Annotated in this window: 49 protein-coding genes (2 of these 49 cut by a window edge); 28 read left to right on the forward strand and 21 right to left on the reverse strand. The window is 61.5% G+C overall.

The window, feature by feature from the left end; all coding sequences use genetic code 11:
- A protein-coding gene (locus tag HHL24_RS08035) for an MFS transporter (RefSeq protein ID WP_169484973.1) crosses the window boundary here: on the forward strand, positions 1 to 941 show its 3' portion. 247 nt of this gene lie to the left of the window's left edge; 941 of the gene's 1188 nt are visible here — the last part of the coding sequence; the start codon falls outside the window, past its left edge; its stop codon occupies positions 939 to 941.
- A 123-nt stretch (positions 942 to 1064) separates the two neighbouring features.
- Positions 1065 to 2072, forward strand: a complete 1008-nt coding sequence (locus HHL24_RS08040; protein ID WP_169484974.1) for a serine hydrolase domain-containing protein — start codon at positions 1065 to 1067, stop codon at positions 2070 to 2072.
- Between the two features lie 68 nt (positions 2073 to 2140).
- Here the strand turns inward: HHL24_RS08040 and HHL24_RS08045 are convergent, their stop codons facing one another.
- Entirely contained in the window at positions 2141 to 3100 is a 960-nt protein-coding gene (locus HHL24_RS08045) for an alpha/beta fold hydrolase (RefSeq protein ID WP_169485118.1), read from the reverse strand.
- Positions 3101 to 3613: 513 nt separating this feature from the next.
- On the opposite strand from HHL24_RS08045, the gene HHL24_RS08050 reads away from it, so the two are divergent.
- Entirely contained in the window at positions 3614 to 4540 is a 927-nt protein-coding gene (locus HHL24_RS08050; RefSeq protein WP_230417376.1) for a helix-turn-helix domain-containing protein, read from the forward strand.
- A gap of 67 nt (positions 4541 to 4607) precedes the next feature.
- Here HHL24_RS08050 and HHL24_RS08055 read toward each other — a convergent pair whose 3' ends face one another.
- Positions 4608 to 6011 carry a GGDEF domain-containing protein gene (locus tag HHL24_RS08055; RefSeq protein ID WP_169484976.1) on the reverse strand — a complete coding sequence of 468 codons (1404 nt, stop codon included), beginning with the start codon at positions 6009 to 6011 and terminating at the stop codon, positions 4608 to 4610.
- 293 nt (positions 6012 to 6304) lie between these two features.
- The gene (locus HHL24_RS08060) at positions 6305 to 6679 is read right to left on the reverse strand and encodes a hypothetical protein (protein ID WP_169484977.1); all 375 of its coding nucleotides are present in this window, start codon (positions 6677 to 6679) and stop codon (positions 6305 to 6307) included.
- Between the two features lie 311 nt (positions 6680 to 6990).
- Here HHL24_RS08060 and HHL24_RS08065 point away from each other — a divergent pair, with 311 nt between their 5' ends.
- Positions 6991 to 7509: an AAA family ATPase gene (locus tag HHL24_RS08065; protein ID WP_169484978.1), complete on the forward strand. Its 519-nt coding sequence runs from the start codon at positions 6991 to 6993 to the stop codon at positions 7507 to 7509.
- A 196-nt stretch (positions 7510 to 7705) separates the two neighbouring features.
- Positions 7706 to 8194 (forward strand): SRPBCC family protein, encoded by a 489-nt coding sequence (locus HHL24_RS08070; RefSeq protein ID WP_169484979.1) that lies wholly within the window; start codon positions 7706 to 7708, stop codon positions 8192 to 8194.
- A gap of 46 nt (positions 8195 to 8240) precedes the next feature.
- Here the strand turns inward: HHL24_RS08070 and HHL24_RS08075 are convergent, their stop codons facing one another.
- On the reverse strand, positions 8241 to 9176 hold the full coding sequence (locus HHL24_RS08075) for a LysR family transcriptional regulator (RefSeq protein WP_169484980.1): 936 nt from the start codon (positions 9174 to 9176) through the stop codon (positions 8241 to 8243).
- Between the two features lie 100 nt (positions 9177 to 9276).
- On the opposite strand from HHL24_RS08075, the gene HHL24_RS08080 reads away from it, so the two are divergent.
- Both HHL24_RS08080 and HHL24_RS08085 read left to right on the forward strand, forming a co-directional pair.
- A complete protein-coding gene (locus HHL24_RS08080) occupies positions 9277 to 10326 on the forward strand; it encodes an aromatic ring-hydroxylating dioxygenase subunit alpha (RefSeq protein ID WP_169484981.1) in 1050 nt (349 codons plus the stop codon).
- A gap of 1 nt (position 10327) precedes the next feature.
- Positions 10328 to 11281, forward strand: coding sequence for a PDR/VanB family oxidoreductase (locus tag HHL24_RS08085; protein ID WP_169484982.1), 954 nt, complete (start codon positions 10328 to 10330; stop codon positions 11279 to 11281).
- Between the two features lie 80 nt (positions 11282 to 11361).
- Here the strand turns inward: HHL24_RS08085 and HHL24_RS08090 are convergent, their stop codons facing one another.
- On the reverse strand, positions 11362 to 12381 hold the full coding sequence (locus tag HHL24_RS08090) for a hypothetical protein (RefSeq protein WP_169484983.1): 1020 nt from the start codon (positions 12379 to 12381) through the stop codon (positions 11362 to 11364).
- Positions 12382 to 13065: 684 nt separating this feature from the next.
- Between HHL24_RS08090 and HHL24_RS08095 the strand changes: the two genes are divergently transcribed.
- From HHL24_RS08095 to HHL24_RS08105, 3 genes are read left to right on the forward strand one after another with little or no spacing between them, the layout of a single operon-like run.
- Positions 13066 to 13602: a 2Fe-2S iron-sulfur cluster-binding protein gene (locus HHL24_RS08095; protein ID WP_169484984.1), complete on the forward strand. Its 537-nt coding sequence runs from the start codon at positions 13066 to 13068 to the stop codon at positions 13600 to 13602.
- Positions 13602 to 14588, forward strand: a complete 987-nt coding sequence (locus tag HHL24_RS08100; RefSeq protein WP_169484985.1) for an FAD binding domain-containing protein — start codon at positions 13602 to 13604, stop codon at positions 14586 to 14588. Before HHL24_RS08095 ends, HHL24_RS08100 begins: the two co-directional genes overlap by 1 nt.
- Positions 14588 to 16933, forward strand: a complete 2346-nt coding sequence (locus HHL24_RS08105; RefSeq protein WP_206002762.1) for a xanthine dehydrogenase family protein molybdopterin-binding subunit — start codon at positions 14588 to 14590, stop codon at positions 16931 to 16933. Before HHL24_RS08100 ends, HHL24_RS08105 begins: the two co-directional genes overlap by 1 nt.
- A gap of 15 nt (positions 16934 to 16948) precedes the next feature.
- Here HHL24_RS08105 and HHL24_RS08110 read toward each other — a convergent pair whose 3' ends face one another.
- Positions 16949 to 17791, reverse strand: a complete 843-nt coding sequence (locus HHL24_RS08110; protein ID WP_169484986.1) for a DMT family transporter — start codon at positions 17789 to 17791, stop codon at positions 16949 to 16951.
- A 120-nt stretch (positions 17792 to 17911) separates the two neighbouring features.
- On the opposite strand from HHL24_RS08110, the gene gcvA reads away from it, so the two are divergent.
- The 5 genes from gcvA (at position 17912) to HHL24_RS08135 (ending at position 25107) form a co-directional block, all read left to right on the forward strand.
- Positions 17912 to 18829 carry a transcriptional regulator GcvA gene (gcvA, locus tag HHL24_RS08115; RefSeq protein ID WP_169484987.1) on the forward strand — a complete coding sequence of 306 codons (918 nt, stop codon included), beginning with the start codon at positions 17912 to 17914 and terminating at the stop codon, positions 18827 to 18829.
- A gap of 231 nt (positions 18830 to 19060) precedes the next feature.
- Positions 19061 to 20542, forward strand: coding sequence for an FAD-dependent tricarballylate dehydrogenase TcuA (gene tcuA / locus HHL24_RS08120; protein ID WP_169484988.1), 1482 nt, complete (start codon positions 19061 to 19063; stop codon positions 20540 to 20542).
- Between the two features lie 49 nt (positions 20543 to 20591).
- Positions 20592 to 22088, forward strand: a complete 1497-nt coding sequence (locus tag HHL24_RS08125) for an MmgE/PrpD family protein (RefSeq protein WP_230417377.1) — start codon at positions 20592 to 20594, stop codon at positions 22086 to 22088.
- 179 nt (positions 22089 to 22267) lie between these two features.
- A complete protein-coding gene (locus HHL24_RS08130) occupies positions 22268 to 23662 on the forward strand; it encodes an MFS transporter (RefSeq protein ID WP_169484990.1) in 1395 nt (464 codons plus the stop codon).
- Positions 23662 to 25107, forward strand: a complete 1446-nt coding sequence (locus HHL24_RS08135; protein WP_169484991.1) for an MmgE/PrpD family protein — start codon at positions 23662 to 23664, stop codon at positions 25105 to 25107. The genes HHL24_RS08130 and HHL24_RS08135 overlap by 1 nt, the downstream gene beginning before the upstream one ends.
- A 99-nt stretch (positions 25108 to 25206) precedes the next feature.
- On the opposite strand, the gene HHL24_RS44765 is transcribed toward HHL24_RS08135, so the two are convergent.
- The 4 genes from HHL24_RS44765 to HHL24_RS08155 all read right to left on the reverse strand — a co-directional run bounded on the left by HHL24_RS44765 (position 25207) and on the right by HHL24_RS08155 (position 30549).
- Positions 25207 to 25932, reverse strand: a complete 726-nt coding sequence (locus HHL24_RS44765) for a GntR family transcriptional regulator (RefSeq protein ID WP_169484992.1) — start codon at positions 25930 to 25932, stop codon at positions 25207 to 25209.
- A 97-nt stretch (positions 25933 to 26029) separates the two neighbouring features.
- The gene (locus tag HHL24_RS08145; protein ID WP_169484993.1) at positions 26030 to 27400 is read right to left on the reverse strand and encodes an MmgE/PrpD family protein; all 1371 of its coding nucleotides are present in this window, start codon (positions 27398 to 27400) and stop codon (positions 26030 to 26032) included.
- 612 nt (positions 27401 to 28012) lie between these two features.
- The gene (locus tag HHL24_RS08150) at positions 28013 to 29050 is read right to left on the reverse strand and encodes a porin (RefSeq protein WP_169484994.1); all 1038 of its coding nucleotides are present in this window, start codon (positions 29048 to 29050) and stop codon (positions 28013 to 28015) included.
- Between the two features lie 149 nt (positions 29051 to 29199).
- Positions 29200 to 30549 (reverse strand): MFS transporter, encoded by a 1350-nt coding sequence (locus HHL24_RS08155; RefSeq protein WP_169484995.1) that lies wholly within the window; start codon positions 30547 to 30549, stop codon positions 29200 to 29202.
- 349 nt (positions 30550 to 30898) lie between these two features.
- Between HHL24_RS08155 and HHL24_RS08160 the strand changes: the two genes are divergently transcribed.
- The 8 genes from HHL24_RS08160 (at position 30899) to HHL24_RS08195 (ending at position 38121) form a co-directional block, all read left to right on the forward strand.
- Positions 30899 to 31282, forward strand: coding sequence for a cupin domain-containing protein (locus HHL24_RS08160; protein ID WP_169484996.1), 384 nt, complete (start codon positions 30899 to 30901; stop codon positions 31280 to 31282).
- Between the two features lie 5 nt (positions 31283 to 31287).
- Complete coding sequence (locus HHL24_RS08165) at positions 31288 to 32052, forward strand: HpcH/HpaI aldolase family protein (RefSeq protein ID WP_169484997.1); 765 nt, start codon at positions 31288 to 31290, stop codon at positions 32050 to 32052.
- Positions 32053 to 32135: 83 nt separating this feature from the next.
- Entirely contained in the window at positions 32136 to 33068 is a 933-nt protein-coding gene (locus HHL24_RS08170; protein ID WP_169484998.1) for a DUF6282 family protein, read from the forward strand.
- A 47-nt stretch (positions 33069 to 33115) separates the two neighbouring features.
- Entirely contained in the window at positions 33116 to 34003 is an 888-nt protein-coding gene (locus HHL24_RS08175; RefSeq protein ID WP_169485120.1) for an IclR family transcriptional regulator, read from the forward strand.
- A 283-nt stretch (positions 34004 to 34286) separates the two neighbouring features.
- On the forward strand, positions 34287 to 34754 hold the full coding sequence (locus HHL24_RS08180) for a FecR family protein (RefSeq protein ID WP_169484999.1): 468 nt from the start codon (positions 34287 to 34289) through the stop codon (positions 34752 to 34754).
- Positions 34751 to 35365 (forward strand): OmpA family protein, encoded by a 615-nt coding sequence (locus HHL24_RS08185; RefSeq protein ID WP_230417378.1) that lies wholly within the window; start codon positions 34751 to 34753, stop codon positions 35363 to 35365. Before HHL24_RS08180 ends, HHL24_RS08185 begins: the two co-directional genes overlap by 4 nt.
- 38 nt (positions 35366 to 35403) lie before the next feature.
- Positions 35404 to 36882 (forward strand): CHASE2 domain-containing protein, encoded by a 1479-nt coding sequence (locus tag HHL24_RS08190; protein WP_169485000.1) that lies wholly within the window; start codon positions 35404 to 35406, stop codon positions 36880 to 36882.
- Positions 36883 to 37626: 744 nt separating this feature from the next.
- Positions 37627 to 38121, forward strand: coding sequence for a hypothetical protein (locus HHL24_RS08195; protein ID WP_169485001.1), 495 nt, complete (start codon positions 37627 to 37629; stop codon positions 38119 to 38121).
- Between the two features lie 432 nt (positions 38122 to 38553).
- Here HHL24_RS08195 and HHL24_RS08200 read toward each other — a convergent pair whose 3' ends face one another.
- Positions 38554 to 38835, reverse strand: coding sequence for a hypothetical protein (locus HHL24_RS08200; protein WP_230417379.1), 282 nt, complete (start codon positions 38833 to 38835; stop codon positions 38554 to 38556).
- Positions 38822 to 39082 carry a LysR family transcriptional regulator gene (locus tag HHL24_RS08205; protein ID WP_206002765.1) on the reverse strand — a complete coding sequence of 87 codons (261 nt, stop codon included), beginning with the start codon at positions 39080 to 39082 and terminating at the stop codon, positions 38822 to 38824. Before HHL24_RS08205 ends, HHL24_RS08200 begins: the two co-directional genes overlap by 14 nt.
- Before the next feature lie 502 nt (positions 39083 to 39584).
- Here HHL24_RS08205 and HHL24_RS08210 point away from each other — a divergent pair.
- The 4 genes from HHL24_RS08210 to HHL24_RS08225 all read left to right on the forward strand — a co-directional run bounded on the left by HHL24_RS08210 (position 39585) and on the right by HHL24_RS08225 (position 42722).
- Positions 39585 to 40358 carry an ABC transporter substrate-binding protein gene (locus HHL24_RS08210; protein WP_169485002.1) on the forward strand — a complete coding sequence of 258 codons (774 nt, stop codon included), beginning with the start codon at positions 39585 to 39587 and terminating at the stop codon, positions 40356 to 40358.
- Positions 40359 to 40519: 161 nt separating this feature from the next.
- Positions 40520 to 41209, forward strand: a complete 690-nt coding sequence (locus tag HHL24_RS08215) for an ABC transporter permease (RefSeq protein ID WP_169485003.1) — start codon at positions 40520 to 40522, stop codon at positions 41207 to 41209.
- Positions 41206 to 41919: an ABC transporter permease gene (locus HHL24_RS08220; RefSeq protein ID WP_169485004.1), complete on the forward strand. Its 714-nt coding sequence runs from the start codon at positions 41206 to 41208 to the stop codon at positions 41917 to 41919. The genes HHL24_RS08215 and HHL24_RS08220 overlap by 4 nt, the downstream gene beginning before the upstream one ends.
- Before the next feature lie 35 nt (positions 41920 to 41954).
- Entirely contained in the window at positions 41955 to 42722 is a 768-nt protein-coding gene (locus HHL24_RS08225) for an ABC transporter ATP-binding protein (RefSeq protein WP_169485123.1), read from the forward strand.
- Positions 42723 to 42730: 8 nt separating this feature from the next.
- Here HHL24_RS08225 and HHL24_RS08230 read toward each other — a convergent pair whose 3' ends face one another.
- From HHL24_RS08230 to HHL24_RS08270, 9 genes are all read right to left on the reverse strand, one after another.
- The gene (locus HHL24_RS08230) at positions 42731 to 43762 is read right to left on the reverse strand and encodes an SGNH/GDSL hydrolase family protein (protein WP_169485005.1); all 1032 of its coding nucleotides are present in this window, start codon (positions 43760 to 43762) and stop codon (positions 42731 to 42733) included.
- A 331-nt stretch (positions 43763 to 44093) separates the two neighbouring features.
- The gene (locus tag HHL24_RS08235) at positions 44094 to 45692 is read right to left on the reverse strand and encodes a TolC family protein (protein ID WP_169485006.1); all 1599 of its coding nucleotides are present in this window, start codon (positions 45690 to 45692) and stop codon (positions 44094 to 44096) included.
- Positions 45679 to 47997, reverse strand: coding sequence for an FUSC family protein (locus HHL24_RS08240; protein WP_169485007.1), 2319 nt, complete (start codon positions 47995 to 47997; stop codon positions 45679 to 45681). Before HHL24_RS08240 ends, HHL24_RS08235 begins: the two co-directional genes overlap by 14 nt.
- Positions 47978 to 49027, reverse strand: a complete 1050-nt coding sequence (mdtN, locus tag HHL24_RS08245) for a multidrug transporter subunit MdtN (protein WP_169485008.1) — start codon at positions 49025 to 49027, stop codon at positions 47978 to 47980. The genes HHL24_RS08240 and mdtN overlap by 20 nt, the downstream gene beginning before the upstream one ends.
- Positions 49024 to 49302, reverse strand: coding sequence for a hypothetical protein (locus tag HHL24_RS08250; protein WP_169485124.1), 279 nt, complete (start codon positions 49300 to 49302; stop codon positions 49024 to 49026). The genes mdtN and HHL24_RS08250 overlap by 4 nt, the downstream gene beginning before the upstream one ends.
- Before the next feature lie 109 nt (positions 49303 to 49411).
- Positions 49412 to 52111, reverse strand: coding sequence for a fused MFS/spermidine synthase (locus HHL24_RS08255; protein ID WP_169485009.1), 2700 nt, complete (start codon positions 52109 to 52111; stop codon positions 49412 to 49414).
- A 116-nt stretch (positions 52112 to 52227) separates the two neighbouring features.
- Positions 52228 to 53925, reverse strand: coding sequence for an arylsulfatase (locus HHL24_RS08260; RefSeq protein WP_169485010.1), 1698 nt, complete (start codon positions 53923 to 53925; stop codon positions 52228 to 52230).
- A 113-nt stretch (positions 53926 to 54038) separates the two neighbouring features.
- Positions 54039 to 55145: an HAD family hydrolase gene (locus HHL24_RS08265; protein ID WP_169485011.1), complete on the reverse strand. Its 1107-nt coding sequence runs from the start codon at positions 55143 to 55145 to the stop codon at positions 54039 to 54041.
- A gap of 84 nt (positions 55146 to 55229) precedes the next feature.
- Positions 55230 to 56471, reverse strand: coding sequence for a formylglycine-generating enzyme family protein (locus tag HHL24_RS08270; RefSeq protein WP_230417380.1), 1242 nt, complete (start codon positions 56469 to 56471; stop codon positions 55230 to 55232).
- A gap of 291 nt (positions 56472 to 56762) precedes the next feature.
- On the opposite strand from HHL24_RS08270, the gene HHL24_RS08275 reads away from it, so the two are divergent.
- Positions 56763 to 57671 carry the 5' portion of an AAA family ATPase gene (locus HHL24_RS08275; RefSeq protein WP_169485012.1) on the forward strand. It continues 51 nt past the right edge of the window, so 909 of the gene's 960 nt are visible here — the first part of the coding sequence; its start codon is at positions 56763 to 56765; the stop codon falls past the right edge of the window.

Genomic DNA, 57671 nt, shown 5'->3' on the forward strand with positions numbered 1-57671 from the left:
GACTATGTGCGTCGGCCGCATCGGCGCTGACGTTCCTGCTCAGCGACGGGCTGGCGCTGCTGATGCTGGGCCGCCTGCTGTCGGGAATTTCTGCCGGCATCTTCACAGGAACCGCCACCGTGGCTGTGATCGAGCTCGCGCCGCCTGCATGGCGCGGCAAGGCCATGCTCGCGGCTACTGCCTCCAATATGCTGGGGCTGGGTTGCGGTCCGTTGCTAAGCGGCATCCTCGTCGAACTATTCCCCTGGCCGATGCGCTTGCCCTATGCGGTGCATCTGGCGCTGGTCGGCGTCGCCGCACTATTCGTCCTTGGCGTGCCGGAGACCGCCTCGATTCCCGCGCGAGTGAAGCTTGGCATTCAGAGAATTTCGCTTCCAGCCGAGGTACGCCGCGCGTTCATTCCAGCCGCGTTGGCAGGGTTTGCCGGTTTCGTCGTGGTGGGCTTCTTTGCGGCGGTCGCCCCGCAACTGATTCGGGTCGTACTCGGCTTTCATAGCGGCATCGTGACCGGCGCGATTGTGTTCCTGCTATTCGCGTGCTCCGCCGTTGGGCAGATCGTGCAGACGATCATTGCCGCGCGGTGGCGGCAAGCGGCCGGCTGCATTGGACTCGTCGTGGGACTGGCGTGTGTCGGCCTGTGCGTACCGGAACACTCGCTCGGCGCGCTTTTGCTCGGCACGGCCCTGGCAGGAATAGGGCAGGGCATCAGCTTCCGCGCCGGGCTGGGCGAGATCGCGTCCGCCGCGCCTGCACACCGGCGCGCGGAAGTTACGTCCAGCTTTTTCGTCGTGCTTTATGTGGCGATCTCACTCCCTGTGATCGGCCTTGGCATCGCCGTGCAACTCGCCGACGTTCAACGCGCGACGCTGCTCTTTGTCGGCTTGACGATAGTCCTTGTGCTTATTGCGCTGCTCCTGCTGATACGTGAGCAAGCGGACTAGGGGCAAGACGCGCGAGCGATCGGTGACTGAACACGAAACCCTTCCGGCCGGATCGCCGATGCCGCGGCGCGCAAGGCCCCGCGTCTCAATTCCTCTCCGTGAAACTGTCCGAAGCGCGAACATATGACTGACCTAGGTAAATTCCTCGCGGAAACGACTGCCAGCGGCCCGATACCCGGCGTGTCGCTCGCAACGCTTCGCGGCGGCGCGAGAGGCCCCGAATACTACTTCGGCGTCCGGGGCGCGCATGACCGCTCAGGTGTCGACGCCCGGACCGTTTTCGAGGCCGCGTCCTTAACAAAACCGATCGTCGCCTTCATCGCTCTTCAACTTGCCGAAGAAAGGCTTCTGAACCTGCATCAACCTCTGTTCGACATCTGCGGCGAATACGTGCCAGGCGACTTGAGGTCGCGCCAGATAACGGCTTTTCATGTTCTGACGCACACGAGCGGCCTTCCCAATATAGTTTGCGACGAAGCCCCGCTTCGTACGTACTTCAATCCTGGCGAGAGATTTAGCTACGGCAGCAGCGCATTCGCATGGCTTCAGCGGGCAATGGAGATTGTCGGTAGGCGCTCTCTGGAAACAATGGCGCGCGAGCGCGTGTTCGAGCCGTTGGGAATGCTTCGTTCGAGCCTGGAATGGCAGGAACACTTCTCGAAAAACTATGCGCAGGGTCACGAGTGGGAAGGCGAGCCGGTGTCAAAGCGCCGTGTGCAGACGGCGCAGGCCTCGTGGTCGCTCCTGACAACGGCCTCCGACTATATCGGATTCGTTCAGCATGTGCTGGCTGGCCGCGGCCTGACGGTTGCAAGCTACGATCAGTGGTTTATGCCGCGCGTCAACACGCGACAAGGCGACGATGCTGAAGACCTGCACGGAGAGAACCCGCCTGATCACAACGTTGCCTGGGGACTAGGTTGGGGCCTCGAACCGTTCCAGAATTGTTTCTTCCATTGGGGAAATAATCCCGGATTCCGGGCGTTCGTTCTCGCCAATCGGGTGACGAAGGATGCAATCGTGTGGTTCGCGAACTCGGCGCGCGGTCTGCGACTGGTACACACCGTCGTGCCAGCGGTAGTTACTGGAGAACACCCCTCCGTCCAATGGCTCCGCATCGGTCATCTGTAACGCATCACGTGGGCCGCTAAACGATCATCCTTGCGGCACTGCGCAGACAGATTGCCACCCTTAGATGGCTAGTAGTCTGATGCCTTGATTGTCTGCAGGAAGTCGAGGAGCGCCGCCGTGACCGCTTCCGGCGCCTCCTGCTGTACCCAATGGCCGACGCCAGGGAGCAGTGTGCTGGCGACAAGGCCCGGCAAGGTCTCCGAATGGGCAGCATAGGCGTCACGTCGCCAATTCAACACAGGGTCCCGCGCGCCCGCGAGAAACATCGCTGGTTGTGTGATGCGCGCGCCGGCAAAGGCGCCGAGCAACCACCAGTTCCGATCAAGATTGCGATACCAGTCGAGCGGCGCACGAAAGCCGCGGGCGAAAGCCGCTGTTTGCAGGCTAAAGTCCTCCGGCGTCAGCCAATCCGGCAGACCGGCGGGCACCGGGAAGGTGGCAAGAAATCCGCTCTCAGCGACCATGCCGTTCCAGAGCGGATCGGGCACGGCCCCAGAGAGGCCCCAGTACATGCGGCGGAGGCTTTCCGCCGGATCGGCGTCAAGTTCTACCTCGGCGCGACCTCGTGGTTCGAACCAGAGCCAGTAGAAGCGCTCCCGCCCCAGGCGGCGCAGGGTCGCGAGTGGCGCAGAGGTAGTGCGAGGGATGAACGGAACCGAAAGTCCAGCGACGCCAATAAACCGGTCAGGCCGCAACATCGCCGCCGTCCAGGCGACGTGCGCGCCCCAATCATGACCAACGATCACTGCTTTGGAATGTCCTAGCGTATCGAGCAATCCGACCATGTCGCCCACCAGATGCAGAATCGTAAAATCTTCGATCGCTTCCGGGGCGCTGCTGCCGCCATAGCCCCGCATATCGGGCGCGATCACACGATATCCCGCTTCAGCGAGCGCCGGCACCTGATGGCGCCAGGAATGCCGCGACTCAGGGAATCCGTGGCAGAGCAGGACCGGCATACCGCTGCCGGCAATGTCGGCTCGTAGCTCGATCCCGTTGGTGGAAAAATCCCCCGTTTCGATTCGCATCACGCGGCCCTCGCGATCAGAGTTTGCATTTTTTGGGCCGCAGCTGGAATGCGAGCCCCCCAATCCATCAACAGCGCGGCGACCTTGGCGTCCGACTTGCTGATGCCCGATCTTAGTTGCGAAACCGTTAAGGCGGCAGGTGGCGATAACGAGTGCGCGAATGGGCCTTGCATCATTACGCCCCAAAGTTTCCGAGTATTTAAATGATCGATTTGCCGGCGAGTCGTTCGCTGGACGCTACGGCAAAATAAGTACTGGTATGCTGGCACCTATACTAGCGCGCTCCTAGCGGGCTAGTGGTTCAACAAAAAGTTCAGCCGCACGGGGCGGACCAAAACTGGACGCAAATCAGCGATGAGCACTGCATTGAACGATGACTCGCAACCCACTGCTATACCGCTAAGCCGCTTGTTGTTGCCACCGGAGCCGCCAACGTTTGCGCCCGGCATCGTACACAGCAATTTCAGCGTTCAAGGCGACGCCCGTCAAAGCTTCCTGGCCTGGCAGGAGCGTATGAGTCCCGTCTACGACATACAGCCTTCCTCAAAGCAAGCGGAGGATACGTTCGATGCATCGCTGTCTCGTTACACGATCGACAATCTGAGCTTCTTCGACTTCCGCACCGGGCCGAACCTGGCCGTGCGGTCGTTAGGTCGGGTTTCGACCGAAAGCGTTCGCGACATCAGCTTTAGCGTGTTCCTTGAGGGGCCGCCGGCGCAGTTCCTGGGCGGCAAGCCACCCTCCGACGCGCCGCACATACCGCAAGTGCCAAGTATCCTCGCGCTGGACATGGATCAGCCGTGCACAATCCGGAGTTTTCATGGCCGGCTACTGCTCCTTTTTGTGCCGCGCGCCTTGGTAGAAACGTCATTCCCTGATGCCGCCTCGCTGCATGGCCGCTGGATTCACGCCACCACCGCTTTGACACGCTTACTGATTGAGCATCTGGTGGCGCTAAAGCGACAAATCGTCGGCTTGAGCAAAGAGGAAGCGCATCAGTCCTTTCTCACTGCGGCAGAGCTACTCGTCGCAGCTTTCAGCCGTCAAGCGGGTCTTTCCGGCAATGGCCGCGCGGCGGTACGTGCTGCTGTCTATGGACAGGTGAAGCGGCACGTCGAGACCAATCTGCACGATCCGGATTTGTCGCCTGACAGCGTGTTGGCATCGCTGCATCTCTCGCGTGCGAGCGTGTATCGCATATTTGAGCATGAAGGTGGCCTGGCCGCTTATATCCGCAGCCGCAGGCTACGAATGGCGGCCGATGAGCTGGTGCGCTTTCCGCATATGGAGGTACAGGACATTGCCGCGGGGTTGGGTTTCAATGATGCGTCGAGCTTTACGCGTGCATTCCGTCGCGCCTTCGACATCGCGCCACGGGAATTGCACGAGTACGCGCCGTTGCTCCAGCGCGAACATGCGAGACGCGAGCGTTTCGCGTAGACGGGTAAGGTTGAACCAGTTGGATCGTTGGCTGCGATCGGGGCGCGAAATCACAGGTTAAACGCTTCTATCCGGCCACCACGCGGTTGCGGCCATTGTGCTTGGCCTGGTAAAGTCGCTCATCGGCGACTCGTAAGAGCGTGTCGATCGTGTCGCCGTCGCGGCCGAACTCCGAGATACCAACACTGACGGTAACGGCGACGGCTCGCCCGGTTCTGGTATAGAACTCCTCGGTAGCCACGGCGCCCCGGACGCGCTCCGCGATCGAACGCGCGGCGTCTAGCGCGGCTTTAGGCAGCAGCACCATAAACTCTTCGCCGCCGACCCGCGCCACGCCGTCATAGGGGCGAATGGCATCAAGGCATTTCTGCACGAATCGCTGCAATACCTCGTCACCCACCTGATGGCCGAAGTTGTCGTTGATCAATTTGAAGTGGTCGAGATCCAGCGCCAGCAGCGAAAACGGCGCACCACCTCGCCTGGCTCGTGCGATTTCCGCCTCCACTTGCTGGATAAACTCGCGCCGGTTCGCGGCACCCGTCAGCGGATCGGTTGCCGCGAGATGCTCAAGCTTGTGATTGGTGCGTTGGAGCTCCTGCAGGGCGTTTTCCGTGCGTGTCATCGCCTCGGCGAGGCGAGCCATCAGTTCTTCCTGGCTATAGATCGTCGAAAAGGAGCGCGTCGTGCGAAACGCTTGAACGACGCCATAACTCAGCAGGAAAAAGCCAGCGGCGAAGATCGCGTGCGCCAGCCACCACATATGATTCCAGGGCTTGCCGATAATGAACGCGAGAGACGCCAGCGCGAAGGACGTGATCGAGATGCCGTAGATCATCATCAGCGGCGAGCGAATGCGACGCAGCATCAGCACCATGACGTTCAGCGTCGAGAAGACGAGCGCTCCGCCCTCCATTGAGAGTCGCACTGCGAGGTTGCTCGCAATTGGCGAGTTCGCAATGACGCCGACGACCAGGTCGATCAGGACGAACACGGCGATCCACGTCAGCCACGGGCCCGGCTTCGAGCGCCGCTCGACCGCGTCCGGCGCGCGGTGGTACGAGAGAAGCCCGACCAATAGCAGCACCGACATCACCAGACGCGATGCCGGTCCATAGAGCAGAAATAGCCAGATATTATGGTGAGCCATGCCGGTGAACGCGCCGTGCAGCGCATAGACCAGCACAAAGCCTAGAAAGCCCAGACTCAGCCACCGCAACAGCGGTTCACCCGACGACAGATAACAACGCCAGGTCACATAGGTGACAAACAACCCCTCGAGCGTCGCCGCTGCGATCGCGATTTCGTGGAACGCGTGGTTTTCGAACTTCAGGCTCGGGTCTTGAAAGAAAGCCAGATAAGCAATCAGATAGGCGGGAATAAGCGCAAAACCAACCACCAACAAACCCGAGTAGACCTTGGTCACGATCCCGATGATGCGGGGTGACTCTTCGATTGAGATGGTCGTGCTCATGTGCCCGTCTCCGACAAGATTACGGTGGTTTTTCGCATCGCCGAGCGATTGACGCGTGAATCTGCTGGCTCGGACACGGCACCATGCCGTTGTGCAGAGGCAAGCATACCGCGCAGCGGGCGCTTGGGCGACAGTGTGCGACAAAAATCGAACTGCGATTCGTGCTGACGGCACATTGGTCGTGCAATCGACCCCCCACTATGCGGATTGACTACATGGATTTTCGCGCGTATCGGGAGGCGTTACCTTGCGCGAAATAAGGAACCCGAAGACGAACTCGCCCTGCGTGTTGATCAGGCGGATGTCGCGGCGTCGACGATCGGCCTGATGACGGGAACGAGGGCTAACTGAGACGGACGGTCAAGGGCGTTCGAGCGTAGTTGAAACAATGGAGATGGAACGACGCCGACATTCGAGCGTGCCCGCACCAGAGAACGGACATTCGTCGGTTCACGGAAAGACGGGTCACGCTCGTCTCTACGCGGCCTGAATCCCGTGGATCGTGTCGCCAATTCGGTCGGCGCTTTCTGGATGCGGTATTCTCCGTTCCATTCGAGAAAATAATTAAAAAGGCCTGAGGGAATATGAGGATTAAAAGCAAATGGGGAAGGGGCGTTCACGAAGGAAAAGTCGTCTCCGTCGTGGACGGTAAGAGGATTTTCATCCATCTACGTCCTGCGATTGAGACGCACTCTTTGGGCAATATGGCAACCCGTCGAAGTCAAAGCGTGCTTACCGCCGCGATCGACAATGTGCATAAAATAGCAGATCACATGAGTGAGCCATTTACCCACGCGAAACGAGACGACGTTGTAGTTCTGCTTTACGCAAGCGACGAAACCCGTATAGCGGCTCTCACCGTGCTCGGTCTGGGTGACGCGTAGGCAGCGCTTAGCTGCCGGCTGGGTCAATTCTCATTGCAATCGCGGCCTCCACTGCGGCATTGTGGGTCGCGCATACACTCCGCGGAGCAGATCAAATGACGAGTAACAGCGAGGCCAGTTTGGACAAGGCAACCGTTCTTCACATGGTCTGCGGCAAAATCGCGTCGGGGAAATCAACGCTGACGAAACGCCTGGCGTGCACGGAGAACGCTTTGGTCATCAGTGAGGATGTTTGGATGGCGCATCTCTATGCCGGCGAGATTCGCACGTTGGACGACTATGTACGTTGCTCGGCACGCGTTAGACGGGTGCTCTCGGATCATGTCCAGGCACTTCTATCGGCAGGGATGTCCGTTATTCTCGACTTTCCCTTCAATACCATCAGCAGCCGTGCATGGGGGCGCGAGTTATTTAGCGGAGCCAGGGTGGGACACCGACTCCACTATCTGGATGTCAGTGATGAGATTTGTAAGACTCGCCTTAGGGCGCGCAATGCCTCAGGCGAGCATCCGTTCGAAACGACCGACGCACAGTTCGACCAGATAACACAGTACTTTGTCCCGCCTTCGGCAGCCGAAGGTTTTCAAATAGTGTTGCACTCTCCTGCGCAATAAGCCGTCTCCGATCAGGCCGAGCGGGAGCGCCTGAGCTTCGGGTCTCGACGTCCGCTTCTCGCAAGAGAGCGGACGTCCGCGAAGCAGATGGCTCGACCAGATATCGAGGGGTGCAAACGCGGTCCTGTTTCGCCGGTGATGGCAAGTGCAGTGAGCATCTGACAAAATCTCCGGAAGAACCCGGAATGGAGGCAGCTTGCGGACGGTCGAATACCGCTTTTCCACCATTTGGCGCATCGACGCGCCGGTGCAGGAAGTTTGGGCGGCAATCCACGATTCGGCGCGGTGGCCCGAGTGGTGGAATAACGTCGAGCGCGTGGACCAGCTACAGGCAGGTTCCGATCAGGGCGTGGGCGCCGTACAACGCTATACGTGGAAAGGCTGGTTGCCCTATCGCCTCGTCTTCGATATGCGGGTGACGCGCGTCGACCCATTGGTCGCGCTGGAGGGGGAAGCCAGTGGCGACGTCGAAGGCGCCGGCCGATGGAGCTTTTCGAGCGACGGACGCAACCTTACCGTGGTGCGCTATGACTGGTGCGTGCATACGAATCGCGCATGGATGAATGCATTGGCGCCGTTGTTGCGACCGGTTTTCCAATGGAACCACGATGCAGTGATGCGCGAAGGCGGCGCGGCGCTAGCGCGGCGCCTGGACGCGCGGCTGCTTGGCAGCGAGCATGGATGAATCCCCCGAGTTCCGTAGAGATAGCAGAGCATGTCGGCGCTTGTCGCTATTCAGCCGGTAAGTCGGGATAACGCTCGAAAGTCCGCTTGATGAGTTGACGAAGCCAGATGTTCGCTGGTTCGTCGTGAAAGCGTGTATGCCAGTGTTGACGAAGAGCAAATGGTGGGAGCGCCACGGGCGGCGGCAGGATTCTGACGGTACCGAGTTTGGCGAAGGTATTTCCAAGTTCCAGCGGTACCGTTGCGATCAGTTCGGGATGTTCGTCGATCAACAGAGGAACGACGAGGAAGTGTGGTGTCGTCAGATATACGTTGCGTGTGATTCCGTATTCGTCGAATGCACTGTCATAAGCCGCGCTGGCTCGCCCAGTCAAGGAAACAACAATCTGCGGCATCGTTTCGAACTGTTCGCGCGTAATCGATTCACCGATGGCCTTGTTCCGCACGCTGGCCATCGTCACAAACGAATGCAAGAACAATTGCTGTTGGAATAGATCGTCGGGCGCGGCGCGGATCGAGCCCAACGCAAGATCTGCTTCTCCAGACGCGAGCAGCCCCTCAATCTGTTCAATTGGAACCTGCACGGATCGCAATGTGCAGTTCGGTGCTTCCTTGCGCAACCGCCGGATCAGCGGTGGCAGGAAGACCAGTTCCCCCATGTCGGTCATGCACAGAACGAATGTGCGCCGCGCCGTTGAAGGATCAAAGCGTGCCTGCGAGACGACGTCCTGACGCAATGTCGTCATGACTTCGATAATCGACACGCCGAGCATGCTTGCTTTCGGCGTCGGTTCCATGCCTGCTGGCGTCTTGACGAACAGAGGATCTTCGAAAAACGCCCGTAAACGGTTCAGCGCATGGCTCATTGCGCCCTGCGAGAGGCCCACTTCCGAGGCCGCGCGAGTCACGCTTCGTTCACGAAGCAGCGCGTCGAATACGACAAGCAGGTTGAGATCGAGATCACGTATATGCACGCCGTGCATTCCTCGCATTAGCTCCATTGGCTTGACGCATGATGATGCCAAATCTATCGTGAGGTCAAGCGTCCTCCCGACAGGGCGCATGCAAATGGAGGAGACAACGATGTTCATCAGGAATACGTGGTACGTGGCCGCCTGGTCGCATGAGGTGGAGGGCGAAGCGCTTTTCAATCGCGTCATTACCAATATCCCGGTTCTGCTGTATCGCGAGGCAAGCGGCGGCGTGGTGGCGCTCGAGGACCGTTGTTGTCATCGCGGCGCGCCACTGTCGGTTGGCCGGCGTGAGGGCGATTGTGTCCGCTGCATGTATCACGGCCTGAAGTTCGACAGCGCCGGGACGTGTGTTGAAGCGCCGGCCCAGCAGCGCATTCCGCCGCAGGCGAAGGTGCGAAGCTTCCCGGTCGTCGAGCGGCATCGGTGGATCTGGATCTGGATGGGCGACCCATCCCTAGCAGACCCGGAAACTATTCCTGACACCCACTGGCTCGATGATCCGGCGTGGCGCAGCTTGCCTGGCTACATTCACTATGACGTGAATTACCTGCTGATCTGCGACAACCTGCTGGACTTCTCGCATTTGCCGTTCGTGCATCCGACCACGCTGGGCGGCCCCGAGGACTACGCGAAGGTACAGCCCAAAGTCGAGCGGATCGACGGCGGCGTGCGCATCACGCGCTGGACTTTGAATACGGACGCTCCCCCGTTCGCCGCAGCCGTGAAGGACTGGCCGGGTAAGGTCGACCGCTGGAACGTTTACGACTTCACCGTTCCCGCGATCCTGCGGATGGATTCCGGCATGGCGCCGGTCGGTACAGGCGCGCAAGAGGGAGCGCGTGTTGATGCCGCCGAATTCCATGGTTGTCAGGCGCTCACGCCTGAAACGGAAAACTCCACGCATTATTTCTTCGGTCATCCGCACAACTTTGCGATTGACCAACCCGACGTCACGCGCGCGATCCATCAGGCGGTTGTCGATGCGTTCGATGAAGACCGCGACATCATCACCGCCCAACAGAAAAACCTTGCGCTGGACCCGAGCTTCAAAATGATGCCATTTGGCATCGACGCCGCGCTGTCCCAGTTCCGCTGGGCTGTGAATCAACGGCTTGAAGAAGAGAAAGCGCAGGTGTCCGAAGCGGTCCGGCGAGGTTGAGATGATCGAGATGAAAGTGACGCGCTTGAAGCGCGAGGCGGAAGGGATACTCGGCATCGAGTTGCAGGCGGCAGATGGCGCGGCGCTCGCCGGGTTCGAGCCTGGCGCGCATATCGATGTCTATCTGGCCGACGGTCTTACACGGCAGTATTCATTGTGCAACGACGCGTCCGAGACGAGCCGTTACTGTCTTGGCGTCGGACTTGCCGCCGCATCGCGCGGCGGATCGAGCTATCTGCACACATCGCTTCGCGAAGGCGACTCTCTGACCATCGGCGAGCCCCGCACGTTATTCAGGCTCTCACGTGACGCGATGTGCCATCGTTTCATTGCTGGCGGAATAGGCATCACGCCGATCCTCAGTATGATTAGATGGTGCGTCCGTCATTCAATCCTCTGGCAATTGCACTATTGTGTGCGCTCACGGACGTGCGCAGCGTACCTCGATGAATTGTCTGCTTTCGGTGATAGCGTTCATGTGCACGCCAACGACGAGTTGGCCGGTCAGACGACCGACATTCAAACATTAATAAGCGATGTAAAGGTGGGGGAGCACATCTATTGCTGCGGACCTGCTGGACTGATGGATGCCGTATCGCTTCACAGCCAGCAAAGCGGCATACCGCGCGAAAACCTGCATTTTGAGCGCTTCTCTGCGTCACCAACGCAAATCTCCGCTAACAGCGAGCGATCGTTCACTGTCGTGCTTGCAAAGCAGGGAAAGCGATGCGTCGTTGAGCCCAAGGAGTCGATTCTGGAGAGCCTTGAGCGTCAGGGAGTCTGCCCGCCGTTTTCCTGCAGGGAAGGACTGTGCCGCAGTTGCGAGGTTGAGGTTTTGTCGGGCGAAGTAGAGCATCGTGACTACGTGTTGAGTGAAGAGGAGCAGGTGGCTAACAAATCACTCATGATCTGCGTGTCGCGGGCTAAATCTGACGAACTGGTTATTGACCTCTAGTCGCGCTGGCGCTTCCAGGCACTCGCGCGACGGTTATGACGCGGCGTTGGTCATCGGTAGTGGTGGGGTGTTCATTGAAATCACTCGACCTGCGCAGCCTCTGCTGCGCGGATCGATTGCACGAAGGGCGCACCCAGCAGACCGGGATTGAGTTCGACGTCGTAAAGACGCGGCGTCGGATCGTCGTGATAGTGCACCTCGCTGCATTTGAGCGGCAGCCTTCCGAATGACACGCCCTGCACGAGACTTGACGACGGATGATCTGGATACAGCCAGCAACTCGTGTGCTTTCCATGCGTCAGGACAATGGTGCCTTCCATAAGAACTTCCTGGGCGTTCAACAACTTCTCTCCCACATAGGTGTTCCCGATCATCGCAAAGCTCGATCCCAGGAAAATCGACCCGATGAGCGCAGAAACAACCGCGTTGAACGCTACGGCACCACCGAGTGCGTTCTTGCGCAGGTGCGCGGGAATGACGAACACGACCGCTGCGCCTGCGAACACAAACCCTAGAGCGAGTGAATACGCCGCTATCGTCAGCGGCTTCAATGATGACTCTAAAATCCCGAGACACGTGCCAAATATCAAAGCCGACACAGTCGAATAAAGAACGTAGGGCAGAGTGAGCCGGTCGGTGCCGGTAGCGTCGTTCGCAGAGGGGCCAATGAGCTTTTCTATTCTTGTAGCCGCCGACCCGACATAAAAGGAGAGCGCCTCTTTAGACTCGGTTGCCTTGGCATTGCCGACACTGGCTACAAGCTTGTTCTTTTGCAGCGTTAGCCGCGCGCCCGCCTTCAGCAACGCACCGATGGCCTCGGCCAGTGCATCATCGTTTCTGAGTCGCTCGAGTGCAGCGCCGCGGAGCCCGAAGACGACGATGCCGTCGCCGAATGGCTCAGGCGGGATGAGCTGGAACGTCCGGACGAGGCGCGAGCTCTGACCACTTGCACCGGCTCGAACGAAACAGATGGCCCCACCTACGTCGCACGATGCTTTGATGTACGTCGTCTGTTTGCTGCGCTGGACGCGCACAGCGCGGGGCGGATTCTCAATGACGAGCGCCTGATCGGTTGACGGTTTGTGCTGGCCTAAGCGCATTGCCCGATTACCTATTATGTGCGAGCCGTTCGGAGTGGATACTTTATCGGGTTATCGGCGCGGTTGGTGTCGAGCTTGAGGTCATAACGAGGTTAGATCAAAGATCCGCCGTCTTCCAACGTCAATTGGCGAATGAATGACCGCTTTGCGTCACCTGCGATGACCTCGGTGGTGGGTATCCGTGCGTGGGCAACTGACGAGGTCCGTCAAGCATTCGCATCGAAGTGGCAATCGTCCACCAGCGGATGCGTATTTACGCTAATCGTCGATTTGACGGGCGTCGGCCGAACCTGCGGTTTTGGCGACACCACGTAACGAAAGACTTTCATGCTCCCGTTTTTACACGTGGTCCACGTTTAAACGCCCGAACATGTTCGTCACGTTGGGATGAATTGAGGCCGCGCGGGCCCCGTTCCGTAGACATCTACCGGGACGGAAGTTCCTCGCGCCCCGGCCATGCTCGTTGGAAGGCCCGGGAATTGCTCTGTCTTCTGGCTGGAGCTATTACCGACTATCCGCCAAGTTGGGTTCTTTCCCGTCGACTAAAGTAGAAGTGCTGTTCGCCGCTATCGGTTCACTGCGAGGTCCGGCGTTGGGCCGGCGGGCCGAAGAGGCCGTTGACTCGGTGCCCTTACGGAAGGCGTTAACCTCACGGCGCAAGTCCGACATTGATTGGAGGCAAGCATGCATTTTGTCATTAACGGCGACGAGGTCGAGCTGGACTTTGACCCCAGGACATCGCTCCTCGATTTGCTGCGTGAACGGCTTCACCTCTTCGGCGCCAAAAAGGGCTGTAACCAGGGAGCATGTGGTGCTTGCACCGTCCTGGTCAGCGGAGTACGTATCAACAGTTGCCTTGCGTTGGCCGTGCAGTATCAGGATTGCGAGATCACCACCATCGAAGGGCTCGGCGCACCGGGCAAGCTTCACCCCCTGCAGGCGGCCTTCGTCGAACATGACGGTTTCCAGTGCGGCTACTGTACCCCCGGGCAGATCTGCTCGACCATCGGCATGGTCGAGGAGTTGAAGTGCGGCGTGCCAAGCTATGTCAGCGAGGACGTGGCGGCAGAAGGCTTTGCACTGACAGACGCAGAGCTGCGCGAACGAATGAGTGGCAATCTGTGCCGCTGCGGCGCCTACAACGGCATCGTCGACGCGATCCAGGACACGTTCGGTACGGCCGAGGCCGAGACTGAGCCCAGCAAGCGCGAGGTTGCCTGATGAACCCCTTCAGCTATGAACGCCCTTCGGACCAGCAGGCAGCACTGACGCTTGGCGCTCGATCAGGAGCCAAATACCTGGGCGGCGGCACCAACCTCGTCGACCTGATGCGCGAGACCATCGAGCATCCGGAGATGCTGGTCGACGTCACAGGCCTCTCGTGCGCAATAGAGGAGACGGACGGCGGAGGCTTGCGGATCGGCGCCGGGGTCAAGAACACTGCCGTGGCGGCTGACCGGCGCGTGCGCGAGCGCTATCCGCTGTTGTCCGAGGCCATCCTGGCAGGGGCTTCGGCCCAGATCCGCAACATGGCGACGGTGGGCGGCAACCTCCTGCAGCGCACCCGCTGCGGCTACTTCTATGACGACGCCGCGCATTGCAACAAACGCGCGCCCGGAACGGGCTGCGACGCCATAGACGGCTTCAACCGCATGCACGCCATCCTCGGCGCCTCCACTGCCTGCGTCGCGACCCACCCCTCGGACATGGCCGTGGCGTTGGCCGCCCTGGATGCGTTGGTAACGGTGGAGGGCCACAACGGCGCACGCGACATTCCATTGATCGATTTTCATGTCCTGCCCGGCGAAACGCCGCAGATGGAAACGGTGTTGGAGACAGGCGAACTGATCACCGCCGTGACCTTGCCACCCGGCTTGGCGGGCCGCTCCAGCTATCGAAAGGTGCGTGATCGCGCCTCCTATGCCTTCGCCCTGATCTCGGTGGCTGCGGCTCTGGAAGTGCAGGACGGCGTCGTGAAGGAGGTGCGGATCGCTCTCGGCGGTGTCGCCCACAAACCGTGGCGCGCCAAGGCGGCCGAGGCCGCCTTAAAGGGCGGTCCGGCGACCGAGGCGGCGTTCCGCGCGGCGGCGCAGGCGGAACTCGCTTCCGCTCGCGGTCTTCGCGACAACGCCTTCAAGATCGAACTGGGTCAGCGCGTGATCACCGACACGCTAGTCAAGTTGACCGCTCTTCAGGAGATTCGCTGATGCCTATCCTCAAGGACGCCATGCAAGCGGTGATGAAGAAGGCCATTGCCCTCGCCCCTGACAGCTTCATCCCCGGCGGCAAGCCAGATCCACTGATCCGTCACACGCATGGCCTGATCGGCGCACCGGTGAGCCGGATCGACGGGCCGTTGAAGGTTTGCGGTCGGGCGACCTTCGCTGCGGAGTTCCCCATGGAGGGAATGACCTACGCGGCGCTCAAGTATTCATCTATCTCCCGTGGGCGCATCGTCGAGATCGACACCACCGCCGCCGAGGCCGCACCAGGCGTCGCACTGGTGATGACCTATAAAAACGCGCCTCGCCTCAAGCCCATGCCGGCGTTCATGAGCCAGCCCAAGGCCGCGGGCGGCGATGACGTGCCGATCATGCAGGACGAGCAGGTTCACTGGAATGGCCAGCCGGTCGCGCTGGTGCTGGCCGAGACGCAGGAGCAGGCGGACCACGCCCAGTCGCTGATCCGCGTCACCTATGAGACGGGAAGCGACGGGGTAACGTCCCTCGACGCGGCCAAGGCGAACGGTTCGGAGCCCGGTGTTTTCCAGGGTGAGCCGCTGAAGCTCGAGATCAAGGATGCCGAGGCCATGCTGGCTGCAGCACCCTACAAGATCGACGTGCGCTATACGACTCCGCGCCACAACCACAATCCGATCGAATTGCATGCAGCGACGCTCGCTTGGGAGGGCGATGAACTGCGGATCCACGACACCGTGCAGGCGGTAACCCACGAAGCGTGGACTATCGCGCAGGTATTCGGCATCGACGAGAAAAAGGTGCACGTCACTTCGCCGTTTGTCGGCGGCGGCTTTGGTTCAAAAACGCTGTGGCAACATCAGGTGCTGGCAGCGGCGGCGGCGAAGCTGGCACAGCGCCCCGTGCGGATTACGCTGTCCCGCGAAGGCGTGTTCCGTATCGTCGGCGGCCGCACCCTCACCGAACAGCGCGTGGCGCTGGGCGCGCAGGCCGACGGGACCCTGGACGCTCTGATCCACACCGGCACGGTCGCAATGACGCCACACAACAACATGCCGGAACCCTTCATTTTGCCGGCGAAGAACGCCTACGCTTCCCGAAGCTTCCTGCTCGATGTCGAGACCGTCAAAATGAATATGACGGCCAATACTTTCATGCGGGCGCCGGGCGAGGCCGTCGGCACGTTCGGGCTGGAATCCGGCATCGATGAGCTCGCCCACGCCATGGGCATGGACCCCATCGAATTGCGGATCAGGAATGAGCCGCAACAGGATCCGACGACGGGGCTGCCCTTTTCTCAGCGCGGCATCGTCGAGGCCTGGAAGGCCGGCCGCGAGCGATTCGGCTGGGGAGCGCGTGGGCAGCCGGGCGCACGGCGCGATGGCGATTGGCTCGTCGGCATGGGCTGTGCCACGGGCACCTATCCTTACTATCGGATGCCAGGCGGCGCGGCGCGCATCACCCTGACCCAAGAAGGGCGCGCCACCGTCGGCATCGCCGCGCACGAAATGGGCATGGGCACATCGACCGCTCAAACCCAGGTCGCCGCCGAGCGCCTCGGCCTCGCCATGGACGACGTCGACTTCGAATACGCCGACTCCCGGTTGCCGGGCGTGGTGCTGGCGGGCGGTTCGCAGCAGACCGCAGCCATCGGCGCTGCCGTGATTGCGGCCCATCACAAGCTCGTCAAAGAGCTGCTCCGGCTCGCCGGCAATAGCTCGCCTCTCTCTGGCCTGTTACCGGACGAGGTGGGCGGCCGGGACGGCGGCCTCTGTGCCCTGGAGGATGAAAGCCGATTCGAGACCTACGCCGCCATACTCGCCCGCGCCGGCCGTGAGGAAGTCACTGTCGAGGCGGACGCTCCGATGCCGTTTGAGTTGCAACACTGGTCCATGCATAGCCACAGTGCCCTCTTCTGCGAGGTGCGGGTCGATGCCGTCACCGGCGAGATCCGCGTGAGCCGCTTCCTCGGCTCGTTCGACTGCGGTCGGATCATCAACGCCAAAACCGCCGCTAGCCAGTTTCGCGGCGGCATCATCATGGGCCTCGGCCTTGCACTGATGGAGGAAACCCAGTTCGACGAGAGAACTGGCCGCGTCATGAACCCATCGCTCGCTGACTATCACGTGCCAGTTCACCTCGACGTGCCGCAGATCGACATAATCTGGAATGAGGAAGCCGATCCGCACACGCCGATGGGCGCGCGCGGTGTTGGCGAGATCGGAATTACGGGGGTGGGCGCAGCGGTCGCGAACGCGGTCTTCAACGCCACCGGCAAGCGAATTCGCGATCTTCCCATCACGTTGGACAAGGTGATCTGTTCGCTTGGCGACGGACGCGGAGATCTGGGGTGAGCGCTGCAGGCGATGTCAAAGTCCTAGACAAACCGCGCCGGCCGCGACGACCACGCACGCGAGCCAGCGCTTGCCACTTACCGTTTCCCGCAAAAACATCCGTCCGATCAGCACCGCGAAGACCACGCTGGTTTCGCGCAGCGCCGATACCGCGCCCATCGCACCCGACTGCAGCGCCCAGATTACGATGCCGTACGCCGCGATCGACACGAGGCCGCCGACGAGCGACGAGCCCAGCGCCATTGGCGCCGCCCTGACCGGTGTCCACAGCGCCGCGCGCCCACGCATCGCGACGAACAGCACTGGCATCAGCCAATAGAACAGGAACATCCACGCGGTGTAGGCGAGCGCCTGCCCGTCGGACAGGCGCACGCCGATGCCGTCGATCACGGTATAGACCGCGATTGTCGCGCCGGTCGTCAGTGCGGCCAGCGCGCCTGCGCGCGATACGCGACTCCCCTCCAGGGCGATCGCAATGATGCCGCCCGATATCATCAGGATGCCGAATATGTGCAAGGGGCCGATCGCCTCGTGCGCGAACAGCGCCGCGCCGAGCGTGACGAGCAGCGGCGACGAGCCGCGTGCGATCGGATACGCCCGCGCCAGATCGTTACGGCGATACGACTGCACGAGGGTCACGTTGTAGAAGATATGCACGAGCCCCGATGCGACGATGTACGGCCACGCCGCGTAGGCCGGCCGCGGCGTAAACAGGACCACAAACGTGGAAACTGTCGCGATGGCGATACTCATCCACGTCATGGACAGAAACCGGTCGCGATTGCCGTGCAGCATCGCGTTCCAGCTCGCGTGGAGCAAGGCGGCGACGAGGACGAAACCGCCGGTATAACTAAGCATGCGGGCTCCGGGCCACAAAGGAACGGGTAAGTTTATGCGGGACAGTAAATAGAATATCTATCTTGTGATGAGCGAACAACCCAGATAAATTGGCAGTTCGAGTTAGATAAACTATTCCGAATGAAACGGGTATTGCCTCCGCTCAATGCACTGCGCGCTTTTGAAGCCGCAGGCCGGCTCGGTAGCTTCAAGGAAGCCGCCGCCGAATTGCACGTCACTCACGGCGCGGTGAGCCAGCAGGTGCGCCTGCTCGAGGAGTGGCTTGGCGCATCGCTGTTTGAACGGCACAACCGGCGTGTGGTGCTGACACCGGCGGCAAAGGCCTACCTGGCGGAAATCGGTCCCCTGTTCGAGCATATCTCGCACGCAACCGCGAGATACGGTCTGCCCGAACCGGTCTCGCGGACACTCTCCGTGAATGCACCCGCGACATTCACATTGCGGTGGCTGGTGCCGAGACTGGCGAAATTCCGCGTCGCGCATCCCGACGTGGACGTCAAGGTAGAGACGTCGAACGAGCCGGTGGAAAGTCTGCCTGTGACCTATGAAGTCATCATCCGGGGCGGTCCGGACACTTTCTACGGCTACTCGATGCGGCCATTCCTGTCCGAAGAGCGGATCCCGGTCTGCAGTCCGGCGCTGTTGCAGCGACTGCCGCTGCGCACACCTGACGACATACGGCAGCACACGTTGCTGAATACGTCGAGTCTTCCGCGGCTTTGGCCGGACTGGCTGGCGAGGGCAAACATTGCTGCACTCACGCCGGCTGCTGCGCTGACCTTCGACCACTTCTATCTGACGTTGCAAGCTGCCATCGATGGGATAGGTATCGCGATGGGACCGACCGCGCTGATAGCCGACGATCTCGCGGCTGGCCGGCTTGTTGCGCCGTTCGCCGGTCCTCGTCTGGCGTCGCGGAGCTATTGCACTTACGTTCCGGATGAGAAGTCTGGAAATGAGCTGGTCGTCCTGTTCCGCTCATGGCTCGAGTGCGAGGGGGCGTTCACGCACGGAGACAGCCCCTTAGAGGCAGGCTGACCGCACTAACTCGCCCGACGTTGGCCCCAAGCAATCCTCCCGTCACCCTATCAGGGAATGTACTTATTAGAGTACTTGTGTATACAGAAGTATCCTGAAATCGAGCATTGACGCAAGGTCCACGACGCGCCTGGATATCCCGATCGGGAATCGCGGATGTTTTCCGCAAGCCGATATGGACGGCTTGTGCGCCTGTTTGCTCTGCAGGATGTCTACAACGGGAGTTTCACAATGGCAGACTATGACGTGATCGTGGTGGGGGCCGGCAATGCCGCATTGGCGGCGGCGGTGTCGGCACGCGAAAACGGCGCCGCACGCGTCGTGGTGCTGGAGAAAGCGCCGCGTGCGATGCGTGGCGGCAACACGCACTGGAGCGGCGGCGTGTTGCGTTTCGCGTTCGACGATCCACGCGAAATCGGGCCACTGTTGCCGGGTGTCGAGAAGGAATTCGACGATTTTTATGCCGGCATTCAGCCCTACACCCGCGATGACTTTCACGGCGACCTGATGCGCGTGACGAGTGGTCAGACGGATCCGGTGTTGTCACACGTGCTCGTCGACAACTCGAAGGACACGGTGTTCTGGATGCACGAGACAGGCCAGATCAAAATGGAGCCGGCCGTCAGCCTGACCGGCGTGCGCAAGGGCAATCAGATCATCTGGGCGCGCGGGCTCGTGGTGCGCGCGGAACATGAAGGCGTCGGCTTGTCGCGCGGCTGGTTTGCGACGGCCGAGCGGATGGGCATTGAGGTGCGCTACGGCACCGCAGTGATGGCGTTGCTTCAGGACGAAACAGGGCGCGTCTGCGGGGTGCGCATTCGTGACGACGCAGGCATGCGTGAATTGAACAGTCATGCCGTGGTGCTCGGCTGCGGTGGGTTCGAAGCGAACGTGCAGATGCGTACGCAGCATATCGGTCCGCTCGTCGGTGGCGCGAAAGTGCGCGGTACGCCGCACAATCAGGGTGATGGCCTGCGGATGGCAATGGACATCGGCGCCATGCCATGGGGGCAGTGGAGCGGCTGTCACGCGACGCCGATCAGTGCCGACTGGGGTAATTTCGCGCCGCGCGAAATGACGGATCGCAGCAACCGGCTGAGCTACCCGTACGGCGTGATGATCAATCGCAAGGGCAACCGCTTCGTCGACGAAGGCGAGGACGGCGCGATGTTCACCTACGCAAAATACGGCCGTGCGATTCTCGCCGAGCCTGGCGCCAAGGCGTATCAGTTGTTCGATTCAAAGACGGTCCATCTGCTCGAACCACGTTATTCGACCAGCGATCCGTTGCAGGCCGACACGCTCGAAGCGTTGGTCGAGCAACTCGATATCGACGACAAGCCGCGTGCACTGAAGACACTCCAGGAATACAACGCTGCGGCGCATGACGTATCGGATGGCTTCGATCCGACCGGCAAGGACGGGCTTGGCACGCAAGGGCTCAGTCCAGACAAGACAAACTGGGCATTGAAGCTCGACGCGCCGCCGTTCTATGCGTACACGGCGACGGGCGGCATCACGTTCACGTTCGGCGGCGTCAAGGTCGACGAACAGGCTCGGGTGATTGGCACCGACTGGCGTCCGATTCCCGGCCTCACTGCCTGCGGCGAGATGGTCGGCGGTCTCTTCTACGACAACTATCCGGCCGGCACGGGCCTGGTCTCGGGCGCGACCTTCGGGCGTATTGCGGGACGCACGTCAGCGCGAATTTAGTGCCCAACACGGCCAGTCCGCAGCAAACGAACAGGCGAATGAGATGAACATGACATCACGCACAGCCTCTGAAATTCCCGACGAACGCGACATGCCGATCACGCTACGTCTTGCACATCGTATCCACGCGTTCGGCACGAAGGACGTCACGCCGCGTGCGCTGGCGGCGGCGCGCACCGCATTCATCGACACGATCGGCGTCACGCTCGCCGGTTCGGCCGAGTTGTGCGTGCGCATTTTGCTGGATACGCCGGGCGTCGCCGAAGCACCGGGCAAGTGTTCGATATTCGGCACAGCCCGCAAGACGTCCGCGCTCGATGCCGCGCTCCTTAACGGTACCGCCTCGCACGCGCTCGACTACGATGACTTCAGTCAGCCGATGGGCGGCCACCAGTCCGTGCCGCTCATCGCGCCGCTGCTTGCGCTCGCCGAAGAGCGGCAGCTAGGGGGCGAAGCGGTCATTGCGGCCTACGTGATCGGCATCGAGACGGAAATCCGCCTCGCCCGCGCAGTCAATTACCATCATTACGACAAGGGGTGGCATCCGACCTCGACGCTCGGCGTGTTTGGCGCGGCGGCCGCCGTCAGCCATCTGCTCAGACTTGACGTGGACAAAACCGCGACCGCTCTTGCGATAGCGGCGTCGCTGGCAGCGGGGTTGAAGGCGAACTTCGGCACGATGGTCAAGCCATTGCATGTCGGGCATTGCTGCCGCGACGGCTTGCTCGCCGTGCTGCTCGCGGAACGCGGCTTCAGCGCGAATCCCGTGGCGCTCGAGCATAAACAGGGCTTCTTTAACGCGTTCAACGGTCCGGGGACTTACGACGCCGGTCGGCTCTTCGAAGACTGGTGCGCGCCGCTCGAAATCGAAAGTCCGACGATGGGCCTCAAGCAGTTTCCCTGCTGCGGCAGCACGCATCCCGCGATCGCGATGGCGCTGACGCTGGTTCGGAAAGACAACGTCAAAGCTGACGACATCGAAGCGATTCATATCCAGTCGCACCCGCGCCGTCTGCCGCATACGGACAATCCCGATCCGCAGACCTCGCTCAACGCGAAATTCAGCGTGCAGTACGCGGTTGCACGAGCGTTACTGGACGGTGTCGTGCGCCTTGAGCATTTCGAAGGTGACGCGCATCGTGATCCGCGCATACGGCGTCTGCTTGCGATCACGCGCACGGACCCGCATCCCGGGATGCCGGAAGATTCGCCGCATCAGTTCGGCGCGGAAGTGACGGTGACGATGCGCGATGGCCGCGTGCTGTCACGCCGGGTCGACGATCTGATCGGACGCGGCGGCGACAACCCGATGTCGGGTGAAGAACTGTGGGAGAAGTTTTCCGATTGCAGCAAGCGGGCGATCGGTTCGTCGGAAGCGCTTGCGCTTTACGAGCGGCTCGAATCGCTGGAAGCGGTCACGGACATTAGCCAGCTCGCGCGGCTGATGACGAAGCGCACGTTGCCTGGCGGCGGTGAAACTGGGCGCGACCTGAAGGTCGCGGCGGCGCCTGGCAATACCCTCGTGGAAACGCCGTGGGTACCGTGATGGCTGGACAGTAACGTCTGTATTGCAGCACGAAGCACGAAGCACGAAGCACGAAGCAGGACCGCAGGCGACATTCAAACTACGGATGGAGACAGACATGCTGAACGCTTTCTTTGCGTTTGAGATAGCAGGTGCAGTTCGTAGTGGCCGCGCATGGGTCGCGGCGCGGGAGGTGTCCCGTGAATGACGAACTGATTGCCGCGCGGATTGACCGCTTGCCGGTATCGCGTTTTCACCGGCGTCTGCTGCTTCTTGTCAGCCTGCCGTTCTTTTTCGATATCAGCGACATCTTCACTTTTTCGTACGCCGCGCCGGCGCTCGTCAAGGAATGGGGACTGACGATGTCGAGCATTGCGATGCTGACGTCGGCGGGCTTCTTCGGCATGTTCCTCGGCGCGACGCTGGGGGGCATGCTGTCGGACAGGATCGGCCGTAAGCGCGCGCTGATCTGCTATGTCATCGCCTATTCGGTGTTCTCGCTCGCCAATGCGCTCGCACCGGACATTCCGATGCTGATGATCACACGCGTGCTGACGGGTGTCGGCATTTCGTCGGCGACAGCGGTCGTGATGGCGTACATTGCCGAACTCTTTCCCGCGAAAACGCGCGGCACATGGCAGAGCTGGGCGATGGTCATTGCCCTGATGGGCATTCCGATCACAAGCTGGGTCGCCCGGCTGGTCGTGCCGTCCGGGCCAAACGGATGGCGCTGGATTTTCGTGTGGGGCGCGCTCGGCATCGTCTTCCTGCTCTTCGCGAAGCATTTCCCGGAATCGCCGCGCTGGCTCGCGCGGCAGGGCCGTATGGAAGAAGCGGACCGCACACTGAGCCTGATTGAAGCGGAGGTCGAGCGCACGACCGGGTCGTTGCCCGAAGCGGTCGCTATTAATCGGCCGGTTGAAGTGCGCGCGCACTGGACGTCGATGTTCAAAGGCCAGTACATCGGGCGCACGATGACGCTATGGGCGATCTGGATCTTCCAGACGCTCGGCTTTTACGGCTTCCAGGCGTGGGTGCCAACGCTCCTCGTCCAACACGGCATCACGATCGTTCATAGCCTCACCTACATCACGCTGATCAACATCGGCGCGGTGCCCGGCGCGTTGATCGCGGTGTTCCTCGCAGACCGTTTCGAACGCAAGTTCAGCATCGCGGCGGCAGCCGCGCTCATCGCCGTGTTCGGCCTGCTGTACGGATTGAGCTTCCGGCCGGTGCTGATCGTGTCGTTCGGGTTCCTGGTCGGCATGCTGATTCAGACCTTCGCTGCGCTGTGCTATGCATACACGCCGGAACAGTATCCGACCGATATCCGCAATACCGGCGCTGGCTTCGCGTACGGGATGGGGCGACTCGCGAACGTCGGCAACTCGTTCATCGTTGCGGCGATCTTCCTGAACTTCGGTTACGTATGGGTCTTCGTCTACATCGCGGGCGCATGGCTCGCGACGGCTGTCGTCACGCTACTGTTCGGCGCGAGAACGACGGGACGTCGACTCGAATCGATCAACCCCGTGATCGCGCAAGCGTCGGATAATCCGCGCGATGCGCCAATCCTCCGGCCAGGCGACCGTTGATGACCTCCAATTCGACTTCAAACAAGGACGCGCGACCTACGACGACGGCCGATCCCCACGCAAAAAACGAAACGGTGATCGCCCGCGCACTGGCGGAATTCGCATGCGCACTCCAACCGTCGGCGTTGACCGATGAACTTCGGCGCAAGGCGACACATCACATCACCGATGCGATCGGTCTTGCGTTCGCCTCACATCACTTTCCGTTCGCAGCTCCTGCGCTGCGTGGCTTCGAAGCGGCCGGCTCGCGGGGCGATGCAACGGTGATCGGCAGTTCGCAGACGCTCGCGCCACGCGATGCAGCGCTTGCGAATGGCTTCCTGATTCACGGTCTGGATTTCGACGATACCCATCCGCTCAGCATCGTGCATCCGACGGTCGCATGCCTGCCCGCGGCGCTCGCTATTGGAGAAGCCGTCGATGCGGAATGGGACGAGTTACTCGCCGCTTACGTCGCGGGCATGGAGACGGCGATCCGGATTGGCGCAGCGGTAAAAGGCGGATTTCATCACGCGGGCTTTCACGCGACTGGCATTGTGTCCCACTTCAGTTCGACGATTGTCGCCGGAAAGCTGATGGGTCTCGACGCCGCGCAACTGGTGGCCGCGCAGGGCATTGCGGCGAGTACCGCGGCGGGCGTGCAGGTGTTTCTCGAGGAGGGCGCCTGGACCAAGCGCATGCATCCCGGCTGGGGCGCGCTCGCGGGTATCACCGCAGCGCATCTCGCGCAGAATGGCTTCGCCGGACCGTCGCGGCCCTATGAAGGCCGTTTCGGCTTGTTCGATTCGCACTTGCAGCAGCACGCGGGCGAGGTCGATGCCGCTTCGATCGGCGCGGGCCTGGGCGAACATTGGGCCATGCTCGGTACGGCAATTAAACCGTACCCCGTCTGCCACTTCATTCACGGCTGCGCGGAAGCCGCGCTGTTGCTGCAACCTGGCTTATCGAACGCCGCCGGTATCGACGAAGTAATCTGCATGCTGCCTGCGCCGACCATGCCGATTGTGGCCGAACCGGCCGCGTCGAAGATGGTGCCCCAGAGCGACTATGAAGCGAAGTTCAGCGCGCAGTTCGTTGTCGCGACGTGTCTGTTGCGTGGCCGCTTCGGTCTTGCGGAACTCGAAGCTGGAGGTCTCGCTGATCCTCAGATTCTTCAGCTGGCGAGCAAGGTGCGTTGCATCGTTGATCCGGATACCGAGTTTCCGAAGTATTTTTCGGGGCGTGTGACGGTTCGGCTCATCGACGGCAGCGAGCGGACCGAACATGTGCCAGTCAATCTTGGCAGTGGTGTCCGCGCGCTGGACGAAAACGCGATTGCCGCCAAGTTCCGGGGAACCGCCGGGCTGCGTCTGTCTCAGGACAGAGTGGATGCGCTGCTTGAGGTGCTGCTCGCGCCGGGCCGGCGCAAGGTGCGATCACTGGCGCGTCTATTGCGTGGTGCCTGAGCAAGCCGTCAGGCAGCGCTGGGCTTGCCTCAATACCTTCACTACCTTTTAATACATTCAGGCTCAGGCTCAGGCTCAGGCTCAGGCTCAGGCTCAGGCTCAGGCACCGCCGCCCGAGCGCGTACCGCTCGTGTCCATTTCAGCGCCAAATAGCATCTGCAAGCGGAGTTCGGTCGCCGCCGCCACGTGACGGTGGGCAGCATCCTCGGCACCATCTGCATCGTGCCGCGCGATACATGCGACGATTTCCTTGTTCTCTTTCAACCCGCTTTTGATTCTCCCCGGCACCGAATAGGTGGTCGAGCCGAGCAGGCCAAGGGCGTCGATCAGCACGTTCGAAGTCTTGTACAAATACTCGTTGTGCGCCGCCGCTACGATAATTTCATGCAGCCGGCGATTCAGCGACGCGACTTCGTCGGGAATCTTCAGGCGTTCGAGTTGCACGATGACCTGCTGCATCGACAGGATCTCGATCGGCGATGCCTGCTCCGCCGCGAAGCGGGCGGCCGCGCCGACCAGCACTTTGCGCATCGCGTATAACTCCATCACCTGTTTCGGCGACAGTTGCACGACGACGAAACCGCGCGGCGGCGCGAAGCGCACGACCCCCTCGCTTTCAAGTCGTTTCAGCGCTTCACGCACTGGGGTGCGGCTGACGGCGAGACGCTCGGCGATATCCGTTTCGCGCAGCCGCTCGCCGGACGCGAGATGACGGTCGCGAATCTCCTGACGCAACTGCGCGTAAACGTATTGCGCAAGGGAGCCTTGCCCGAAATCCGTCGTTAGTTCGGCGTCGCCGCTCGTGGCATTGGACTTTTCACTCACAGGTCTAACCTTCGATGTCGTTATGTCCGGAATGGTTTGCCGTATGGATCGCCACACGGCAGGCGGTACAACAAGTATAAGTCGGCTGCGACGGCATTTAGCGCAGACACGCCATCAGCGCGCGCACGCTCAGAAGCCGCGGTGGCTGCATGACCGCCTTCAGCGTGTTATCCGCACGTTCGTGACCGAGCGCGCTTTCCAATAGGTCTCGCGCTTTCTTCGTCACCGCTTCAGCGCCAACCGGGCGGCTCCAGCTTCCGGGCGGTGCGTCGCAGCGTGAGGTGACGGTACGGCCGTCCTTCAGACGCACGGCGATCTCGACGTGCATCGTGTCGAACGCGCCGGAAATGCCCGGGTCGGCAACGAGTGTGAAGCGATTGAGCAGCGCCTCTACGTCTTCGGCGAAACGGCGGCGATCGGTGAACGACGCCGGTTCGACTTTACCGTCCAGCAACGCAATCGACGCCGTGTATTGCCACGAGAACTTGCCGTCGAGTCCGGTCTCCGGGTGCGGTCTGTCGATGTACGGCATTGCTGGCGTGTGCAGTTCGATCCGCGTGACATCGTGTGCGCTGAATGTGCCGGAAGCATCGATTTGCGCGCGGGCGTCGAGCGCGGCTGCGATGCCGAAATGTGTCGCGAATTGCGAAGGAAACAGCTTCCACGAGGGGCCCGGGACCAGAGCACGACCCGCGCCGAGCGGCGCCAGCAGGGGAGCGCTTGTGAAGCGTTCGCCGAAGTAGGCGTGGCCCCAGCCGCGCGGTCCACTGATCGCGTCGGCACTTGCGGTGAAACCGCGACGCGCGAGCAGCGCGGCTTCGAGACCGTGTGCGGCAGCGTCGCCGCAATGCAGCGCTTTCGTTTGCGAGCCGATGTTGGCCAGCAGTCCGCCGCTGCGCGACGCAGCGATGCAAAGCGCCGCGGTCGCGGATGACGTGTCGAGCCCGAGCAGGTCCGCGCATGCGAGCGCCGTCGCCAACGGCCCGACGACGCCCGGCGGATGCAGGCTTAACTGAGCCGGCTCGATCTGCGCGGAGGACAGACGCAGCCGTCCCTGTGCTTCAATACCCTTCGCGAACGCGCGCAACAGCGCCTCGCCCTGCGGTTCACCCGACGCATGTTCGCGTTGCTCGGCCAGTGCAAGCAGCGCCGGCAGCAGCGTCGATACCGCGTGATTCGGCGGATTCCACATCGGCTCGTAGTCGAGCACGTGCATCGACATGCCGTTGATGCGCGCGGCGATTGTCGGCGGTGCGCTAAACCCATGGCCAATGACGGTGGCCGAGCCGGCGCACGGCAATTCTTCTTGCGACAACTGAGCCATGTGCGTCGGTCCTGGCTCCGATGCGCCGGCTGCGGCCACCGCGACGCCGTCCGTCAGCAGCAACTGGCAGCGTTCGATCAACGCAGGATCGTCCGCGGACCAGCCGAGGATAAGTTCAGTGAAATCGCGCGCAAGGTTGGTCATGACGTTGCATCCTGAGCGGCAGCTTGCGCGCGACAGAGCCGTTCATTTTGGAGGAGCCGGTGTGCATTGCGATAGACGTTAGCTGACTGAATGTGCACGCCTTTGCTGCCGGTCCCGGCGGCCGACCACGCGGCGCGGTCGCGCGACGGATCCGACTGGCGGAGCATGAGCGCATTCGACATGCCGCCCCGTATGGATACGGCTTTCAGACATATCTGTTGCATCGCTCCTCCATAAGTCCTGATGCCGCTGCGGTAGACGAGGCGCCACGAACTGTCGCGACGCTCTCCTGTACTTCACAAAAGCGCCGTTGTTAGGCAGGTTCTTATATTGAGTACGAGTGTATACCAATGTACTCTGATGCGTAAAACGGTTTTCGGATCTCAGGCTCGTCAGGCTGAATCCTTTCTGATGGTGCGCCTACCTGACATACAGTGCGTCGGAGCAAGCCTGCGGCCACCTGGTCGTCAAAGGGCCCGCGCTTCTGCACGAAAGACAGCTTCCTATGTTTGAGAACCTTTTTAGATCGGTGGCGACGGGCGGGCAACATCGTCAAAAAAGCCGACGTAGCGGAAGCTCCGCTACGTCGGCTTGACCCTTCCATTTCCGGCATCAGAAGAAATGCACGACACCGATCTGGACGCCCGCAGGGCTATAACCCGGGTGTGACAACGGCAAGCCCGCGACAGCGGCGCCCATCATGGTGAAAGCGGCTTTGTTGTGGTTATCGATCCGCGACGCGGTAGCGTAAAGCAAAGTGCGCTTGGAAAACGTGTGCCGGATCATCAAGCTGACCTCACCGGCGTCGTTGCCTGCCGAGGTCCGGTCGTACGCGTAAGCGTAGCCGGCAGACACGATATCGAACGGGGTGAGCGTGTACGCGCTGGATACCGAGTACACGTCCTTATCGTAGAGGTGCGCCGTATCTTGTGCGTGATGATATGCAGCGAACAACTTGATCGTGCCGAAGTCGTACGATCCGCCGAAGAAGCCATCGCTTTGCACGTCATTTGCCGTTGCGCTGGTGATCCGCTCGTAGTTCGCACCCAGATACACGGGGCCGTGTGCATATTCGGCACTCACGTGAATATTGCCGTGTCCATTCTGCGGTGTCGTGCTTTGACTCAGGCCGTAGAGAATCTGGGCCTTGATACCGGCAATGGTAGGCGTCTGATAGCTGACCGAATTGCTGACGCGAAACGTGTAAGTCGCCAGATTGTCGAGGCCCGACGCCATGGTGGCGCCGCCGAAAGCGTCAAGGCGGTTGATCATCAGAAACTGCGGCGTGTTCTGGCGGCCAATACGCAGGTCTCCCCAGTTGCCCGACATGCCCACCCAGGCCTGCCGGTTGAACGCCGCCGTGGGGTCCGCAGCCGTGCCGTTGTTGGTATTGATGCCGTCTTCGAGCGTGAAGTTGACACGATTTCCTCCACCGATATCCTCACTGCCACGCAAGCCGATGCGCGACGCGTAAAGCCCGCTGGATGCCATTCGCGTCGTCACCCCCTGACCCGCATTGGTCATTTCCACGAAGGTATCTAACAGGCCGTAAAGCGTGACCGACGAATCCTGGGCGTGCGCATGCGTAGCCGCTAACAAGCACAGCATGCCGGCGACGGTCAGCTTGACGGGTTGGATGTGCTGATTCATTTAGTCTCCTTTTTTTGGGCTGCACAAATCCGGCCGCGAGCCGGTCGGCATTCGCGGGGGAGCGCTATATAGGGCAATCGGTTGGGACGGCGGCCGGCCTGGGTTTTCACCCGGCCGCCTCCGGCTAGCGCCGGCTTATACGAAAGGTTTCAAATGTGGGTTCGAGGCGCCGGCGCTTCATCGAGCGGGGCAGGCTGCACGCGCAGTTTCGGCAGGCACAACATGGCCAGACCGCCCACCAGGGTCAGAAGCGCCAGCGCATACAGGCCGTACTCGAGATGCTGGGTGCGCTGCTTGAGCACGCCGATCACATACGGCGTCACATAGCCGCCCAGATTACCGACCGTCGCCATCAAGGCGATCCCTGCCGCCGCCGCTGTTCCCGTCAACAGAACGCCGGGCAGCGACCACATCACCGCGAGACCGGCGAGCGCGCCGATCATCGCGAACGACAAGCCGATCAACGAAAGCACCGGACTCGCCGAGCACAGTGCGGCGAACGCGAGTCCGGCTGCCGACACGAACGCGCTACCCGCCGCGTGCCAGCGCCGTTCCTTGGTGCGATCGGAGTGCCGGCCAATCAATACCATGCCTATCGCAGCAGCAACGAACGGAATGCTCGCTACCAGCCCCGTGTCGAGATAACTGCGCACGCCAAGGTTGCGGACAATTTGCGGCAGCCAGAACGAAACACCGTATGTACTACCGAGCAATGCGAAATTCACCACGACGAGCAACCAGATATTGACGTCCTTGAAGGCGGCGCCGAACGCATGTTCAGTGCCTGCCGCCAGTTGCGAGGCATGTTCGGAAGCGAGTTGGGCTGCAACCCGGGTGCGGTCCTCAACGGGCAACCACTGTGCATCGCGCGGACCGTTGTCGAGGTAAAAGTAAGTGATGACGCCCAGCAACACGGTCGGCGCACCCTCGATCAGAAACAGCCATTGCCAGCCGCGCAACCCACCGACACCACTCAGGCTTGCCATGATGAGCCCTGACAGCGCGCCGCCCACCACCCCGGACAGTGCGATGCCAAGAAAGAAAATCGCATTGACCTGCGAGCGCAGCCGGGTCGGGAACCAATAGGTGAGGTACAGCACGATGCCCGGATAGAAGCCTGCCTCGGCGACGCCGAGCAGAAAGCGCAGCACATAGAACATGTGCTCCGAGCGCACCAGCACCATGCAGGTGGAGAGGATTCCCCATACGACCATGATGCGGGCGATCCAGAACTTCGCACCGAGCTTTTGCAGCATGAGGTTGCTCGGGATTTCGCACAGGCAATAGCCGATAAAGAAGATGCCCGCTGCAAACCCGAACGCTTCATCGCTCAGGCCGATGTCCGCCGCCATCTGCAGCTTGGCGAACCCGACGTTGACCTTGTCGAGAAACGACACGATGTAGGTCAGCAGCAGGTAAGGCAGCAAGCGTGTGGCAATCCGGTTGTAGATCCGGTCGTCGTCCGGATCGTCGAAGCTTGTGCGTGCGAGAAATCGCATGAGTATCTCCTCAGTCTGCAAGACCGATCGTTAGTTGTTTCCAGCGCCAGCGAATCACTATCCCACTCGGCACGTTTGTGTCTTTATGCGAAATATCGTGTTGGCCAGCGAAATATAGTGGCGAGCAGGAAGCGACGTCAAATGAAACCGTATCAGGGTTTTCACGGGGTTCGGTACTTTCTATAAGCGCTTCCGTTCCGTTTGGAAAAACGCGCTTGACAGACGGAATTCCCGTCACTATATTTTCTTCTCATAGAAACGATATTCTTTTCAAGAGAACACGTGGGCTGTTTCGACAGCCTGAGTACGATGTAGTCGTGGCTCAACTGACCGATCAAGGAGACTTCACATGAGCAGCACAGCAAAGTTGTACAACTGGAACGACCTGCCGCGCGAAGTCGTGCGCAAGGGAGTCGAACGCGTCGGCTTCCGTGGCGACGACACAATCTGCGTGATGAACTGGCTCACGCCCGGAATGGACGTCAATCCCCACAGTCATCCGTTCGAGCAACTGGTGATCATCGTGCAGGGGCGGGTGCGCTTCCATCTGGCCGATGAAGTGGTCGAGGGCGGCCCGGGCAGCATGATCCGCATCCCCCCGCACGTTGTTCACTATGCCGAGCCGGTAGGCGACGAGATCGTGCTCAACCTGGATGTGTTCTCGCCGCTGCGTGCGGATTACCGCCATCTGGTCGAATACCAGCATGACGAATTTGCCGCTGCGTCGGAATGAGCGCCATGAACACAAACACCGAGTTCCGCACCCGCCTGCGGCGCGGCGACCCCATGTGCGGCCCCTTCATCAAGACGCCCCACTATCAGAACATCGAGATCGCCGGCGCGGCCGGGATGGATTTCGTCGTACTGGATGCCGAGCATGCGCCGTTCTCCGTCGATGCAATCGACCGCTGCCTGCTGGGTTGTGCCGCCGCGTCCTTGCCCGGCGTCGTTCGGTTGCCGGACGCTGAACCTTCGACCATCCTGCAGGTGCTCGATATGGGTGCGGCGGGCATCGTCGTGCCGCACGTCGTGTCGGCAACCCAGGCGCGCGCGGCAGTAGCGGCCACGCGCTATCGCGACGGGGTGCGCGGATTCAGCAATTCGCCCCGAGCGGGTGGCTATGGCCGGCTGCCGATGACGGAACACCTGCGTTTGCACGACGCGGCCGTATCGGTCGTGTGCCAGATCGAAGACCCCGAGGCCGTTGATCACGTCGACGAAATCGCTGCCGTGCCCGGCGTCGACTGTCTGTTTATTGGACGCGCGGACCTGGCCGTCTCGTACCAGGCGACTTCGCTCGATGACGAACGTATCGAACGCGCCATTGACCGCACCATCGAGGCGGGACGGGCCGCAGGCGTGACCGTCGGCATGTTTCTGCCTGATGCGGGCGCGGCGCGGCGCTACGCCGAACGCGGCATGCGCTTTTTCATCCTCGGTTCTGACCAATCGCTATTGAGCAGTGGCCTCACCCAGCTAGCCCGTACCTTTCACGCCGCATGAACGTCGCGCGAGTCCGGGCATGCCTTCGCGGCTCCTCGCGCACACCGCATCTCGCCCATCTGAACTGATATCCGGAGACAGCCATGGCTTCCGACACTACCCAAATTGCAGCACCTTATTCAACCGAAACGGTCGACGCCATCCTGCGCGGCTCGATCGACCTGCATTGCCATAGCGGCCCCTCCGTGATGCCGCGCTACCTCGACCATATCGAGGCGATGCAGGAAGCCTCTGCCGCCGGTTTGCGCGCGGTACTGCTGAAGGACCACTACTACTCCGCGACGCCGGTCACGGAACTGCTCAACAAGCACTATTCACACCTTGGCGTTCTGATGCTGTCGGGCGTTCCGCTGAACAATTCGGTCGGCGGTCTGAATGTGCATGCTGTAGAGCACGGCCTGAAGCTTGGGGCGCGCCTCGTCTGGATGCCGACTTTTTCGTCAGCGAACCACATCGCGCACCACAAGCACGATGTGCACTTCAACGAGAAGTTTCCGCAGACTACGCAGAAGATGCTCGAGTCGATTCCACTGACCGTGCTCGACGACGACGGCAAGTTGAAGGAGGAGGTCAAGGCGATTCTCGATCTGATCGCAGCCGCTGATGTGGTGCTGTCCGCCGGACACCTGCACATCAGCGAGATCTGGCCGCTATTCGAAGAAGCGCGCAAGCGGGGCGTCAAGCGCCTGCTCGTGAACCATCCGACCTATGTCGTCGATGCGAGCCTCGATGACATGCGCCAACTGGCGAAGGAAGGCGTCTATATGGAGCACTCAATGTGCATGTGGGTGCCGGGCTCGAAATTCCGGTTCTACGACCCGGAGTTTCTCGGTCAGGTGATTGAGGCCGGTACGGTCGATCTGACGATTCTGGGCTCCGATCTGGGGCAAAAGGGTAACCCGACCATTGTCGATGGATTCCGCAGCGTAATCGAGACGGCGCTCGAAATTGGCTACAGCGAAGCCGATGTCCGTAAAATGACTGCCACGAACGCGGCCACATTAATGGGCCTCTGAATCCAGTATCGCGTGTTTCCGGGCTTGCATCGGCCAGTCTTTTGCCGATGCAATACCGGACATCGACGTCCCTGAGGAAAATCACATTGGCAAGCACACGCACGTCCGACACTGCACCTGCGGCGGAGCCCACCGGGCCGGCGCTCCTCGAATCCGTCGGCATTGTGTTCCGGCTGCTGGACGAACTTACGCTGGCGCGCCGGCCGCTTGGCGTCACCGAACTGGCGCAGATCGTCGACGAACCGAAGCCGCGCGTCTACCGTCATCTCGCCTCCATGAAACAGGTCGGCGCGGTCGAGCAAGACCCCCTCACCGAGAAATATCGGCTCGGAGCGAAGCTCGTCCTCTTCGGCACGGCCGCCGCGGAGCAGTTTGATCTGCGTGCCTTGGCGGACCCTTACCTGACCCGCCTGCGCGATGTGACTGGACAAACCGCTGTCCTCTCGGTCGCCACTCACGATTCGGCACTTGTCGTTGCTACGGCGGAATCTACCCGGGGCGTGGTGATTTCCGTCAAGCCAGGCAATCGCCCGGCCACACATTGCTCCGCACAGGGCAGACTGGTGCTGGCCTATCTGGACGAAGCCGCGCAACAGCGCGTGCTCAGGCGTAAGCTGCAGCAATTCACCGACCGCTCAATGACGGATCCGGCCGAAATTCAGGCACGCCTGGCGCTAATTCGTGAGCGTCTCTATGAAGATGCGGACGGCGAAGTCATTGATGGCATCAATCTGCTGGCAGCTCCGATCTTCAGGGGACGCGACGTCCTGGTCGGCTCGATTGGCGTGATCGGTCCGAGTCGCGATGTCCCGTCGCCTCCGACGGCTGATCTTCTTGGCGCGATCCAGTCAAGCGCCGCCGAACTGAGCGCGCGACTCAACTGCAACATTTATGAGCGGCTTCTCAGCAACGCTGGGCTTGTTGAGAAAGGCTGAGTCCGGACTTGCACTTTCTCAGCAACGCTGGGCTTGTTGAGAAAGGCTGAGTCCGGACTTGCACCGCTAACTGCTAGCGGCCATGCGGTGTCTGCTTCGGGGCCATACTTTGTCCGATACAGCAGACACGTTTCAAGCAGACTTCCAGAAGCAGTATTTCTGCACGTCCTTCGCAAACCCCAACGCCACGAGCAGTTGGGGAATGATCGCTCACAACACCAGGTCGACATCGGGGAGTCGCGCTGCCCCGCGGAAAGCAGCTTTACGCAATCAGGTGCCACCGATGCGTCTTCGCGCCATCCAATATGCCTTGATTCTTGTCTGCGGATGCATGGCTGTCGCCGATGCACTTGCCGCCGATGCTGCCGGCGTCGTGAAGACCCTTAAAGGCACGGTGCAGATCGAACGGGCTGGAGGAAGTTCGGGTGCGGCCATCGGCAGCGAGGTTTACGGCAGCGATCGCATAGTGACCGGCCCGGAATCTTCCGTCGGTATCACGCTGCGTGACACTACCCAACTCTCGGCCGGCGCCAATACCATCCTCGATCTGAACAAATTCGCGTTCAATACCACGACCCATGAGGGGGTGCTCGACGCCTCCATCAAACGCGGTTCCCTGGCAGTGATTTCCGGAAAGTTGGCGAAGGCGAACCCGGATGCCGTCCGCTTCAGCACGCCGACTACCACACTGGGCGTGCGCGGCACTGAATTCATTATCGAAGTCGGCGATAAAGGGGAGAGTGCACGTTGAAGGCTGCAATCCGACGTCGCGGGCTGGCATCTGCAGCGGCATTCGTCATGCTGGCATACCTGGCCGGGTGCAGCACTCCGGACAAAATTATTCTATTGCCGGATCCTGATGGCAAAGTCGGAGCGGTCATTGTCCACAGCGCCACCGGAGAGCAGACAATAGACAAGGCTTACGCCGGGGTCGGCGTCACCAAGGGCGGTGACATCGAAAAAACGATGGATAGCCAATCCAGTGTGCAGGCACGCTATAGCGAGCTACTCGCGGCCCGGCCGCCTCGGCCCATGGCATTTACGATCTTTTTTCTCTTTGATTCCGCCACCGAATTGGCTCCGGAGTCATCCGCCACAGTTAACAAGCTAAAAGCCGTCCTGGCGACCTGGCCCGCGCCGCAGCTCGTGGTGGTCGGTCACACCGATCTGGCGGGCTCTCAGGAATTCAATGACCGACTGTCCATGCAGCGGGCGCAGACTGTTGCCGCGTTCCTGATCAAGCAAGGCATTCCTGCCCAACAAATAGAGACCGCTGCCCGGGGTAAGCGCGAGCCACTGGTGTCCACGGCAGATGGCGTTCCCAATCGCATGAACCGGCGCGCAGTCATCACAATCCAATGATCCGCGCCACTCATCGGCGCTGAACGGCCTTTCCGTCGATGAAACGCTATTTCGACCCATGGCTTGCCCGGATCAGGAGTCTGCTGAGGGTGGTCCAGGGGCGTCCGGTGGCACTGGTGGTGTTGTTCGGCCTGAGCCTGCTCAACCTGTGTAGCGAATGGCCGAGCGACATACTACGCCCGGCCTTCGTGGACACGCTCGACGAGGCGCTTCCCGACTCCTTTAAAACAACCCGGCAAATTCTGTTCGATCAGTATGAACGTCACTTCCCACGGATTCCGACCGCTCAGCCCGTAACCATTGTCGAGATCGATGAGGAGACGCTCGCAACCGTCGGTCAATGGCCCTGGCCGCGAAATCGACTCGCGAGCCTGATCGACGCCATTGCGGCACTGAAACCGCTGGCTATCGGTCTCGACATTTACATGCCGGAGCCGGATCAGACCTCTCCCGACAAGGTGGCTGGCAATCTGCCGAAAGCGGCTGCAGCGCTCGCCGCCGGCCTACGGGCCCTGCCTAGTCACGAAGCCATTCTCGCCAGATCGTTGCGCGCAGCGCCAACCATACTAGGTGCCGCGCCGCTCGATCATGCGGCCTTCGCCACCAGCACCGATCTGCTCAGCGCTCCAATCCTCGTTCATGGCACCGACCCACTGGGCCACGTGCAACGGTTCGACTATGTGATCGCCAGCCTGCCGGAACTGCAGGCTGCGGCCCACGGGCAGGCGATGCTGAGCGTGGCGCTCGAACAAGGCGTAGTCCGGCATATTCCCCTCATCACGGGTTTGAGGGAGAAACTGGTCCCCAGTCTACCGATGGAAATGCTCCGCCTCGCCACGGGCTCTTCGGCGATCGACGTCTATGCCGACACATCGGGCGTGCAGGCGGTCGGTGTCGCTGATGTGCTGGTGCCCACGCAGCCGGGGGGTGACATCTGGTTGCATTTCGCGTCCATTCGGTCGACGCTGAGCCGCTATGCGTCGGCACGCGACGTCCTGCAGGGAACCGTCGATCCGGAACGGATCCGGGACAAATTGGTGCTGGTCGGACTGACCGGTGCCGGCGTGACTGACATGCGCACGACGGCGTTGGGGGAACTGGTGCCGGGCATCGAAATTCAGGCGCAGGTCATCGAGACGATTTTCGAGGGACGTTTTCTGCGACGCCCCACCTGGCTGAAATGGGCAGAATGCGCCTTCATCATGACGTTCGGGCTGCTGATCATCTGGTATGTGCCTCGCCCCCATTCGCGCTTCGCGGTATTCATAAGAGCCGCCCCCAAGGGCATCACCGCTCTGGGTATAGTCCTGCATCTGCTTAATCTGCTGGGCTGCTTCTTTATTTTCATGCGCTTCGGACTGCTGGTCGATGCGGCCTCGATTTTTATTATCCTGTCCGCGGTCATGGGCTGCTTCCTTTCACCCGCGTTACTCCGCTTCGACGAACAAACCAGAACGGAGGCCACGCACGCGCCGGGGCGTGAAGCCGACAACGACCGCGCCGGCAAAGCACCTTGACCTTGAGGTAGCGGTTGTGCGGATGGCCTGCAACTTGAAAAGCTGCCGTTGGATTCACGCTGCATCGAGGGGCCTATGCGGGGCGGGAGCACGCAGTCGCTGACAGTGAGACCTGACGTTTGCGGCCATCGGTACGCGAACGGCGGGAAAGCGGCCTGTAGTTGCGTCACCGACGTCGTCACCTCAATGGCGCCTCCGGCCGATCAACGCCTTTCATGTCGCGTTCGTATCTTTTCCGAAGGGCGGGGTCCCAACAGGTCGAGAGACGCTACGGCGATGGAAGGAGGGCGCTAGAAATACACAGCGTCGCGTCGGCCACCGCCTCCAGGAAAGCGTCCTGTACACGGAATATCAGCGACCGTCTGCACGTTGCCGCGTTCAACGCGCGCATGCGCGTGCAGTGGCGCGGTGAAGAATGAGCGTCGCGTTGAGCGCCTTGCCGGCCAAACGCAACATTTAGCCTGCACAGTTGAAAGCAATCTACCCACTCTGATTTATAATCATCAAGCCGTCGGGAAACACCCGGCGGCCGGGTTTGACAGCCTGTGATTTCATCCGCACACCCGCCCAGGCGGGGCGTGCGTCTACTTGCGCACGTCTATATTCCAATGGGCGGGCCGTAGTGGGGAGCCGCAAGGCTCGCCGGTTTGATGAAATCCCGGTCTGTCAACCTGCTACGTGCCCGCTCACCCACTTTGCAAGCGAGTGTCGGGCGATCCAACGAAGTCTCAGGGAGATCGCACCATGACCAAAGCCGCTAAACAATCCCAACCCGCTTCACGCCCACCTGTCGACGCGCTTCAGCACGAGAAACTCGCATTGCAGGCATTCGACCTTTGCAACCGGCAGTTGAACCAACTGGACACACTTGTCACTTTTGCGGCCACAATATGTAGGAATCCTGCCATTACGATAGAGGAACGCCGACACCAGCAGACCCTGCTTGAATTACTCGTCCACACCGGGGAGCAGTATCAGCAGGAACTCACCTGCGACCGCGAACTGTTCCAGGTGATCGCCTTGGATGCGAAGGGCGTCGCTCAAAGCCGCATCACTGCAAGCCGTGCGACGCGCCTTCTTGAAGAGTCCTCGCAGATCGCAGCGGAAGCACAAGCGGAAGCCCACGCCCAAGCCCAAGCTGCGACAGCAAAGGCCAACAAGCGCAAACAGCCGTCCGCCAAAGAGACAACGAGCGTAAATGCAGAAACCGCCCAGCAACCGGTTGTCGCGCCGTACTAATCCATCAGGAGTGGCCGGCGCGTCGCATAGACGCGCTGGAGAGACTATTGACGCGCCGCTGCCGAGCGTAACTGTACGTTCACGGTCGTGTCGAACGCATATCGGGATACGCTACACGCGGTGCTGTGTGCTGTCGGCTACAACCTGCGTTGGTTGTTGCGCGCCATCGTCCGCGCGGGCCTGAGGTTCGCACTTTTTATCCCCGCGTTGCCGCATTGGCTGGCGAACGTCACGCTAAAGCCAGCGCTTGTTCGCGACAAGCGCTTTCGATGGGCTGATTAGCGTTCGCCGACAGACAAGCTGCAACCTACTATATTCGGCAAGTCGGGGGTGATGGAGAGAACGGAGAATAGCGTCAGCCCATGAGCGGGGCAAGCTGCAAGGTGCCGTCCGCCTCCATTGTTCTACTCGCAGCGCTCGTGGCCACTGCTTTCACGTCGCAGACAAAAGCGCTTGAGCCTGTTTGAGAAGCGCGTGCGACGCGGCAAACTCATTACGTCCAGCCATAGTGAGGGCGGCGTGAGCCGTGCGCGCGAACAGCGCGTTGTCGGACGTTACGACCGCATTCAAGCCGCAACCGGGGTGGTCGTATTGGCGAAAAAACGCGACCATCTGGAAAGCATCGGACTGCCATGTTTGGGGGCCGGCCTTGGCTAGAATCTCAGCGGCTGCTGCCAACTGTCGCGTGGCTGCCAGGAATTCAGCGGGTTCCATGACATCTTTCTCCTCTTGCCTCTGACAACAGCCACGTGCGAAACGCTTCAAGACGCGGCACCAGCCATCGGGACGCGAACGACGGCAGGACGGTAATGCGCAACGGCCGCTCATCAGGCTCCATCAGGCGCACGGTTGCCGCCGCGATGCGATCGAGCGCGCAGGCGAGTTCCGGAAGATAGGTTTCGCCCTTTGCGGTGAGCTTCAGTGTATGTCCTCGACGCTCGAAAAGGCGAGTGTTCGGCATCTGCATGATCCTCGTGGCGGCTTATGTCGCGTTCGCCTGACGCCTAAGGCAGCACGTGTAAATGCGACGACAGAGCGAATCTTTGCGGTGATTGATGCAGCCGGAGCGAACGACTGGCCGCCTCATAGGACGGCCGAGGCAAGCGTCTGCACCCGCTCGCCCTGCCCACGCACCCCTGTCTAGACAGGGGTGTTCGAGCCTTGAAGTGAAATATGTATATACAACTTGCGTGATTTGCATAGGGATAGCGCTCATTCAGGTTGTCGTAGCTATTTGTAAACTCCCGTAAATTCGAGCGTAAATCGCGCATCATGCGCGCAAACCCTACTTGCGGTGTTGAAAGTGGACTCGCTACCATGATGTCTATACAACATAAGGTGATGCAGGCGCGTACGAAGTAAAAATCACCCTGTATATACAACATCGCTGGGTAGAATCCACGGAGACGGGGGTAGTTCGCCCCGCACCGTTCAGCGCCTCGAAGACCGTTTCTGGAGAGTTTATGAAGAAGTTCGTCCTGTGCATCGCACTTGCCGCCGTTGCAACCGGTGCGTATGCAAAAGACTGGTCGACCGTTCGGTTCGGCGTAGATGCCAGCTATCCGCCGTTTGAATCAAAGGGCACGGACGGCAAGCTCGTCGGCTTTGACGTCGATCTCGGCAACGAAATCTGCGCGCGTCTGAAGGCGAAATGCGTGTGGGTTGAAAACGACTTCGACGGCATGATCCCCGCGCTGAAGGCGAAGAAATTTGACGGCGTGCTGTCGTCGATGTCGATGACGCCGCAACGCGCGGAACAGGTTGCCTTCTCGGCGAAACTGTTTAACACGCCGACGCGCCTCGTCGCCAAGGCCGGCTCGCCGCTGCTGCCGACGCCGCAAGCGATGGCCGGCAAGACGATCGGTGTCGAACAGGGCACGATCCAGGAAACGTACGCGAAGACCTATTGGGAGCCGAAGGGCGCAAAGGTCGTGCCGTACCAGAACCAGGATCAGGTCTATACCGACCTGCTCTCGGGGCGCCTCGATGCTTCGCTGCAAGATGCGGTGGAAGCTGAAATCGGCTTTCTGAAGACGCCGCGTGGCGCAGGCTTTGCGTTCGCCGGCAAGGATATCGTCGATGAAAAGGTCTTGGGCAATGGCGCAGGCATCGGCATGCGCAAGGACGACGCCGACCTGAAGGTGAAGGTTGACAAGGCCATCGCCGACATCATCAAGGACGGCACCTACAAGAAGCTCGAGAAGAAGTACTTCGACTTCGACGTGTACGGCGGCTGAGCGGCAACTGAGCGCCTTTCTCGTCGCACCTTTTTTTCGTTGATATACACGATCCACTCGCCGCGCGGCGGCGCGGCGTCATCTGTTCAAGCTCCCGAAATCAGCCGTGCAGAACAGATGCGCTGCGCGATCAAACGCCTCGCCATCAAGGATACGTAAGCATGTTATTTCACGGGTTTGGCCCGCTTCTTCTTGCGGGCATGTGGGAAACGATCAAGCTGGCGATGTTGTCGCTGGCTGCTTCGTTTGTGCTGGGGCTTGGCGGTGCCGCAGCGAAACTATCGCCCAACCGGGTGCTGTCTCGCCTCGGCACGATTTATACGACGCTGATTCGCGCGGTTCCTGACCTCGTGCTGATGCTGCTGTTGTTCTACGGCATTCAGATCCTGCTCAATAATCTGACCGACTGGCTGGGTGTCGATCAGATCGACATCGACCCGTTTGTTGCCGGCGTCATCACGCTCGGCTTTATCTACGGGGCCTACTTTACCGAGACGTTTCGCGGCGCGTTTCTCGCTGTTCCTCGCGGGCAGCTCGAGGCTGGCTACGCCTACGGCATGAGCTCATGGCGAGTATTTAGCCGGATCATGTTCCCGCAAATGATGCGCTTCGCACTGCCCGGCATCGGCAACAACTGGCAGGTGCTGGTCAAAGCCACAGCGCTGGTCTCGATCATCGGCCTCTCCGACGTGGTCAAGGCGTCTCAGGATGCGGGCAAGAGTACGTTGCAGTTTTTCTTTTTCACGTTGACCGCTGGTGCGATCTATCTCGTGATTACAACCGTGTCGAACCTTGCATTGATCTGGCTGGAAAAGCGTTATTCGATGGGCGTACGGAGGGCAGCGCTGTGATTGAACTCGTCAGGCAATACTGGCAAAACTATCTATACACCGACGGCTACCATTACAGCGGTCTTGTCATTACCTTGTGGCTCCTCGTTGCGTCGATCGGACTGGGCTTCGGTCTCGCCGTTCCACTCGCCGTTGCGCGCGCGTCGCGTAACCGCTTCATCTCCGGACCGGTCTGGCTCTATACGTATGTTTTCCGCGGCACGCCGCTCTATGTCCAGTTGCTGCTCTGCTATACAGGCCTCTACAGCCTCCAGGTCGTGCACTCGCACGAACTACTCGATGCCTTCTTCCGGAGTGCGATGAATTGCACGTTGCTCGCGTTTACGCTGAACGAGTGTGCGTACGCCACGGAGATATTTGCCGGCGCGATAAAGGCGACGTCTTATGGTGAGGTCGAAGCCGGACAGGCTTTCGGGATGTCGAAATTCAAGCTCTACACCCGCATCATCCTGCCGTCCGCATTGCGGCGAGCGCTGCCCAACTACAGCAACGAAGTCATCCTGATGCTGCACGCCACGACGCTCGCTTTCACCGCCACCGTACCGGACATTCTGAAAGTGACGCGCGACGTCAACTCCGCAACCTACGCTTCCTTCCAGGCATACGGCATTGCTGCCCTGCTGTATGCCGCCATCGTCTTTACGCTGGTATGGGCGTTTCGCCGGATGGAAACACGCTTGCTGGCCTTTCTGAAGCCGCAAGGGCATTAACCGGCTACCCGCAGCCAAGATGGAGTGTATTGAGAATGTATAAGCTGATTGTCGACGACGTGCACAAGAAGTTTGGTGACAACGAGGTTCTGAAGGGCGTATCACTCAAGGCAAAGGCCGGTGATGTCATCAGTATCATCGGTTCGAGCGGCTCGGGGAAAAGCACTTTTTTGCGTTGCATAAATTTTCTTGAGCAGCCTTGCTCTGGGCGTATCACCGTCGACGCGGAAGAGATCCAGACGAAGCGTGACCGAAAAGGCGCATTGCAAGTGAGCGATCGCAAGCAACTGCAGAAAATGCGCGCCAAGCTATCGATGGTGTTTCAGCACTTCAACTTATGGGCACACATGACCGTGCTCGAAAATATCGTCGAAGCGCCCATCAGCGTGTTGGGGTTGAGCCGGGCCGAAGCGGAGGCGCGGGCTCGCAAGTACCTGACCAAGGTGGGGCTCACGGCCGGCACGGAAAGCAAATATCCGTCCCATCTGTCCGGCGGCCAGCAACAACGGGTGGCTATTGCACGCGCACTGGCAATGGAGCCCGAAGTCATGCTGTTCGACGAACCCACTTCAGCGCTTGACCCGGAACTGGTCGGCGAAGTGTTGAAAGTCATGCAGGCGTTGGCCGAAGAAGGGCGCACGATGATCGTGGTCACGCACGAAATGGGATTCGCTCGCAACGTATCGAATCACGTGGTCTTTCTGCACAAGGGCAAAATCGAAGAAGAAGGCAATCCGCAAGACATCCTCGTCAATCCGAAAAGCGAACGGTTGGGGCAGTTTCTTGCTGGCAGCCTGAAGTGATGCTGCAGTCAGTGCCCTAGTCCGCTCTGTGCGATCTGCTGCTCCACGTACTGGGCGAACAGTGCATGCAGATGGGTCGTCGGATGAAGGTCGTCGGCGAACATATAGGTTTGATCGGCATTGGACGTCACGTAGGTCGCCGGTGAGCACAGCAAAGCTGTGTCGTCCGGCGTTTTCGTGGGGTCGCAGGCCTGGCTGGTGTTTGTCACGGCGAAGCCGTTGGCCTGAAAGTTCGCGATGATCTGGTCTACCCATGTATAAGCGTCGATCTGGATGATCTTGCCTTGCAGGCCATCGGCTTGCAAGGCAGCGTTCAGGTCCCCGTTGAAGAGTTCGGATAGCTGGGTCAGATTGGCTCCGCCGTCGGGCGAGGTGATGCCTTTGGGCGCCAGGCCGATATTCGGCACATTGACCACCACCACATGCGTGGCGCCGTTCTGAACGATCTGCCCGACAATCTGAGCGAGGGTGGATGCCGCTGTTTGCACGGTCGGCGCCGCCGCCGGCAGCGAACCGGCGCGAAGCACGTCGTTTGCGCCAGCCCAGACCAGTACCAGTTGACCGGAATTGAAGCTCCCGTGCGTGCTTAGATAGCTCGAAACCTGCTGGTTGACCGGCATTTCGACATTGCCGATCACGTCAGTAAGAAAGTCGTTCTGGTTTGCCGGCGTCGCGACCGTGGCGCCACCCTCTGCATAGCCGAAGCCGCTTTGCGCACTCAGTTTATGAGTGATGTCGATCGTGAACGCGGCGCTTAGCGAGCCGCCGTAGTATTGCGCAACGTCCTGAGTCCACACTTGACCCGGATTGGTCGTGAAACGTCCCCCGCCCACCGCGCTGGCGAGCGGCGCATAAGTCCCGACATCCGACAGGCTGTCGCCGAACGAGACGACTTGCAGATTAACGCCGCCCGCCGGAGTGGCAGTGCTACTGCCGCTACTTGAGTTGTCTCCATGCCCGCCACATGCGGTAAGCAGTGAAATCACCCCGGCAAGAATTGCAATACGTACCGTGTGTGACGTGTCATGGATTGCTCGCATAGCTCCTCCACCGCGGGTCGGCTGGGCAGATGCCCTCACGTGGCGGGCTTATCGCCCGCTTGTTCGTCGCCGTCGCCTTGCGACAGGTACTTTCGTGAAGCAAAAAGCGTGCGCCGTCGTGGCCCGGTCGTCGCGAGCTCCAAATGCTGGCGTGGTGTAAGGCAAATTGTGTCTGTCAGGCGGTCCGTTTTGTATCGGGGCGCTGGAGCAGTCCTGCCGGGCACGAGCGCTTTCTGCGACACCAGATGCTGGCGAACTTCGGCGAGGGCCTGCGTTACCGGTCTATGGACTTAAGGCAGATCGCCTGACCCATAGGGCTCCTCAGACTCCCTCACCAATTGTCACGCATCGGAATCGACTCAACCGACCCGGTCGCCAGCGCAAGCGCCGCTGCTGCCGACAACACACTGCTGTAACTATCCGCGTCCGCGTTCTTCGCCGCGAGCAATTGATTCTGCGCGAGCAGCGCGTCGGTCACCGAGCCGACACCTTGCCGATAGGCGTCGAACGCGGCGTTGTAAGTCGTCTGCGCCGCAGCAAGCAATTCTTTAGCAGCCGCCTGCGCGGCAAGACTGGTCTGCAACGTGTTCTGCGCAGCGACGATTTGCCGGACCGCTTCTTCACGGCTTCGCGTAAGACGGGTCGAGGCGCTGTCGGCGTCGTTGCGCGCCTGCGCGAGCACCGCCGATCGCAAGCCGCCGTCATACAGCGGAATTGTCACGCCGACGATCACGCTGCCGCCGTAGCGGCCACCGCTCAGGTTCACCGTCGGCAACTGCTGACCGATGGCCGGAACCGCCGAGATCGACGAACTGCCGGTGTTGTATGCCCCCGTCGCCGAGACGAATACCTTCGGCATGAAGTCCGACTCGGCCGCCTTCACCTTCGCGAGATTGACCCGTTCGGCCGCATAGGCGCTCAACACGTCCGGGCGGCGGGCGATGGCGGACGACACGATCCGGTCGATTGAATCGTTCGTGATCGCCGGGAGCGTGTGCGCCGGCATCTCCGCGATCCTGGGTTTCGAGAGCGGAGAAATCCCCATCGCGGAGATCAGCGCGAGATAGCTGTTGCTTTCGGCGCCTTGGGCCTGGATGAGTGCGAGCTTCGCCTGCGCGCGATTCTGGTTGGCCTGCGCCACTTCGATGACGGTGCCAATGCCATGCTTGTAGCGCGACTGCGCCGCGGCCAGGATCGCTTCGGCATTGTCGAGGCCTTGCTGCGTTGTCGCGATGCGGGCGCGCGCGGCCTGGTACGCGTAGAACGCGACGCTGACGTCGAAAATCACCTGCTGGTGGACTGCAGTGAAGGCGATGTTCGCCATCACCGATGCCTGCGACGCGGCCTCGACGCGCGCGGCGCGTCCGCCGAAATCGAACAGCAGCCATTGCAGCGCGACCACCGAAGTCATGCCGTGCCCCGTTGCGCTCGCCGACGAATCGCCGAGCACGGATGAACTCGAATCATGAAGGCCGGCATATTGCCCCATCGCCGCGACCGACAGTTGCGGAAGGTACGCGCTCTTCGCGATGCCGGCCGCGAGCGCCACATTGCGTGCGTCGTTCCAGGCGATGCGAGTCAGCGGGTTCGCCGACTCCGCCAGATCGATCAGTTCGGGTAGGTCGTATGCATGCGCCTGCTCCAGCGCTGGCGGAGGCGGCACGGCGGCGAGGGCGGGATTCGCGGGTAACGTGTAGCCGTGTGCGGTTGCAGCCGTTGCAGCCGAGCTAGCCGAAGTAGCCGAAGTAGCCGAAGTAGCCGAACTAGCCGAACTAGTCGGCCCCGGCACGATCGCGCCGGCCGCATCCGTCTGCGGTTGCCACGGACGGTCGGGGCTGTCCGGCGCCATGTCGAGGGACGACGTGGCGCATCCGGCCAAACCCGCCGCGGCCAGGATCGCCAGTGCGAATCGTGGGTTAAGCCGGCGCATGAGTTGCGAGTTCCTTCGCCGCGTCGTTCGACGCAGCGTGTTCGAGTTGAGTGAGGCGTGCATCGCCGAGGTTCAGCAAAGCGATGCGTGTGTCGTCGTCGGCTGCTGCTTTCGGTAAAGCCGCATTTGGGGCGACCGGTAAAGCCGGGCCGTGCGCGAGCGGCAAAGCTGCGTCTGGAGCAATTGGAAAAGCTGGGCCTGGAGCAACCGGCAAAGCTGCGCCCGCTGCGCCGCCTGCACGTTGTACGCTGACAGCACCCGTGGCACCCGTGGCACCCGTGGCACCCGTGGCACCCGCAGCACCCGCAGCACCCGCAGCACCCGCAGCATCCGCAGCATCCGCAGCATCCCCAGCACCGCCTCCGCCCGCCGACACCACCAGCCCACCCACAACCCGTTTAAGCCAGCCTTCAATCGCGGCATCGCCCGGTCGACGCTCGGCGAGCAGGAACATCGGTCCTTCCAGCGCGTCGAGCCTGGCCAGCGCGCTGCGGCGTTCGGCGATCCACTGCGGTTCGGGGCGGACCCACGACGGCTCGTAATGCATCAGCGCGAGGTCCTGTTCCAGCGCGCCGCACTGAGCCATGGCGCTCGCGGCCTGTGCCCGGCGCGTGACGGCATCAGGCAGGGCCGTCAGTCGTTCCCACTGCTGCCGCAGCGCGGCGAGCCCGGTGTCGATCCGCGCGGCCACGGTGACCGGCCAGATGCGCGTGAAGACCAGATACACGACGACATTGCCGATCAGGATCCCGATCGTGCGATCCCGCGCGAGCGTCAGATCGTAGCCAGGCGCCGCCCCCTGCAACACGCACATGAAAAACACCAAGGCGATCTGGAAGCCGGCATACGCAATACGTGGCGAACCGAATGCGACCCACGCCGACAGCCACGCACCGATCAGCACGAGCGCCATCAACCCGGCGACGGACGTTAGCACCGGCGTCACGAACACGATTGCGGCGGTACCGAGGAGCGCGCCCACGAGACAGCCGGCGATCCGCAGCGTCATCTTCTCGACGGTCTCGGCGGTGGTGCCGAGCGACACCATGTAGACCGTGATGAAGCAGGTGTGAATGCCCGGCCAGTTGATCTGCGAATAAAGCAGATAGCAGAACATTGCCGCCACGGTAGTCTTCAGCGCGTAGCGGACGTGGTCGGGATTGGTAAATGCATCCGGGAGGAAGAACCCGCCGCGCTTGCCGACGGGTGCCGGCGGGGTCTTGGCTTTGACTTGAGCTTGAGCGCGTGCCCCGGTTCGCGCGTCGGTTTCGCCTTCGCGTTCGCCTTTGCCTTCGACATCGACATCGACATCGGCACCGCCATCGGTTTGCACTTCGACCACGGCGAAGCGGGTGATCGCAGCATGCAGATCCTCAACGAGGAGTCGCGCGAGCGGCGTCAGTTCTGTCACGTTGGGCAGCCTGAGTTCGATGTCGACCGGATAGCCACCTGCCTCGAGCATCCGGGCCATGTCCTCCAGCGTCCCGGCGATCGGCGCGGCGAACGATGCTGGCAGCCGTCCCGACGGTTCGCTGGCCGCCAGATCGGCCGCGACCAGAATCGCCAGCGTCGACGACACGGCATGCCGCAGCGGCCCGACATCGTCGCGCACCGACGACCCGTCGACCACCGAGAGCTTGAGCCACGTGCCGATTTCCGCGTCGCCTTCGCGCAGGCATGCGCTGAGGGCGTCGGCTGTCGCCTCGGGTTCGACCAGGCTCCGGGCAGCAAGCCGCAGACGCTTTGCCAACTCGCGGCCGGCGAGCTTCCGCGGCGACGGCGCGATCAACAGGTTAACGCCGATCGAGACGCCCACCGGAATCGCGACCATCAGCCAGGCGTAGAGCAGGGCGCGCGTCGCCACTTCGCCGAACGGTACGCTGCCGAGTTCGTCGAGCGCAAAGCCGACGATCATAGCGATGATCGCGCCCACGGGCCGCAGCTTGCTCGCCGAGGTCACGAACAGCAGACCGAACGATAACCCCGCGATGCACGCAACCCGCCACATGGGATCGTCGAGCGCGAACATGGCCACCACCATGACGAGCCCGACGACCAGCGTGACCAGCACCAGGAGCGCCGAGCCCAGCACCACGCTCAAGACCCGATCGGGCCGGTTCAAAAAGAACACGACGTAAGCGGAGATCGCGGCTTCCGGCGTGCCGTACACGCTCGTCACGAACGCCGTCAGCGCGCAAATCAGCGCGATGCGGGTCGCCATCGCCGCGCGCCCGGGGTAGGGCGCAAGCAGCTTCAGGATGTCGGCGGGGCCCGGTCGGGCAAGATCACCGGCAGGCTGCGCCATGCCGGACCTCGACTATGGCACTTGCACCGATTCGCACCAGCCGGGCGGCCGGCTCGTCGAGCCGCACACGCACGGGGAAGCGCTGGGCGACCCGCACCCAGTTCACGGATTGCTGGACGATCGGCAAGGTGCGCGGCAGATTGATACGGTCGGAATCGCTAACGCCCGCGCCGATGCCGATCACTTTGCCGTGAATGGCCTGGCTGCGGTCGATCATCGAATAAACGGTCGCACAATCTCCCGGCTGGATTCGGGCAAGCGCGCCTTCCCGGAAGTTGGCGACGGCGAACCATTCGTCCGCATGGACGAGCGTGAAGATCGACTGATGCGGCGCGATCGTCTCGCCCGCCAGCACCGATAACCCCGTGACGAAGCCATTCTGCGGCGCGCGCACGATGGTGTCGTCGAGGCTGCGCTGCGCGAGCGCGAGGGCGGCCTCGCGCGCATGCACGACGGCGATGGCGTCGGCCTCGTCGCCGATGGTCCGCGCGGTCGCCTGCTTCTGCTCCTGCGCCTGCTTCAGCGATAACGCCGCATCGCGTTGCGCGACCTGCGCCTGATCCAGTTGCTGGACTGGCACGTAGCCCTTCGCCACGAGCGGCGTGAGCCGCTGCACGGTGCGCGACGCCAGTTCGTAGTTGTGTGCTGCTTTGCCGGTCTGGTCACCGGCGATGACCGCATTGGCGCGCTCGCCGACAATCGTTCTGCGTCGCGTTTCGAGCGCCGCGCGGGCCAGTTCGAGATCGGCCTGGGTTTGCGCGACCGCGAGCCGATAAGGCACAGGATCGATCTCGAAGAGCACGTCGCCCTTTGCAACCCGCTGGTTTTCTTCGACGGCCAACCTGATGATCCGGCCACCGACCGGCGAAGCGACGTGCACGACGTCGGCATCGATCGTTGCGTCGTCTGTTGATGGAAACCGGGTGGTCCGGTCATAGCCATACCAGGCCGCCGCGACGCCAAGTACGACGATCACGCCCGCGATCACGCGGCCTTTGACAGAGGCTTTACGCAAACCGGCGATTTTCATAAGAGCTGTCCTGTTCCCGAAAGCCAGAAGAGCACCGCGACCGTCAGGCCGATGGCCAAGCAGACTGAGAGTTGAAACGGGACGATCTGCGCCCACCCCGTGGAAACGAAGATCCGATGGGCGGTGAGCGCGCCGAGGAGCCCGACTACAGCGCTCAATAGCCAGAGCGGAAAATAAGCGCCGAAGATTTCATACGACGGCGCACCGCGCAGCGTACACCCCTGCAAACACAGGCTCAGGGCAACGACGGCCGGAAGATACCGCGTGCGGAGCATGATCGAGGCGCAGGCGCTTCTTTGATTTGGCTTGAACGGCATTGCGGCGTGGCGAGTTGGCTGAATGCGTTAGAGGAGCAACGAAATCACGGGCACTTTACCAGTGCGCTTAACTACCGTCTCCGATGAGCCATCGGTAGTAGGCGTTGTCCGGGTCCGCGCGGACGACATTGCCGATGTCCTGCGCCCATGCATCCCGATCGCCTTTATACGCATCCAGCCCGGCTGAATAGAAGCTCTGTAATGCGCCGCGCGAGTTCTCCATGGCGGCGCGGAACGCATCGTCGGCACCCTGCAATGGCGGGGCCGTGCGAAGTGCCAGCAAGTGTGTCAGCGTCGTCGGGAAGGCGTCGTGGCGAACCCATGTGGCGTATTCGATGCGAGGCTGGTCGTCCGTGACCGGCTGGGCGTCCGCGGCGTAGTACGCGAGGCCGGCACGGTCGGTGATCCAGGTGGCCAGCAGCGCCGCCGGCGACGCAATGCCGACTTCGCGCAGTGCCGCGGCGACCTGCGGTTGCGCAAAGCGCGCTTCGATCCGCGGCACGTCCAGTTCGAGCGGCTGCATTGAACCGACCAGCATCATCTCGTGCAACTCGGTGGTCCACAACGCGGCATGCGGAAACACCTGGATGAAGCTCTGGATCAGCGAACGCGTGTCCTCTTCATTCTGCGTCGGCAACGGCAGCCATTGCGCGACGATGCCGCCTTGCTGCAGGCGCGACGCCGCCAGGCGATAGAAGTCCGACGAGTACAGATTGACGATACCCGCGGCCGACGGCGGCGGCGGCTCGAGCGTGATCAGATCGTAGCGTTCGGCATTGCGCAGCAGTTCGCGCCGTCCGTCACGCATCCTGATGTCCATGCGGGCGTCGGTGCTCATGGCGTAGTTGCCCTTGAACTGCGGTGCGGCACGCACGACGGCCGGCAACAGTTCGGCGACCGCGCGGTGTTCCAGCCCCGGCCAGGTGAGCAGCGCGCCGCCGGTAATGCCGGTGCCGAGCCCGATCACCAGCGCCGTGCGCGGCGTCTCGCGGTGGATGATCAAAGGCAGCAGGGCTTGCAGGCGCATATATCGCAGCGACGCCATGGTGTCGCCGGAGTTGGAGACACCCTGGATATAGAGCCGCCGGAATTGTCGCTGGCCGGCGTTCTGTTCGACGACTGCCACCGTGCCGCCCGCACTCTCTTCGTAGAAGGTCAGATTGCCGCCACGCGATTCGGCGAGCAGCGTGGCGAGCCGGTCGGACGGCGTGACGATGACGGTGATGAGCGTCAGCGCGGCAAGAACAGGCACGCTCCAGCGTGCGAACGGCCGCACGTCCGAGCCGCGCAACACGGCAGCCAGACTGACTGCGCCCGCGAGCACGGCAAGCGCCGCGAGTGTGTGAATGAGGCCCAGCTTCGGAACGAGCACGAAACCGGTCAACAGGGTCCCGGCGATCCCACCGGCGGTATTGAGCGCCACGACGGCTCCGACGTCGCGCCCCGTGTGCCGGTTGTCCACGTTAAGACGCAACGCGAAGGGAAACGCCGCGCCTAACAGCAGGGTAGGAACGAAGACGACGCACACGGCCGCCACCGCGAAGCCCGCGCACATGGCCGTCAACAGGTTGCCGGTGGCGCCGAGTGCGGCTTCTCGCGCGAGGCTTTGCCAGTGCAGCAGCCCGTTGCCCAGCACGGCGATCTCCAGCAGCGCGACCAGTCCGGCCGACACGATCAGCACCGCAAACACGCCCCACGGATCGCGCGCCCGATCGGCATAGCGCGACGCCAGCGCGCTGCCGAGCGCGAGGCCTAGCAGATAGGTGGCCAGCACCACGGCGAAGGCAAAACTGCGGGTGCTGATGAATTGCACGATGACCTGCGACCACACCACCTCGTAACCGAGCGCGACGCCGCCGGCGATCGCGTAGAGCGCGAGTGCAAGGCGAGCCTTCGAAGCGTGCGCGTTGCGCGCGATGTCTTCGGAGGAGGGCGCGTCGTGCGCGGTCCGCACGTTACTAGCCGGGGAAGACGCGTCGAGCACGACGTCAGCCGTAGACTGACGTGGAGATATGGCCGGTGAGGGTGACCCTACTGCCGGCACGAGGCCCTGCTGCGTGCGTCCGAGCAGCGCGGCGACCAGCGCCGCGCCGGCATTCAGTGCGGCAGCGGCGTATGCGCTGCCCTGCACGCCGAGCCATGGAATCAGAATAAAACTCGCGGCCAGCGTGCCGGCAATCGCGCCGGCTGTATTGGCCGCATAGAGACGGGCGCCGGAGCGGCCCATGTGGGCGGCGGCGGGGCACAGCGCGCGCATCAGCACCGGCAGCGTGCCGCCCATCAGTACCGCGGGCAAGCCGACCAGGACGAAGGGTAACGCCCAGGCCAGCGGTCCGATCCGGTCTTGCAGCGAGGCAAACGGCGCTGCGGCATGCGGCAGCATCCACGTGCTGGCGACGGCCAGCACCAGCACGCCGGCTTCGAGCAGCGCATACAGGCGTAACGGCCGCGCGAGCCGGTCGGCGAGCTTGCCGAGGACCCAGCCGCCTATTGCAAGGCCTGCGAAAAAGGCACTGACACCGGTGGTGACGGCTTGCACCTCGACGCCCACCACCAGCGCGAGCTGTTTGATCCACAGGACCTGGTAGATCAGCGATGCGGCGCCCGAGGCAAACAGAAGCAGGAGCAGCCAGGCGATGGGCAAGCCTGGACTGGCGGCTTCTTTCTGGGGCTCATGCAAGTGAGGATCGTCGCGACGCTGTGCGCGTTCATGTGCACGGCGCTCACGGCGTGAGCTTTTGGCACGGTTGGCCAGCGTTTCGGTCATGGAATGAATGGCGTGGGGACGGTGTCAATAGACCTGAAGCGGCTTGACGAGGGTTGAAACGACATCCAGAAGTTGCGCCCACCGGTCAAAACCGGCAGGCGCAACCGCACTACATATTACTCGAGGCCGCGCTTCTTGAAGGACTCGTCAATCTTCTTGTCGACCTGGCGGCGCACACCGTCCACGCTGAAGCTCGCGGGACGCTGGCTCGGCGGATAGGCGACGAAGCTCTGCAGGAACGTCGACGCTTTCATCGTCGCGATCGCAGTCAGATAAACATTCTTCGTTTCCCAGTCGTTGTACTGATCCGAGGTGATGTCCGCCCGTTCATAGGGATCCATGCGCAAGTTAAATAGCTTGGGCAAACGCAGGCAGACCAGCGGGTCCTCCCAGATGTTCAGGTTGCCCTTCGCGCGCTGCTCGCAGAACACCGCCTTCCAGGCGTTGCCGTCCTGATCCCAGCGCATCGCCACCAGATTTCCGTCGTCGTCGAAATAGTAGAACTCGGTGCGCGGATCTTTAGTCGTCTGTCCGGTCAGGAAAGGCAACTGGTTGTAGCCGTCGAGGTGATTCTTGAAACTCGCGCCACCCGCTTTGGGTGACCATCCTTTCAGGAGCCGGTCCTTGACGCCGCCGTCGCCTGCCGCGGCGAGCAGCGTCGGGAACCAGTCGAGGCCCGAGAACATCTCGTTGGAGGTTTCGCCCGCCTTGATATGTCCCGGCCAGCGGATCATTGCCGGCACCCGGAACGCGCCTTCCCAGTTGGAATCTTTCTCGCTGCGGAACGGTGTGGTCGCCGCATCCGGCCACGAGAACTGATTCGGCCCGTTGTCGGTCGTGTAGATCACGATCGTGTTGTTGGCGATCTTCAGATCGTCCAGCAGCTTAAGCAGTTTGCCGACGTCCTGATCGTGCTCCCACATGCCGTCGGCATATTCATTGCCGGGCATGCCGCTCTTGCCGCGGAACTCAGGCCGCACGTGCGTGAACACGTGCATGCGCGTGTAGTTCATCCAGACGAAGAACGGCGTGCCGGTCTTGACCTGCTTGCGGATGAATTCTTCCGCGTGGGCGCCGGTTTCGTCGTCGATGGTCTCCATGCGTTTGGCCGTGAGCGGACCGGTGTCCTGAACCTTGCCGTCCGAGGTGCTATGAATCACCCCGCGCGGCGAGAAGTTCTTCACGTACGGGTCGTTCTTGTCCTTCGGCCAGTACGGGCGCTCGGGTTCTTCCTCGGCGTTCAGGTGGTACAGGTTGCCGTAGAACTCATCGAAACCGTGATTGGTCGGCAGGTACTCGTTCTTGTCGCCAAGGTGGTTCTTGCCGAACTGGCCGGTGGCGTAGCCGAGTGGCTTGAGCGCCTGGGCGATCGTCATGTCGGTCTTTTGCAGGCCGACCGGAGCGCCAGGCGCGCCGACCTTGGAGAGCCCGGTACGCAACGGCGACTGCCCGGTGATGAAGGACGAACGCCCCGCCGTACAGCTGTTCTCCGCGTAGTAGTCTGTAAAGATCATCCCTTCGTTTGCAACGCGGTCGATGTTCGGTGTCTTGTAGCCCACCACACCACGCGTATACGCACTGATATTCGCCTGTCCGATGTCATCGCCGAAGATCACGAGAATGTTCGGTTTGGACGAATTTTTAGTGGCCGGCTGTTGTTGCGGCGCGCTGGTGGCCGGTGGTGCCGCCGGTTTGGCCGGCGCTTGAGTCTGCGCGGGCGCGTTAATGGATGGAAAAATCAGGGCAGCGAACGCCGCAAGGGCGACGACTGTCGCCCCGGCTGCATAGCGCCCCTTTCGCAGGAACATGCTCATCGTGTTGCTCCAATGGAGTTGTCTTTCATTCACCCGTTACGCGTTCCTTGCGCGCCGGGTTGCCTCGTAGCGGCCGCGACCTGCACGCGGCTCGCGCTCTCTCTCGCGTCCGACTATTGCTTCGGCGCGGGATAGATGGTTTGCCAGTCGTCCTTCATGCTGACCACGGTCCAGCCGTCGGCGATCGCTTCGTCCCACGCCTTGTCGAGCTTGCCGATCTTCGAGGTGCGGTCGTACGCGAATTCGCGTACGGCGTCGTCGTGATGCACCAGCAACGCGAGGTGCGGGCCGCTGCCGGACGTCGTGTACTCGAGCATTTGCTGATCGCCGTCCGAATTGCCGAACGCGAGAATGGGCTTGCGACCGATATTCCGATAGATGCCGACAGGTTTGCCGGGGCCGTCGTCGACGAAATCGATTTTCGGCTGGCGCACCAGCGCGGCTTGACCGTCATGCATCTGGTACTGCACGAGTTGGCTCGAGCCGATCACCTGCTCGGGCGGAATGCCGTACGCTTTCTCTGCCCACGGACGCATGAATTCGATGGTGCCGCCCGACACGATGAAAGTCTTGAAGCCGTTGGCGCGCAGGTAGGCGAGCAACTCCAGTTGCGGTTGGTAGACGAGCTCGGTGTAGGGTCGGTTGAATTTCGGATGCCGCGCGTTGGCCAGCCAGTCGCGGATGGTCTTGTCGTAGTCGTCCACGGTCATGCCGCTATTGGCGGCGGCGACCAGTTGCAGCACCTGTTTCTGCTGGCTTGCCAATGCGCCGTAGTCTTTGGCGACCAACGCCTTGAAGGCCGGATTCTTCTTCCACTCGGGATGCTTCGGCGCAGCCGCTTTCACCTGGTCGAGCATGAAGGCGAACTGGAAGTACAGCGGCTGCTCGCTCCATAGCGTGCCGTCGTTGTCGAACACGGCGATGCGCTCCGCAGGCGGCACGTAGTTCGGCGAGCCTTCGCGGGTGACGTCGGCGACGAATTTCTCGATCGTCTGCTTGGCCGCTCCGTCACGCCAGGACGGCAGTGCGGCGGTCGAGCTGACTGCTGCCGGCGGTGGTGGTGCGTTCGTACCACCAGGCGTCGTGCAACCGGCGGCGGCTAGCGCGACGCTGAGCGCGACCACGGCAGCGCCGAGCGCCGACCCGAATGCAGACCTACCCGCAGCGCGGGTCGAACCCGCGACATGCTCCGACCGTCCTGGCTGACAGCTTGAACGCATCCAACCTCCATTCTGATTGCACGATTCCACAACCCGCGAGCGGACGCGCGGGGAAAGGGGTACAGCTTGAAAGGGCAGAGCGCCCTAGCTTCCGTCTGCGCCTGCGGCGCGGGCCGACTCCTGACGCGCAAGCGGTTGCTTCCAGGTGTCTTCGTCCATCACGAGGCGAAAGCCGAGATGCGACATGCTGTTGTACGGGTCGGTGCCGCGCCTCGCGCTCGGACGGTAGCTCAGGCAATAGGCTTCATTGCAGAGAAACGAGCCGCCGCGCGTCACGCGCTTGGGGGCGTCCACAGGTACGCCCTGGTCGGCCGGGTCCCACGAAGCGCGCGGGCCAGCCGGGTTGTCGATCGTGCTGGTGCTCACCGCTTCACGCCGGAACTGGTCGGCGCGATACCAGTCGGCCACCCACTGCCAGGCGTTGCCGGTCATGTCCGACAAGCCATAGCCGTTAGCCGGAAAGGTGCCGACCGGACTCGTGCCGAGTGCGCCGCCCGCCTTGGGGCTGACTACCGGGAACGACTGCGGCTCCTGACCTTGCCAGACATTGGCCATCTGTTTGCCGTTCGGCGCGAACTGATTGCCCCATGCGTAAGTGGCCTGCTCGAGGCCGCCACGCGCGGCGAACTCCCATTCGGCTTCAGTGGGCAGGCGTTTGCCGGCCCATTTCGCATAAGCCTGCGCGTCTTCGTAGGAAACCTGAACAACCGGGTGATCGTCTTTGCCGATGATGTTGCTGTCCGGCCCAGTGGGGTGGCGCCAGTTCGCGCCAGGCACGTAGCGCCACCATTGCGAATAGTCTTCCAGCGGCACAGGGTGATTGGTTCCGACGAACACCATGGCGCCGGCCACCATTGCGCTGTCAGGCGGACGCGGGGTGTCGGGCGGCAACTGCACTTTCAGGGTGTCCCAATCGGGTTTCTTCTCGGCGGTCGTGACGTAGCCGGTTGTTTCTACGAATTTCCGGAATTCGGCGTTGGTCACGTGATGACGATCCATCCAGAAGCCATGCACGCGCACCTTGTGGGCCGGGCGTTCGTTGGGCTGTGCCTGCTTTGAATCGCTGCCCATCAGGAACTGACCGCCTGGAACCCAGGCCATGCCGAGCGGGCCATGCGTTCCGTCACCGTAGACGACTTGCGGGTGAGGTTGGCTATGTGAGGTGACGGCCCAGCTGACCGCCGCGCCCACGCATGCGGGAAGCATGACGAGGAGTGAGCCCCACAGGAGCAGCTTGCGATAGCGCGCGGTGGGCGCCGGGGTTGCGGAAGGCGCGCCTGCAGAGCGGGCAGCCGTTTCCGTGCCACGTTTTCCTGAACTCATCATCCCTTCTCTCATACGGGTGAAGCTGCTGGCCCTTTACCAAACCTGGCCAGTTCTTATTGGCACGGAATAAGCTTGGTGATACCGAATAGCGATTTTGTCAATTAGAAATGTGTCGCATGCTGGTTAGCGAACGTGACACGAAGGCTATCAACTTTTCAAACACATTTCACGCTTTTTTTTACTCATTGGCAAAACTTTTGACGAAAGACCGCTCGTGTATTAACGTATCTGGCGGCGATCGTTGGCATTCAAAATTGTCTCACCACCAAATGATTGGGGAAATCAAGAACTATGCGCGAAACGATCCTTCGCTTCGAATCGAGCGTCAACGAAGCGATAGTGGGCCAGCAAGCCGTTGTCCGGCAGGTACTTATTGCACTACTCGCAGACGGCCACGTGCTGCTCGAAAGCCTCCCCGGACTCGCCAAAACCCGCACCGTCAAAGCCATCGCCACACGGCTCGCGGCGACCATGAGCCGCATTCAGTTCACCCCCGACCTGTTGCCGTCTGACATCACCGGTGCCGAAACGCTGCTGCAAAGTGGCGCGGAACGCACACTCAGCTTTCAGCCGGGCCCGATCTTCGGCAATCTGATTCTTGCCGATGAAATTAACCGCGCGCCAGCCAAGGTCCAATCCGCATTATTAGAGGCGATGGAAGAGCGGCAGATATCCGTGGCGGGAAAAACTCATCGAATGGCGGATCTGTTTCTTGTCATGGCCACGCAAAATCCGATCGAACAGGAAGGTACCTATCCGTTGCCTGAAGCGCAAATGGACCGGTTTCTTCTTAAAGTGCTAATTAGTTATCCGTCGCCACAAAGCGAGACCGAGATGTTGCGGCTGCTGCGGCGCGAAAGCGGTAACGCCTCCGCTGCACCCAGTGTCCTCGCACAAGATGTCATTTTCGCGGTGCGTGAAGAAATCAGGCAGATCGCGGTTGCGCCGGCGATCGACAACTACATTGTGTCGCTCGTCAATGCCACGCGGCATGGCAAGGAACTCGACGCCGACCTCGGCAAGTGGATCGAAATTGGTGCGAGCCCGCGCGGTTCGATTGGGCTCGACCGTGCGAGCCGCGTGCAGGCGTGGCTGCAGGACCGCAACTTCGTCACGCCCGACGACGTGCGCGCCGTCGTTCATCCGGTGCTGCGGCATCGGCTGATACTTTCTTACGACGCCAATGCCGAGAACATCAGT

The sequence above is a fragment of the Paraburkholderia polaris genome, assembly GCF_012927345.1.
In the GTDB taxonomy this organism is placed as follows: Bacteria; Pseudomonadota; Gammaproteobacteria; order Burkholderiales; family Burkholderiaceae; genus Paraburkholderia; species Paraburkholderia polaris.

What these genes read in the sequence shown, in the direction of transcription:
- HHL24_RS08040 (WP_169484974.1), top strand. Translation starts at nt 1,065, where the DNA reads ATGACTGACCTAGGTAAATTCCTCGCGGAAACGACTGCCAGCGGCCCG.
- HHL24_RS08045 (WP_169485118.1), bottom strand. Translation starts at nt 3,100, where the DNA reads ATGCGAATCGAAACGGGGGATTTTTCCACCAACGGGATCGAGCTACGA.
- HHL24_RS08050 (WP_230417376.1), top strand. Translation starts at nt 3,614, where the DNA reads ATGAGTCCCGTCTACGACATACAGCCTTCCTCAAAGCAAGCGGAGGAT.
- HHL24_RS08055 (WP_169484976.1), bottom strand. Translation starts at nt 6,011, where the DNA reads ATGAGCACGACCATCTCAATCGAAGAGTCACCCCGCATCATCGGGATC.
- HHL24_RS08060 (WP_169484977.1), bottom strand. Translation starts at nt 6,679, where the DNA reads ATGGATGAAAATCCTCTTACCGTCCACGACGGAGACGACTTTTCCTTC.
- HHL24_RS08065 (WP_169484978.1), top strand. Translation starts at nt 6,991, where the DNA reads ATGACGAGTAACAGCGAGGCCAGTTTGGACAAGGCAACCGTTCTTCAC.
- HHL24_RS08075 (WP_169484980.1), bottom strand. Translation starts at nt 9,176, where the DNA reads ATGCACGGCGTGCATATACGTGATCTCGATCTCAACCTGCTTGTCGTA.
- HHL24_RS08080 (WP_169484981.1), top strand. Translation starts at nt 9,277, where the DNA reads ATGTTCATCAGGAATACGTGGTACGTGGCCGCCTGGTCGCATGAGGTG.
- HHL24_RS08085 (WP_169484982.1), top strand. Translation starts at nt 10,328, where the DNA reads ATGATCGAGATGAAAGTGACGCGCTTGAAGCGCGAGGCGGAAGGGATA.
- HHL24_RS08090 (WP_169484983.1), bottom strand. Translation starts at nt 12,381, where the DNA reads ATGCGCTTAGGCCAGCACAAACCGTCAACCGATCAGGCGCTCGTCATT.
- HHL24_RS08095 (WP_169484984.1), top strand. Translation starts at nt 13,066, where the DNA reads ATGCATTTTGTCATTAACGGCGACGAGGTCGAGCTGGACTTTGACCCC.
- HHL24_RS08100 (WP_169484985.1), top strand. Translation starts at nt 13,602, where the DNA reads ATGAACCCCTTCAGCTATGAACGCCCTTCGGACCAGCAGGCAGCACTG.
- HHL24_RS08105 (WP_206002762.1), top strand. Translation starts at nt 14,588, where the DNA reads ATGCCTATCCTCAAGGACGCCATGCAAGCGGTGATGAAGAAGGCCATT.
- HHL24_RS08110 (WP_169484986.1), bottom strand. Translation starts at nt 17,791, where the DNA reads ATGCTTAGTTATACCGGCGGTTTCGTCCTCGTCGCCGCCTTGCTCCAC.
- gcvA (WP_169484987.1), top strand. Translation starts at nt 17,912, where the DNA reads ATGAAACGGGTATTGCCTCCGCTCAATGCACTGCGCGCTTTTGAAGCC.
- tcuA (WP_169484988.1), top strand. Translation starts at nt 19,061, where the DNA reads ATGGCAGACTATGACGTGATCGTGGTGGGGGCCGGCAATGCCGCATTG.
- HHL24_RS08125 (WP_230417377.1), top strand. Translation starts at nt 20,592, where the DNA reads ATGACATCACGCACAGCCTCTGAAATTCCCGACGAACGCGACATGCCG.
- HHL24_RS08135 (WP_169484991.1), top strand. Translation starts at nt 23,662, where the DNA reads ATGACCTCCAATTCGACTTCAAACAAGGACGCGCGACCTACGACGACG.
- HHL24_RS08145 (WP_169484993.1), bottom strand. Translation starts at nt 27,400, where the DNA reads ATGACCAACCTTGCGCGCGATTTCACTGAACTTATCCTCGGCTGGTCC.
- HHL24_RS08150 (WP_169484994.1), bottom strand. Translation starts at nt 29,050, where the DNA reads ATGAATCAGCACATCCAACCCGTCAAGCTGACCGTCGCCGGCATGCTG.
- HHL24_RS08155 (WP_169484995.1), bottom strand. Translation starts at nt 30,549, where the DNA reads ATGCGATTTCTCGCACGCACAAGCTTCGACGATCCGGACGACGACCGG.
- HHL24_RS08160 (WP_169484996.1), top strand. Translation starts at nt 30,899, where the DNA reads ATGAGCAGCACAGCAAAGTTGTACAACTGGAACGACCTGCCGCGCGAA.
- HHL24_RS08165 (WP_169484997.1), top strand. Translation starts at nt 31,288, where the DNA reads ATGAACACAAACACCGAGTTCCGCACCCGCCTGCGGCGCGGCGACCCC.
- HHL24_RS08170 (WP_169484998.1), top strand. Translation starts at nt 32,136, where the DNA reads ATGGCTTCCGACACTACCCAAATTGCAGCACCTTATTCAACCGAAACG.
- HHL24_RS08175 (WP_169485120.1), top strand. Translation starts at nt 33,116, where the DNA reads ATGCAATACCGGACATCGACGTCCCTGAGGAAAATCACATTGGCAAGC.
- HHL24_RS08180 (WP_169484999.1), top strand. Translation starts at nt 34,287, where the DNA reads ATGCGTCTTCGCGCCATCCAATATGCCTTGATTCTTGTCTGCGGATGC.
- HHL24_RS08190 (WP_169485000.1), top strand. Translation starts at nt 35,404, where the DNA reads ATGAAACGCTATTTCGACCCATGGCTTGCCCGGATCAGGAGTCTGCTG.
- HHL24_RS08195 (WP_169485001.1), top strand. Translation starts at nt 37,627, where the DNA reads ATGACCAAAGCCGCTAAACAATCCCAACCCGCTTCACGCCCACCTGTC.
- HHL24_RS08200 (WP_230417379.1), bottom strand. Translation starts at nt 38,835, where the DNA reads ATGGAACCCGCTGAATTCCTGGCAGCCACGCGACAGTTGGCAGCAGCC.
- HHL24_RS08205 (WP_206002765.1), bottom strand. Translation starts at nt 39,082, where the DNA reads ATGCCGAACACTCGCCTTTTCGAGCGTCGAGGACATACACTGAAGCTC.
- HHL24_RS08210 (WP_169485002.1), top strand. Translation starts at nt 39,585, where the DNA reads ATGAAGAAGTTCGTCCTGTGCATCGCACTTGCCGCCGTTGCAACCGGT.
- HHL24_RS08215 (WP_169485003.1), top strand. Translation starts at nt 40,520, where the DNA reads ATGTTATTTCACGGGTTTGGCCCGCTTCTTCTTGCGGGCATGTGGGAA.
- HHL24_RS08225 (WP_169485123.1), top strand. Translation starts at nt 41,955, where the DNA reads ATGTATAAGCTGATTGTCGACGACGTGCACAAGAAGTTTGGTGACAAC.
- HHL24_RS08230 (WP_169485005.1), bottom strand. Translation starts at nt 43,762, where the DNA reads ATGCGAGCAATCCATGACACGTCACACACGGTACGTATTGCAATTCTT.
- HHL24_RS08235 (WP_169485006.1), bottom strand. Translation starts at nt 45,692, where the DNA reads ATGCGCCGGCTTAACCCACGATTCGCACTGGCGATCCTGGCCGCGGCG.
- HHL24_RS08240 (WP_169485007.1), bottom strand. Translation starts at nt 47,997, where the DNA reads ATGGCGCAGCCTGCCGGTGATCTTGCCCGACCGGGCCCCGCCGACATC.
- mdtN (WP_169485008.1), bottom strand. Translation starts at nt 49,027, where the DNA reads ATGAAAATCGCCGGTTTGCGTAAAGCCTCTGTCAAAGGCCGCGTGATC.
- HHL24_RS08250 (WP_169485124.1), bottom strand. Translation starts at nt 49,302, where the DNA reads ATGCTCCGCACGCGGTATCTTCCGGCCGTCGTTGCCCTGAGCCTGTGT.
- HHL24_RS08255 (WP_169485009.1), bottom strand. Translation starts at nt 52,111, where the DNA reads ATGACCGAAACGCTGGCCAACCGTGCCAAAAGCTCACGCCGTGAGCGC.
- HHL24_RS08260 (WP_169485010.1), bottom strand. Translation starts at nt 53,925, where the DNA reads ATGAGCATGTTCCTGCGAAAGGGGCGCTATGCAGCCGGGGCGACAGTC.
- HHL24_RS08265 (WP_169485011.1), bottom strand. Translation starts at nt 55,145, where the DNA reads ATGCGTTCAAGCTGTCAGCCAGGACGGTCGGAGCATGTCGCGGGTTCG.
- HHL24_RS08270 (WP_230417380.1), bottom strand. Translation starts at nt 56,471, where the DNA reads ATGATGAGTTCAGGAAAACGTGGCACGGAAACGGCTGCCCGCTCTGCA.